Raw genomic sequence first — 57,671 nt, 5'->3', positions numbered from 1 at the left:
GGAAGCGGGCGGGGCGCCGCGATCTGTGGGCGGTGGCGGCCGCGGTCGTCCTGTTCGTCCTCGCGGTGGTCGTCGGGAACGTCGTCAACCGGACCGTCTACGGGACCGAGGGGATCCTGCGACTCGGCTGGCCGCCGCTGTACGCGTCGTGGCTGCCGCACGTGGGCCCCGGGACCCCGGCCGCGCTCGTGGTGGCCGCACTCGTGGTGATCCACGGCCCGCGGATCGCGCGGCGTCTGCGCTGGCGGGCGCTGGTGCCGGCCGTATGGGGCGCATCGATGGCCTGGACATGGTCGTTGGCGCTCGTGGACGGCTGGCAGCGGGGGATCGCCGGACGGCTCACCAGCAGCATGGAGTACCTGCGGTCGGTCGCCGACGTGCGTGAGGTGCCCGCCTTCCTGCGGGACTTCACCCAGCACATCCTGGCCGACTCGCCGCACAACTGGCCCGCGCACGTGGCCGGACACCCGCCCGGCGCGCTGCTGACGTTCGTCGGCCTGGACCGGATCGGGCTGGGCGGTGGTGCCTGGGCGGCCGCCTGGTGCATCACCATCGGGTCGTCCGGCGCGGTCGCGGTCATGGTGACGGTACGGGCGCTGTGCGGCGAGCGCCTGGCCCGGCTGGCAGCCCCGTTCCTGGCACTGGCCCCCGCGGCGGTGTGGATCGGCGTCAGCGCCGACGGCTACTTCGCCGGCGTGTCCGCCTGGGCCATCGCCCTGCTCGCACTGGCAGCCACCCGCACCACCCGGGCGCCCCGCCTGGCCGCCCTGGGAGCCGGGCTGCTGCTGGGGCTCACCTGGTACCTCTCCTACGGTCTGACCGTCCTGGCGGTGCTGGGTGTCGCCGTGCTGCTCCTGGCCCGCTCCGCCCGTCCGCTGCCGTACGTGCTGGCGGGAGCCGTGCCGTGGGTGGTGGGCTTCACCGCCCTGGGATTCTGGTGGCCCGAGGGATACGCCACGCTCGTCGAGCGGTACTACCAGGGCGCCGCGAAGGTGCGCCCGTACACCTACTTCGTCTGGGCCAACCTGGCTGCCCAGGTGGTGACGGTGGGTCTTGCGACGGTCGCGGGGCTGGGCCGTGCGGTCGGTCGGCTGTCCCCGGCCGTGCGGGGGATGCGGCGCGTGGCGCCGCGCGGGCGTGGCGCGCTGTCGGTACTGGTCGGAGCGGCGTTGTGCGTGATGCTCCTCGCCGACGTGTCCGGAATGAGCAAGGCGGAGACCGAACGCATCTGGCTGCCCTTCGCCCTCTGGCTGCTGCCTGCCTGCGCGCTGCTGCCGCGCCGCACGCACGGCTGGTGGCTGGCCGCGCAGGCCGTCCTCGCGCTGCTGGTCAACCACCTTCTGCTGACCGGCTGGTGACGTCCGCTCGCCGCCGCCCCGGCGTGGCCTACCGGCCGGCCGGTGCCGGGCCGCGGTCGGAGCCGGCGCCTCGACGGTGCCGCAGTGCGAGGAAGTGGCGGTCGTCGAGCGTCCAGTGGTCGCCGGTCCGCCAGCCGGTGACCGCCGCCTCACGGCGCAGCGCGGCGAGGCCGACACGGGCCCACGGGAACGGGCTGCCCAGGTGGCCGCGGCCGTCGTCGAACCGCACGTTCAGCCGCTCGTCGACGTCCTGCGGAGCCGCTTCCACCAGCAGGGTTCCGTCGGGCGCCACCAGAGAACCGATGCGCGCCAGCAGCGCCCGCGGATCGCCGCCGATGCCGATGTTGCCGTCCATGAGCAGGGCGGTGTTCCAGAGCCCTTCGCCCGGAAGCCGGTCGAAGACGGACCGGCACAGCGCGATGCCTCCGGTGTGCTCGGTCCGCGCGACGGCCGCATCGCTGATGTCGATGCCGAGCACGACGTGGCCGCGTGCCCGGAGGGCGCTGACCAACCGCCCCGGACCGCAGCCGATGTCCAGGACCGCCCCCTGGCAGCGCCGCAGGACGCTGAGGTCGGCGGGGTCCGGTGCAGCACACCAGCGGTCCACCTCGGACAGCAGGATCCCCCCGTCCGTACAGCGCATGTACAGGGGGCCGCGGCCCTTGGCGAGCGCACGGGCATAGGGGTCCTCGGGCCGGGCGCGGGGGCCCGCGCCGGGCTCAGGCGCCTGTTCGTCGGTGCTCATCGGACGGGGCGCCTCTCGGCGTGTGCGGTTCCGGTCCGGCAACCGTCCTGGCTCCGCGGTGGCGGCCGGCGCGTTCGGGGCGATTCATCTGCCGGCTCGGTCCCGGCGCGGGCGAGCCCGCCACATCGTGACCAGCAGGCATGCCGCGGAGGCCGCGAAGAATGCGACGGTGATCAGCAGCCAGCGACCCCAGAAGACGTCGGCAGGCAGGCCGGTGTAGGCGGTGAAGCCCGGGACCCGGCCCAGGACGAGCGGGTACCAGACCAGGAGCAGCAGAAGGGCCAGGAAGGCGGGTACCCGGATGTAGTTGACGCGGCCGGTCACCGGGCGGGAGCCGCCCGCGGTGTCCCGGCTCCGGGGCTTTTTGCCCCGGCGGTCACGGAACAGGCGTTGTGCCAGGCGGTCGGTGACGGTGTAGAGCGGGAGGAGGACCAGGTCGTGCAGGAGCGCGGCACCGACGAACCAGATGACGATGCCGAGCGTGTCCCCGCGCAGCAGTCGGAGCCCGGCGTAGCAGGCCAGCGCGAAGGAGCACAGGACGAGGACGAGGTGCGCGAGGGAGCCGCCGTAGTGCGCGCGGATGCCCTCTGCCGGACCTCTGGTCCGGCCCCTCATCGCGGCGCTCCGAAGGTGAGGCGGGTGACCCATTTGGTGTTGTGCACACCAGGGTTGGCGGGGACGATGATCCGCGCCGGATAGCCGTGGTCGACGGAGAGGTCCGCACCGTTGACCCGCAGCGCCAGCAGTGCCCTGGGGTCGCGGACCTGGTTGTCGCGCAGATGGGCGGAGTTGAAGGACCCGGAACGCTGGGCGGACTCGACGAAGACACCGGGTGGGCTCTCCCGCAGCCCGACCAGGGCCGCCAGGTCGTGCAGCCGCACGCCGCTCCAGATCTGGTCGTCGGTGGACCAGCCTTCCACGCAGGCGATCGGCAGGGCGGCCATGTGTTGCGGCAGGGCCAGTACCTGTTCCCGGGTGAAGCTCCGTTCCTGGCCGGGACCGCGTACGACGAGGCGCCAGTCAGGACCGATGTCGCGGGCGCGGATACCGACCGCCGCGGCGGTCTTGTTGATCTGGAAGCCGTTGGGCCCCGTGCCCGGTTCCCGCCCGTGCGGCGCCAGCAGCGCGGTCCTGCGGAGGGCCCCGCCGATGCTCTGACCCGCCGTCACGACGAGGAGCACCAGCGACCCCGCGCCCACCATGCCGAGCGCGCCGCGCCGGGACATCGTGGGCGGTGCGGGGTCGGGGGTCACCAGGCCGGTGTCGTCCGGCGGTTCGGGCCGGGTACGGGCGGCGGGGGTACGCAGCTCGGTGCGCCAGCGGCGGCTGCGCAACGCGGTTGCCATGGTGGGGATGCGGAAGACGACGTGTACGACGAAGGCGCCGATGAAGACCCAGGCACCGTAGAAGTGCAGGGGGTAGAAGGACCCGGGGAAGATGTAGTGCAACTGGATGTTGAGCACGCCCGTGACGAACTCGAACAGCACGCCGCCCACGAGCAGCAGCAGCGAGAGCCGTTCCAACGCGTGGCGCGGTGACCGCAGCGGTGGCCAGGCGAACAGCCTCGGGATGACCGACCAGAGCTTCGCCAGCAGCACGGGGATGAGCACCACGCCCAGGGTGACGTGGACTCCCTGGGTGAGGCGGTAGAGCCAGTAGGGCCGGGTCGGCCAGGGGAAGAGGTAGAAGCCCAGCCAGCCCTTCTCCGGTGTGTGGTCGTTGCCCGGTGCCAGGTTCGGGTTGTACGCGGCGTACGACAGCAGTCCGGTGACGAACAGCACCGTGATGCCGAGGAGCAGGACCAGTCCGAACACCGAGGTCAGCCACGGCCCCCGCAGCGGGCTGCGCCAGAAACCCGGACGGGCGGGGCCCGGTGGCGGAGAACTCCACCGTGCGGTCGGCCGACCGGGAGCGCCGGCGGGCCGCTGTGCGGGAGTCGCCTGCGCGGACTTCGGGGGACGGCCCGTGGGGCCGTCGGCGGGGCGCTTCGCCGCTCCGGCTCGTGGTGGCGGACCGCTCCCCTTCTGCCGGTCCGGATCGGGCCGGCCCTTCCCCGTCTGCCCGTCCCGCTCCGACGGGCTGCCGCCGGCGTTGCCGTCCGGCGTGTGGGGCTCGGGGCGGCGCGGCTCGTCGCCACGGTCACTACCCTCCACGTCCATCCCTTCCGGCGGCCAGCGCACCGTGACCGCCACGCACAACCACCGTATGCGGCATATCGGTCGCAACACGCCCAAGGTGATCATTTGTGAACCCTTTCGGCGTTGAGGTCGCGGGGTGGGGGCGGGGTGGGTGGCGCCGGGCCGGGCACAGGTGCCGCCGCATCGGGCAGATCCGGAGCGGCGTCGCTGGACAGTGGCCGACGAGCCCTGTGCGTTGCGTCCTTCGGGGGCACGGACTCCGGCCGCCGAGGTGCGTTACGTCCGCGCGGCCCTCGCCGACCTGGGCCACGGCAGCCGCGTCGCCCTCGACGGCCTCCTCGCCTGCCACCACGGCGACCACACCGCCGCCCTCGACCCCGCCCAGGTCCTCGTCGAGACCAAGGGTGCCGCCCCGCCCGCACCCACTTCACGACCGCAGCGGGCCCCGTACCGCTCTTCGAAAGGACCCCCGCCGCATGAACGCCCTGCGCGGCACCCGCTCCGCAGCCGCAGTCACCCTGCTCGGCACCCACTTCGGCGACTGCGAACTCGCCGTGAGCGGACACCGACCGCGACGGAGCGGGGCCGGGGTCGTATCCGCATCATCAACCGCATCATCGGCCGCGTGCTCTATTCGACTTTGCTCAATTTTATCCAGAATTGGGGCCGAATGGTGCCGAACGCTCTAGTGATTTGCATAGTGTCGGGCGCAGTTCGATGCGGGGATGATGTCGAAATCAGCCACCACGGCGGACAGTGATCGCTTCGCCAGAACAGTGGTGCCCTTCGAACACTGGTACTTGGGGTTCCCCGCCGGGCTGTCGCCGGTGCTCAACCTCGTCGTCGAGGGCACCGGCCGGATAGCGGCCGCGGAGCTCCGCCGGGCGGTCGCGGCGGCCGCGGAGTACTGCCCCGGCGCCCGGCTGGCCCGCCACGGCTCCCGCTGGTCGGACAGCGGCCAGCCGCCCCCGGTCCGGCTCGCGGCCGGCACGGTGCTGGACCGCAGCACCCTCAACGACGTCGCGGAACTGCGCCGCCCCCTGCCAGTGCGCGGCGCGTACTGCGAAGTCGTGCTGTTCGACGGGGAGTTCCCGGCCGTCGCCTTCCGGGCCTCGCACGCGGTGATGGACGCGCGCGGGCTGCGGATGTGGGCGCTCGACGTCTTCCGGGCGCTGCGCGGTGAACAGCCGGAGGGCGCGCTGTCGGTGACGACCGTGGCCGAGCTGGACGACCCGCTGATCGCCCAGGCGGACGCCGGCAGCCAGGAGTTCGTCCTCCCGTCCCTGCTGGGAGTGCCGGCGGACGCGCGGTTCGGCGGCTACCGCTGGTGGCGGCGCTCGGTCGACGGCACCTTCCCGGCGGTGGCCGCGCGGCTGGCCACCGAACTGGCCCGACTGACGGGGCAGTCGACCGCGCCGGTGAGCATCCCGGTGGACCTGCGGCCGTTCCACCCGGAGGTGCGGTCCACGTCCAACTTCGCGGTCACCGTCTCGCTCCAGGTCACCCCGGACGAGGGTTGGGAGGCCACCCAGCAGCAGCTGCTGACGGTGCTGTCCGAACGCCGGGGGACCGTGCGCGCGCCGGGGCCGGAAGTGCTGAAGGTTCCACTGGGTCTGCTGCGGATGATGGTGCGCGGGGTGGACCGCAAAGCGCGCCGGACGGACCGGTTCTCCTCCGTGGCCGGGGTGAACAGTCTCGGCCGGACGCCCCTCGACGCGTTCGCCACCGACGACTTCGAGCCGGGCGCGCTCTATCTGCTCTGCCCGCGCGAGCCGGCGAGCCCGCCGGGCCTGAACGTCGTGGAGTCCGAGGGCCGTACCGAGCTGACCCTGTCCTGGTGGCCGGGCAAGGAGACCGAGGCCCGGGCCGAGCGGCTGCTCGACACGCTCTGCGAGAGCCTGTCGCCCGCGGCCCACCGCGCGCAGGCGACGCTGTTGCCGCCGGTCCCGGCCGCCCGGGACGCGGGGCTGCCCACGGACCGGACGGTGGTCGAGCTGTTCCGGCACCAGGTGCGGTCCCGGCCCGACGCCGTGGCGATCAGCGGCCCCGAAGGCGAGATGAGCTACCGCGAACTCGACCGCCGGGCACGGGTGATCGCCGCCGAGCTGCGGGCCCGCGGCATCGGCCGGGACACGGTCGTCGGACTGTGCGCGGACCGCTCGGCGGCCGCGGTCACCGGCGCCTGGGGAGCACTGCTGGCCGGCGCGGCCTACCTCCCGATGGACACCAAGCACCCGGACGGGCGCCTGCGCGCCCTGCTCCAGGACGCGCGGGCACCGCTGTGCCTGACCCAACACCCGTACGACGAAAGGGACTTCCTGCCCCACGGCTGCGAACCGCTGGTGCTGGACGACCTGTCGTACGCGGCCGACCCCGCCGCGCCGCCGACGCCGCCCGCGCCGTCGGACCTGGCGTACGTGGTGTACACCTCCGGCTCGACCGGCCACCCCAAGGGCGTCGACATCGAGCACCGCAGCCTGAGCAACTACGCGGACTGGGCGGTGCGCGAACACGGCATCGGGCCGCACACCCGGCTCCCCCTGCTGTGTTCGCTCTCCTTCGACGTCGCGCAGATCTCCCTGGTCCTGCCGTTCCTGGTCGGCGGGACGCTGCTGCTCATGCGCGACGAGCTCGACCACCTGTCGCTGCAGGAGGTGATCGACGACGGCGCGACCGCCCTCGCGCTGACGCCCTCGCACCTCGACCTGATGACCCGGTTGGGGCTGAGCCCCGGCGCGGTCGGCACGCTGATGGTGATCGGCGAACAGTTCACCCGGACCCTCGCGCTCCGGGCCCGCGAGATGTTCGGCCCGGAATGCCGCATCATCAACCTCTACGGGCCGGCCGAGGCGACCATCGGGGTCAGCCACCACGTCTTCGACGCCGGGCGGGACACCGGCGCGAACGTGCCGATCGGGCTTCCGCAGGACGGGGTCTCGCTGTTCCTGCTCGATGCGGAGCGCCGTTTCGTCACCCCGGGCGAGACGGGCGAGCTCTACATCGGCGGTGTGCAACTCGCCCGCGGCTACCGCGGACGCCCGGACCTGACCCGACAGCGGTTCGTGCGCCTGGCCGACGGCACCCGTGCCTACCGCACCGGAGACCTGGCGCGCCGACTGCCGTCGGGCGAGGTGGAGTGCTGCGGGCGCGTCGACGACCAGGTCAAGGTGCGCGGACACCGCATCGAACCGTCGGAGATCGCCTTCACGCTGGAGACGCACCCGGCGGTCGCCGCCGCGGTCGTCGTCCCCCGCACCCCGCCAGGCCGGACGGACCGGGCGCTGTGCGGCTACGTCGTGCTGCGGCCCGACGTCCCCCTGGTCGAGATGGCGGAGCTGACGGACCACCTCCTCGAACATCTGCCGTCGTACATGGTGCCCGCCGCCATGCTGGCGGTCGAGGACATCCCGCGGACCGTGAACGGCAAGGTCGCGGCGTCGGCGCTGCCCGACCCGTTCGCCGACGCGGCGGCGCCCGGTGACACGACACCGTTGAGCGACCCCGAGGCGGCCGTCGCGAAGATCTGGGCGCGGGTGCTCGACACCGATGTGGACGGGTTGGGCCCGGCCAGCGACTTCCACCAGCTGGGCGGGGATTCGCTGGCGATGATCTCCATGGTCGCGGAGGTCGCCAGCGAGATCGTCGGGGCCGCGGGAGCCGAGGCGTTCACCCGCCGGGCGCCCGACTTCCTCGCGCAGCCGACCCTGGCCCGCGTGGCCGGGCTCGCCGAGACGGTCCGCACGGCCTGACCGGGCCCCGGCCCCTCCGCCCGCGACACCGGACGAACGCCACGGGCGCGGCGGCGGGTCCGGGGCGACGCATGTGCCGTCCTCCCGGGCCCGCCATCGCCCTTCCCCCCCCGGTAGCGCTCATGACCCACCGGCGAGGGACTCACTGCCAGTGAGGTCGTCCGCTCTGCATGGCGCAGAACAGCTGATCGCCGTGCGCGTCGCGCGTGGTCAGACCGAGATGGGCCTTCTTGCAGAACTGGCCGCGCTGATAGTGCCGCCCGGAGGGGGAGAGGATGACATCGGCGGTGTCCGAGGAGCCGGAAGTGCCGCCGGAGGACGATCCGCCCGAGGAAGCCGATCCCGAACGGGACGAGGAGCCGGAACCAGAATCCGTACCCGTCCGGGTCCTGGGATGCTCCGTCGGGGCCTCGGGTGTCGGCGACGCGGTCGTGGCGGACGGCGAGGGGGAGGCACTCGACGGGCTGGGGGACGGGGACGGTGAATGCGAGGCCGACGCCGAGACCGAAGCGGAGGGCGACGGGTTCCCCTTGTCCCCGTCGCCGGCGCTGGGCTGGCAGCCGGTGAGGGCGAGCAACGCCGCGGTCACCACTGCTGCGGCGGACAGGGAAGCACGGTGGCGGGCTCTGGCGCGTATCACAGAGGGCGCATCCTTATGAAACGTCATAGTCAGGACAATGAGCGCACACGCGGTACGCGCTGCAGACCTTATGTCTAAATCTCCCCTGTGGTCTGATATCTGGCTTGAATTAGACATTCCGGTCTTGTGTGAAGGGCCTGGCGCCGGGCCCTTCACTGTCCTCGACGGCACCCGTGTTGCGGTGTTCGGCGGCGAATGCGTTGCGGTGCGCCAACGCGCCTGCGCCCTATTAGCCATCCGTTAGTGGAACGCCATCGCGGTCGTCGAGGCTGAGTGCCGTCCGAGAGCGAGACGAGCAAAACCAGCAACGGGAGACCCGATGAACACCGCCACCCCCGCCAACCGCTTCCGCGGGCGCACCGGCCGCCGCATCGCCGCCACGATCGTCGCCGCCGCGGCGCTGGGCCTGGGGGTCACGGCCTGCGGGCAGGGCCCCGGGGCGCCGGGCGCCGCCGGCACCGCGGCCCCGACGCAGCCCGCCAGCGGCTCCTCCTCGGACAACTCCGGCGCGCAGGGCCACAACGGCGGCCGGTCCGCCGCGATCCCGTCCACCGGCCGCACCTCGGGGAGCGGCGCGCACGCCGGTACCGGCGGCGGCACCGGCAACCAGTCCGCCTCCGGCGGGGGCGGCGTCGCCCACGCGGGTAACCATCGCACCCTCGTCGGCACGCTGGGGTACCTCGCGCCCGGCAAGCTCACCGTCAAGCCCCAGGGCGGCGGCATGGAGCAGGCGTTCTTCGTCGCCAACGCCACGCGGATCCTCGGCGCGGCCGCGATCTGCTCCGTCGACGACGGCAGAGTGACCATCGGCACGGACGGCTACGGCACCTCGAAGTGCACCGTGGAGCAACTGGAGAAGGCGGCGAAGACCGACAGCGTGACCGTCCGCGTCACCATGGACCGCAAGTCCGGCGCCGCCGAGACGGTCGCGGAGAAGTACCACCCGTAAGCCACCGCACCCCACGCGCACGCCGCCGATCGCGCGGACTCGGCGGCGGACGCGACCGAGGTGCAGCCGAAGTGCAGCCGAAGCCACCGGGACTGCCGGAGAACGGTGGCCTGCCCCTCACCGGTCGATCGACCGGGAACCGTGCCCTCCCGGCGCAGGAATCGATGGCGGACGAACCACCGCTGTCACCGGGCGCCGGTACGGACCTGACCGGTCGGGCAGGTCCGTAGCCAGTACGAGCGGGCGGCGACGGCCAGGGTGACTCCATACCCGGCGAACGCGATCATCCCGATCCAACTGACCAGCAGTGCGGACTGCGAGGAGTGGAAGTCGCCCGGTCGGATCGCCAGCACGCCGGTCGAGACCAGGGCGCAGTAGCCGGTGCCCAGCACCCCGTACGGGGCGAGGGTGGCCGCGCCGATCAGGGCCGGGGCAAGCGGGAGCCAGCGCGGAACGCGCCGACCGTGCAGAAACAGCGTCCAGCGGGGGAAGACCTGGCCCCAGGGGCGGACCAGGCCCCAGAGCAGGAAGGTGCCGAGCGCGGCCAGCAGCACGGTGGCGTCCAGGCCCCAGGACTCCAGGGTGAGCCACATCTCCGAGGCACCGTTGCGCCGGGAGGTCGTGAGCACCTCCTCGATGCTCGTCCCGGCGAATGTTCCTCCGAACGCCCAGAACGACTTCATCGCGCAGTACGGCAGGAAGGCAACCGTGCCGGCACAGGCGGCGAGTTGGACCCGGGCGGGAGCACAGGACGGTGCCGGCGCACGGGCCCCGGTGGGCGGGCGGCGGCCGGAGCGGGCGGTGGCGCCGAGCAGGCACACACCGACGGCGGCCAGGGCATGGTTGGCGGCGGCCGCCCAACTGTCCACGCCCTGGCCGAACATCAGCGTGATCACGTCCATCAGCAGGCCGAAAGCGGCGATCCCGGAGAGCCCGCAGACCGTCCAGAGCAATGCCCGCACCCTCGTCCGCACGCCGTACCGCACCGCCCCCGCGGAGACCAGGGCCGCCAGTGCGCCCACCACCACGACGGCGTAGTCGAGGCCGGCAGGGGCGGGGGCGCCGACGCCATGAAACAGCGGTGTCCCGATCACCGCGCAGACGACCCCGAAGGCGGCGTACGCCGTCCCCCAGAACGCCGTCACCAACCCCACCCAGCGCGGCCGTCCATGCCGCCACGCGCGCCCGAGAGTCCTCGGTTGTTGCCTGTCTTCGCTCATGCCTCGAACGTCGCACCGACCGCGACAGCACGGCATCAACCACCCGAACGATCCGCCTCCGCCGCCCGGGGGAGGCGGCCTGAGCAGTGACCAGCGGCCCCGCGCCCGGGCGGGCGCGGGGCGTCGGTCAGCGGGTCCTCGGCCGGTCGAACCAGATGGTGGCGAAGGTCGGTGCCAGCCCGGCCCAGAACAGCACCTGGGGCAATGTCCGTGCGGTCCAGGGGACTTGGGAGATGATCAGGGCGCACAGCATCGCCCAGGCTGCCTGGCCCAGCACGATGCGGGACCACCGGTGGCGGCGGATCAGGGACTGGACGTTGAGCCGGACGCCGGCGCGCCGTCGCCGGTAGCGCAGCAGGGCGCCGACGAGCCAGATGACGGTCATCGGGACGAGGTACCACAGGCGCTGGCCGAGCGGCAGCGGCAGCTCCCGCTGCAGCTTGCCCTCGACGGCGAACAGGTCCAGCATCGCTCCGGCGAGGCCGACGCAGAGCAGGGCCAGCCACCGCACTCCGCGCAGCATGCGGTAGGTGGCCTGGTCGAGGCCGCGTTGCAGGTCGGTGGAGTCCGGTGCGGCGGTGAGCCCGGAGGCGTAGAGGTCGGCGGCCTCGGCGGCCTTGACACCCGGTGCCCGGGCGGCCTTCCGGGTCTGCCGGGCCAGGGCCTCGGCGTGGGTGGGGTCGATCCGGAGGAGGGCGCGGTCGAACCGGTCGACGGCCTCGGCGTCGAGCGCGAAGCTGGCGATCTGGATGGCGACTTCGTGGGCGTAGACCTCCTCGGGGCCCAGTTGCAGCGCCTTCGCGGCCAGGTTGGTCGCCTCGCACAGCACGGCGTCGAGTCCGTCGCGGGGGAGTTCCTTGAGGTTGTTGGCCTGGGCGTGGCGGATCAGCGACATGCGGCACACGGCGTCGGCGAGCATGGCGTAGCCGAACCAGTGGCCGGGGTCGGCGCGGACCGCCTCCCGCAGGACGGGCTCTGCCTCGCGCCATGACGAGCCGGCCCCGCGGGTCAGTGACTGGGCGCGCAGGATGAACGCCCCGTAGTCCGCGGGAGCCAGCTTGAGCGCCTGGCTCGCCGCGTCCCGGGCCAGTTCCGTCTGTCCGGTGTTGAGGTGGCAGTAGCCGATCTTTATCCAGGCGCTGAGGTCGTCGGGGACTTCGGCGAGGTGCCGTGCCAGCAGGTCCCGTGCCTGGTCGTGGCGTTCGAAGTCGATCAGGGCCTGGGCCCGTTCGACGGTCGGGTGCAGTGTGGTCACAGTTTGCGCTTCTTCTTCAGGTAGGCCACCAGGTCGTCGTACATGCCGCCGTCGTTCGCGTACATCGCCACGTTGCGGGCGGCCGCGAACCACGGCTCCGTCGAGGGCGCGACCTGCCCCGCCGCGGCCAGCAGGTCCGGCATCCCGATCATGCGGACGGTGCCGGTGCGGGCCGAGTCCAGCAGCGCGTGCTCGGCCGCGCCCTCGCAGACATGGGCCAGGTCGGCGCCGGAGAGGCCGTCGGTGGCCTTGACCAGCCTGCCGAGGTCGACGTTCTCGATGGGCCGCTCCCGCAGGTGGAAGCGGAGGATCGCCTCCCGGGCCGGCGCGTCCGGCGGCAGTACCAGCAGGGTCCGGTCCAGCCGACCGGGCCGGCGCAGGGCGACGTCCACGTCCCAGGGCACGTTGGTGGCGGCGAGCACGAACACGCCCTCGTTGGCGTCCGCCTCGACGCCGTCCAGCTCCGTGAGCAGCTGGTTGACGGTGTTGCGCATACCGGCGCTCTGGGTGCGGCTGCGCTTTCCGCCGAGCGCGTCCAACTCGTCCAGGAAGACCACGCACGGTGCCTGGCGGCGCGCGGTCTGGAAGAGCTCGTGCATATTGCGCTCGGAATTGCCGATCCACATGTCGAGCACGTCGGTGACCGACACGGACAGGAAACTCGCCCCGAGTTCACCGGCGACGGCCCGCGCGATGAAGGTCTTGCCGCAGCCGGGCGGCCCGTAGAGCAGGAGTCCGCCGCGCAGACTCTTGCCGTACAGGCGGCGCAGCTCCGGATTGCGCAGCGGCGCCAGGAAGGCTGCTTCGAGCCGCTCCTTGACCTGCTGCATGCCGCCCACATCGGCGAGCCGGACGGTGCCCGGCCGTTCCACGTCCCAGGCGGCGGCGTCCCCGGGGTCGCCACTGCCGTCGACGGCGAGCGGCGCCTCGACGAACCGTGGCGGGACGATGTCACCGACCTGGTCCTGAGCGGCCTTCCAGTCGAAGCCCGGGGCCGGGGCGGGGTCGGTGGCCGGCGATGTGGTGGTGGGAGGTTGGGCGGGTGGTGCGGCCTGCGGTGCCGCGGGTGGCACGGCCTCGCGGGGCGGGGACGTGGCAGCACCGGTCAGGGCCCGGAGCATCACCTCGCGTGCCTGGGAATCCTCAGGCGTCCGCTGCAGTGCCACGGCGGCTTCGCTGACCGCGGCGTCGTCGCACCCCGCGGTCAGCAACAGCTCGGCCAGGTGGAGCCGCAGCGGTACGTCATCGGGCGCCGCGGCAACGGCCGAACGCATGCTTTGTATGAGGGGGGACTCCGCTGACATGTCCCCCACTTTACGGAGCCGACGCGTGCGACAGCGACTCGCGTGTACCCCGGCTGAACTCCGAAGGCCCCACCCGGACCGCCGACCGCCTACGGCAGCCACAACTCGCCCCGCACCACCGGCATGTACGTAAGGTTCACGTTCCCCGCACGCTGACTGCGATCCGACGACTCAACTCGCCTGCTATGACGGGGCACTTCACCGCAGCAGAGAAAAGAAGCCGCCTGCCGAGGCCGGGGTCGTTGACACATGTGGCGGCGGGAAGCGGCATGCCCTGCCCGCGGCCCGCCCCGCCTGCGCGACCATCGATCCCGAACGTCCCGACCACCCCGACCGTCTCTACATCTCGACATCCCGATATCCGGACACCCCGACACCCCGGCATCCCGATCGCATCGCACTGCGCAAAGTGCATCAATTATCCCAATTCCCCCAATTTACCGAATTCAGTGAATTCGCCGACTTTCCCCACTCGCCGATCCGGCGGGCCAGCGGGTTCGGCCCGGCGCATCATGCGGTGCGGTCGAGGTGGTCGCACCGGCGGCCCAGCGCCGACAGCGGCGAAAGGGTCTGTCCGATGGGCCATGGTGTGACCGTCTGTGAGATGGTGCATGCCTGACTCACGAAGGCTGCCCAGGGGGCCGAAGGGGCCTGCGGCGGGTCGGGAGCCGTGATCGCTGCCACCCGGAAGGTCCCTGGGCGTGTAACCCTTGGTGGCATTGCCGTGTACTTGAAAGGTGTAATAAATGGCTAGGGCAACCGCACGTCACATCTTGGTCGCCAGTGAAGACGAGGCGTCGAAGCTGAAGGCGCAGATCGAGGCCGGTGCAGACTTCGCCGGGCTCGCTCAGCAGCACTCCACGTGCCCCTCCGGGCGTCAGGGTGGCGACCTCGGGTCGTTCGGGCCGGGACAGATGGTCAAGGAATTCGACACGGTCGTCTTCTCTGCTCCGGTCGGCACGATCCAGGGCCCGGTGAAGACCCAGTTCGGGTTCCACCTCCTTGAGGTCACCAGCCGCGAGGACTGACGCGAGCGATGTGCCGGGCTGCGTCGTGAGGCGCAGCCCGGTTCCGTCCGACGCCGGCGACCGGCCTCTGCCTGTCCGTGGTAGCGTCGCTCTCTTCTCCGGAGCTTCCGGACGGAGTCCCGTCAGGCATGTGATGACCGGCCCACGCCAGCCACTCCACGATGCACTCAACGCTTTGGACGCCGCCTTTGCGCCACGTGCCGGACTGCCGGTTCCCGTGGGCGGCTGCACTCACTGCTACAGCGCTGCGGATCTTGCAGCCCTGGCCGGCCCCGCGCACCAGATCGCGGATGATCTGATCCGCTGCGTCGCGCACGAGGCCCCCAGCCACTGGGACGATTTCCCCGGCCTGTACCGCAAGTTGACTCCCCCAACGATCCGTTTCCTCGTTGCCGGCAAGCTCAACCACGGCATGGTCGCCTCCTGGTTCATCGCCGCCGGGTGGCGCAACTGGACCGCGACGGAGTGCGCGGCGTTGGAGGACGTGTGGCATGCCTGGTGGCGGACTTTCCTGCACCGTCACCCCGGCACCGGAGACGTCACCCACGTATTGGAGACGCTCGGCACCATCACAGGCACCCTCGCGCCCTGGCTGACTACATGGGCCCAAACCCGCACCGGGGCAGCTGACCTGCACCTTCGCGACGCACTCGACCAGTGGCTCATCGAGGACGAACTCGCCGACCTCCACTTCGGCTTCTACAAGGAGGTGCACGCCACGCCGGAGCTGCTGCCTTGGCTGCTGTCCTTGGAGGACGGCCGCATCGATGCGGACCAACTCGTGGAAGTCGTGCGCCTCTCGTCCAGTCACTGAGGTGGTAGACCAGCTGCTGAGATTTCGACTTCGACCTGTTGGTGGGGCCTGAATCTCGACAGCGGTGAGGTTGACAGCGGTGAGATCCACAGCGATGAGGTCGACCGCCGTGGCGGAGGGCAGGGCGCGAGGGCGGTCGCTGCGGCGGATCGGGCGGCGCGGCCTCGTGTGGGACCGCGGGCGGCACGGTCAGCCGGTCAACCCGCGGGTGGTGAGGGGGAGTTTCCACGCGTTGCGGCGGTGTGCGGCGGTGAGGGCGTGGTGCAGGGGAGAAGGGGGGACGGTCAGCACCGTACAGCGGGCGCGTGCCACGCAGTACCGGGAGACGGAGGGCCGCACCGCGCGGCGCAGCCTGCCACGTGCTCCGGCGCCGATCACCAGGAGGTCGTCGTCTCGGTCCGCGGCCGTCAGCAGCACTGTGCCCGGCTTGCCGCGCCCAGTCATGGGCTGGAGCGGGACCCCGGGCCCCTCGCTGCCGAAGGCGGCGCCCAGCGCCTCCATGAGCTGCTCGTTCGCCATGCGATGCCACTTGGCGACCAGCGACGGAGGGTGGGAGCCGCCGCGGGTGGGGAGGTCGCCGCCGGGCGGCTCCCAGGCCAGTACGGCCCACAGTTCGGCGCCGCGCAGGCGGGCTTCGGCGGCGGCCCGGTGCAGAGCCGTCAGGCTCCCCAGCGAACCGCTCACGCCGGCCACGACGCGCGGGCCGAGGGGACCGGCCATGGGCCACGCTCCTTGTCTGTGCTGTCCTCGCGTGATCCGAGCCGTGCTTCTGCGTCGCGACTGCGTCCCGCGTGTCCGTGTCCCGTTCATCGAAGCGCCGCCGATGGAGCGGTCGGGTCTCGTTGGCGATTCCTTTACGCAGGTGCGGGAGACCCTGACGGCGCCATGACGCCGGCCGGGCCACCGGGCGGGGCGGTGGGGTGCCGTCCCGCCCGGTGGTTCAGCCCTGGTTGGCCTTGCCGCCGTGGTTGGCCTTCTTCTTGCGGCGGGCTTTCTTCTTGCGGGCGCGCTTGGACATGGGGGGTACGGGCCTTTCGGGTGGGAGGGAGGCTGCCTTGTGCTGCCTTGTGCTGCTTCGGTCGGTGGTGTGTGTCAGGCGTGTTGGCCGACGAGTTGGTCGGCGAGTTTGGTGAGGCGTTTGATGGTGCGGTCTTCGGTGGCGGCGGGGGCGGGATCGACGCGCTGGTCGCGGTCGTAGTAGGCGCCGTTGATGATGTCGATGGACGGGTCGCACAGTCGGGCCACGTGGGCCGCGCCTTGGGCGGCGGTGTCGCCCTGGATGTCGTAGAGGGGGAGCAGGTTCGTCTCGCAGATGCCTGGGTGGACGGAGACCGCGGTGACCCGGGGGTCGGCGGCGAAGATGGTGAGTGCCAGTTGTGACTGGGCGTAGGCGGCGAGTCGGGAGTAGCGGCGGGTGCGTTGGGGGTCGTTCCATTGGATGGAAGCGGTGCGGTGCAGCGAGGAGGAGACGTTGACGACGCGTCCGCCGGGTTCTGCGGTGAGGGCCGGTTCCAGGAGGTAGGTCAGCAGGTAGTGGGCGAGGAAGTTGACCTGGAGGGCGAGTTCGTTGCCGTCGGCGGTGAGGGTGTGGCGTTCGGGTGCGGCGGTGGCGGCGTTGTTGACCAGGACGTTCAGGCGGGGGTGTTCGGCGAGAACGCGACGTGCCATGGTCTCGACCTCCTCCAGGCGTGTGAAGTCCGCGGAGAAGGCGCACAGTTGGGAGGCATCGATGCCTGCGGTGGCGACGAGCCGGTCGGTGGCGGCCTGTGCTTCCTCGGCGGTGCGGCCGTGTACGAGGACGGTGGCGCCGCGTTCGGCGAGTTGGCGGGCGGTCTCGAAGCCGATGCCGGAGGTGGCGCCGGTCACCAGGACGGTACGGGAGGTGAGGTCGTAGACGGACATGATCCATTCACAGGGCGAGGGTTGAAAGGGGGAGGAGCGAGTGCGCCGTACTGGTTGCTCGGCTGAGCAGAGCTCAGCTGTGACGTGTGTACGGGCGCACAAAAACGGGGCGCCTGATCGGGTCAGGGCGCCCCGTCCGCATGCGGGAGAGGTCTCAGCGTGAGGCGGAGGTCTCCGTGCAGCGCGGCGCACGACTTGGGACCGCCTGATGAGGCGGACGGTCGAGAAGGAGCCAGGCGCTGTTCACAGCCCCATCAAATTCCGCCCCGCACCCGCCTTCAAGAGGGCTTCCCCATTTTTGACGCGCCCGTGACGGGCCGGGCTTCCCCGGAGACCGTCCTTACCCCGCCCATGTGCTCAGTTGACTGGCGTGCGCCGGTCGCGGATCGCGGCCGCCACCGTCATGGCGGTTCCGGCGAGAAGCGGCAGAAGCATCGCGACGAACGACCAGCCGGGCACCTCCGGATCGGGTGCGGAGCGCCACAGCACGCCGCAGCCGATCAGGAGCGAGACTCCCGCACAGGCATTGAGTACCAGCAACGCCCGGGCGGTGCCGATTGCCGAGGCGCGGGTGCGGGGCCGGTTGAGCGAGGACCTGACCAATCCGTTGCCGAACGGCACCGCTTCCTTCGGCATCTCGGCCTGCGGCGTCACCCTCAGGGTCAGCTCGGCGCAGGCGGTCAGCAGCACCGTCGCCCCGAGGTACACGAACACCAGCCCAAACACGCTGCCGATCGACCGCTGCGTCCAGGAGTCCACCCCCTCGATGCCGAGGTGCTGAGGTATTCGGTTCGGCAGATGCGGATAGCGGAGGATGCCCCAGAGGGTCATTGCGGCGAGCAACGCGGCATTGGGAAGCAGCCAGGGCCGGACGGGACGTGAGAAGACCATGGGACCGATTGTCCGATGCCGAGGAGTTCGTCGCAGGCGATATATACCGTGACGGCCACAACAATTCGGGCCCGGGGCCAGGGCCTGGAGCCAGGGGCATGGGGCCTGGGGGAGGCCATGAAGGGAACAGCCTTACTGCGTACAGGGTTTGCGTCTGGGGCCGGTGTGGGCAGGTGTTGCCCTGATTGTCCCTGGGCGAGGCGCGCGTCTGCGGCCGGTGCTCTGCGGCAAGTTCTCGGTGCCATCCCATCGATGGGAGACTGGTCAATGAATTTCACTCTTGGTCGAGGTGGAGCGCGCACGGCCGTGCTCGCGCTTCTGGCTGCGGCCGCACTCGTGGTCGGTACGACGGCGACCGCCCCTGCAGCGTCATTACCTGTGAAGCAAAAAGGGCCGACCTCGGTGGCCTATGTCGAGGTGAACAACAACAGCATGCTCAACGTCGGCAAGTACACGCTGGCCAAGGGCGGCGGCAACGTGTTCGACGTCGCGGTCATCTTCGCCGCCAACATCAACTACGACGCCGGCAAGCAGTCGGCCTACCTGTACTTCAACGAGAACGTCCAGCGTGTCCTCGACGACGCGGCGCATCAGATCCGACCGCTGCAGGCCAAGGGCATCAAGGTCATGCTGTCGGTGCTCGGCAACCACCAGGGTGCCGGGTTCGCCAACTTCCCTTCCAAGGGCGCTGCCTCGGCGTTCGCCAAGCAGCTGTCCGACGCCGTCAGCAAGTACGGCCTGGACGGCATCGACTTCGACGACGAGTACGCCGAGTACGGGAAGAACGGCACGGGGCAACCCAACGACAGCTCCTTCGTCCACCTGGTCTCCGCGTTGCGTGACAACATGCCCGACAAGCTCATCTCCCTGTACGACATCGGCCCGTCGGCGGAGAAGCTTTCCTACGGCGGCGTGGACGTGTCGTCGAAGTTCAACTACGCCTGGAACCCGTGGTACGGGCAGTGGCAGGTACCGAACATCTCGCTGCCCAAGTCGAGCCTGTCACCGGCAGCGGTGGAGATCGGAAACACGCCTCGGAGCACCGCAGCCGACTTCGCCAAGCAAACCGTGGCCGGTGGGTACGGTGTGTACCTGACCTACAACCTCGACGGTTCCGATCGGCACGACTACATCTCCGGTTTCACCAGGGAGCTGTACGGCAGCGACGCCGTCTACACCCCTTGACGACATCCACGCGCATCACCCCGCTACGCCGCAGGAGTCCGGCCAAGCGAGGGCTTCGGCCGCGGAGGCACACGAGCCGCCCGGCTTGCTGAGGGGATATGGGAAGCCCCCGACAGCTGCGCTATATACCCCTTCGCCATGAAGCCGAAACATCTTCCGATGTCCGCCGACGAGCGTTCCGAGCCCTGGTGTGGACCGGGCCGCGGGATGTGACGCGTCAACCACACCAGGTGGGAAACGGCAGCCCGAAGCGAGCCGACCCCTCAGAGGGAGATGAGGCAGCCGATGATGGGAGGGCAGTGCCCGTGGACGTGGATGTGGAGGTGATCCGCCTCGTTGCCCCCGATGTGGACGGGGTCCCCGTCACCGTCGCCCCCGAACCGGGGCTGTGCCTGGGCGGGTGCGATGAGCCCGAGGGAGAGGATTGCGCTTGCCGCCGCCATGGTCGTTATTCGACGAAAATGCGTCATTGCTTATTCCTCCTTAACAGGATTTAGCGGCACCTGCGGACAGGCACGCTAAGAAGCTACGCATTCACTCAAAGGTACCCGTTTGGCGGATTCTGTCATCGGATGGCTGGTCCATTCGCGTGAGTCGCATGCCCTCGGCAGTGCCCCCAATGGCGGTGTGACCTGGGGTTCCGCGGCCGGCCATGAGGGCCGAGCGCGGAAGCCCCGGACCGCTCGTGGCCGGCCGGCCGGGGTGCGGCGTCCGCGGGCGGCTCGGCCGGCGTCGTCGTGCCTCACCAGGTGACCGGGAACGTGGTCACCCCGTAGACAGTGGCCCTTTCGCGCAGCGGAATGTCGTCGGCGGGGCCGGCGAGGCGCAATCCCGGGAACCTGGCGGCCAGGGCGGGGAACGCGACTCGCAGCTCCACCCGGGCCAGTTGCTGGCCGAGGCACTGGTGGGGGCCGTGGCCGAAGCCGACATGGCCCACGGGGTTGCGGCGCGGATCCAGGGTGTTCGGGCGGTGAACCTCGCCGGGTCAAGGTTGGCCGCCGACGACGCCAGCACGACCGTGGATCCCGACTTCACCAGGTGGCCGTCGAGTTCCACGTCCTCAAGCGCCACCCGCACCAGGGTGGGCACGACGGTGAGATAGCGCATCAGCTCCTCGACAGCCGGTGCGACCAGGTCCGGATCCGTGCGCAGGGCCGCCCATTGGTCGGGGTGCTGCAGCAGCGCGAAGGTGCCCAGCGCGATCATGTTGGTCGTGGTGTCCAGACCCGCCGCGAGGAGCAGTACTCCGATACCGGTGAGTTCGTCGTCGGTGAGATCGTGGGCGGTGAGGTCGCTGAGCACGTCGACGGTCGGTCCGGCGCAGGTGCTGTACGTAGTCGGGGGCGTCGCCGGAAGGGAGCATCCGGTCGAAGACGGCGCAGTCGTACGCGGTGATGAACAACGCCTCGTCCGCGGCGGGCAGATCGGACACCTCGTCGACGGCAAGACCGTCCCCGCGCAGGGCCGCGGCCACGGTGAACCGCAGGTCGTCGTTGTCCTCGTTTACCAGTACGCGCACGTCGGAAGGGTAGCCGCTGCCCTCATCACAACCTCATGGTGCCTCCGCGATGCTCCAGCGACGTATCGGACGGTCGACGAGGGACGGAACGGACAAGCGCGGCGTTCTCCTTGGAGCAGCGGGAACTCGGACGGGTAGGAGGACCGGGCCGAGCCTGCGGACCGCCCCACGAGCGCCTCGCCCCCGCGGTCCGTCGGCCGCACCCCCGCGGGTCGCTGGTCTTCGACCCGGGCGGCCCGGGCGGTTCCGGCGTGGCCACACTGAAGTCGGACGGCGTGGCCTCGTTCGGCAAGGCGGCCAGGGCGCGCTTCGACATCGTCGGATTCGACCCGCGCGGCGTCGCCGGCAGTAAACCCGCTCTGGACTGCACCGCCCGGGACGACGCGGCGGACCACGCTGCCGCACCGGGGCAGTCCGGGCAGAGCGGCAGCGACGACGACGCGCCGCAACCGCTGTATCCCCGCACGGACGCAGAGCGCCGGGCCGCGCTCGCGGACGCCGACCGCACCGCGGCGCAGTGCCGGGCGCGCAGCGGCGCGATCCTGCCGCACATAGGCACCCTGGACGCGGCCCGCGACATGGACGTGCTGCGCGCCGCGCTCGGCGACGACCCGTACGGCCGTGGGCGACGGGAGTGACAGGTACCGTTCACGGCGAACGTAAGCTTCGGCCAAAGGGCGACAAGGAGAAGTCGGTGGGGCGGGACACAATGCTCGGCAGCCGCTACGAGCTGATCGAGCGGCTTGGCCGCGGCGGTATGGGCACGGTCCACCGCGCGATCGACCACCGGTTGCGACGCACGGTCGCCGTCAAGCTGATGTCCCCGGAACTGGCCCACCATCCCGAAGCGCGCGCCAGGTTCCAACGTGAGGCGCACGCCGTGGCGGCCCTGAACCATCCGGCCGTCGCCACCATCCACGATGTCGGCGTGGAACCGGACGAGGAAGGCCCGCGGCCGTTCCTGGTGATGGAGTACGTGGCGGGCAGCACGCTCGCCGAGTCGCTGCGCACCGCCCCGCTGCCGGTCGCCCAGGCGGTCACCGTGGCGTGCCAGGTGCTCGACGCCCTGGACCACAGCCACCAACACGGCATCGTGCACCGGGACATCAAACCGTCGAACATCATGCTCACCGGCCCCACGACGGTGAAGGTGCTGGATTTCGGCATCGCCAAGGCACTGGCCGAGGCCGCCACCCGTCTCACCGGCAGCGGGGTGGCCCCCGGCACTCCCGCCTACCTGTCGCCGGAGCAGATCAGCGGGGTGGAGATCGACCACCGGGCGGACCTCTACGCCATGGGGTGCCTGCTGTACGAACTGCTCACCGGGGCCCCGCCGTTCCAAGCGGATTCGCCGTTCGCCGTGATGCACCAGCACCTGTTCACCGAGCCGGTGCCCCTCACCCGGGTCCGCCCGCAGATACCTCCCGCGGTGGCGGCGGTGGTCGCGCGGGCACTGCGCAAGGACCCGGCGGAGCGCTTCGAGGACGCGGCGGTGATGCGTGCGGCGCTGACCGACGCGCTCGGCGCCGCATCGGCTCCGACGATGCAGGCGGACGCGCCGCTCCCGCCGGCTCCGGCTCCGGCGCCCGCTCGCGGCGCTGCCGTGCTGCGCCGGCTCCGCACGGCCCTCCGCCCTTCCATCGCGGGCGCGTTGGGACTGGTCGGAAGCCTGCTGTCGTTGCTGTGCGCCCATGGTGATCTCGTCGGTACCGACCACTTCGGCGATGTCGCCCTCGCGGCAGGGGTGTTGGGCCTGGTCGCACTGCCGTTGTCGCCCCGGCTGTCCAGCGTCGTGGCCTGGGGGCCGGTGGCGGAGAGCATCGCGGTCTACTCCGAACTGCGGCGCGCCGAAGTCGGTTGGGACCGCGCGTATGCGGGCATCGCGGTGCTGCTCGCGATCACCGCGGCCCTCTGCTTGGCCGGCGCGGCCCGTCAGCGGGACACCGGTCCCTACGCCGTGATCGGCTTCTGGTTCACCGCCACCGCGTCGATCTGGTACTTCCTCGACGACCTGCACAAGCTCTACGTCTTCTACCTCCTCCTGGCCGCGGTGACCCTTGCGGCAGCGGCCCAGGAGGCCGTCGGCCGGTACCGACGGCGCACGGCGAACCGCAGGCCGGCGAGCGAAGGCCGCCGCGCACGGGTCGGCGGGGCGCCGCCCGGCCCGATCCCCCGGCCGGCCGACCACGGTGATCGCCGACCGGCGGGGAGCACTCCCACGGACAGGCTGCCCTCCGCAGGGGCGCGTTAGGGACGTCGACCGTCAGTGGTACCGCCCGCCGGCCCCGCCTCGGCGCAGGACCCTCGGATCCTGCGCGTCCGCAGTGCGGGACGGCGGCGGGAACCGGCGTGCCCGTGCGGTCGTCTACAGTTCCGTGCAGTGTCTACAAGGCTGTAGTTGACTGGTGGAACGCGTGACGTGTCCGGTCGGCGGCACCGGTCTCGGCGTCCGGGCCGGGTGCCTGTCCTGTCCGGCACGGCCCAGGCGGCCGACGACCCGATGGAGGACCATGGGCCACAAGATCCTGGTCGTTGAGGACGATCACGCCCTGCGTGACGTGCTCCGCCGTGGCCTCGCCGACGAGGGCTTCGCGCCGGTGCTCGCCGCCGACGGGGCCACCGCCCTACGGCTGGTCGCCGACGACATCGGCGCGGTCGTCCTGGACGTCGGACTGCCCGACGCGGACGGCCGGGACGTGTGCCAGGCGATGCGCGCCAACGGGTTCATCGCCCCGATCCTCTTTCTGACCGCCCGCCACCACCTCACCGATCGGCTGTCCGGGTTCTCCGCCGGCGGCGACGACTACCTGCCCAAGCCGTTCCATCTCGCCGAACTCGTCGCCCGGTTGCGGGCCACACTCAAACGCGCCGCGCCGCCGGCCGTCGCCACGGTCGGTGACCTGGTTCTGGACGCGACCCGGCACACCGCCGGCGTCGGCGATGCCCATGTCGAGCTGTCCCCGACGGAATTCCGGCTGCTGGCCACCCTGGTGGCCGCGGGCGGCGCCATCGTGCGCCGCCGCGACCTGGTCAGGGCCGCCTGGCCGGACGGAGCCCAGGTCAGCGACAACACACTGGACCAGTACCTGAGCCGGCTGCGCCGCAAGCTGCGCGGGGCGGGCAGCAACCTGAGTCTGCGAACGGTCCGCGGCATCGGAAACCGGCTGTCGTGATCCGACCCCTGCGTCGCCCGGCTCCCCGTACGTTGCGCGGCCGGCTCTCGCTCGTCGCGCTGACCACCGCCGCGCTCCTGATGACCATGCTGACCGTGGTGTTCAACACGGTGATGGACCGGCACCTGCAGCACCAGGCGGACAGCGAGCTGGGCAGCCGCGCGGCCGCCGTCGCCACGACCGTCGACACCAGCGGCCCCGGGGCGCGGGTCGTGGAGACCGCCAACGACCGCCTCCTGGACGCCAATGTATGGATCTACACCGGGTCGCAGCTGCTGGAGAAACCGCCGACGGCCACCGCCGACGGCACGCTGACCCGGGCCGCCGGCCGGCTCGCCGCGCGAGGAGACGAGCGCTGCACGACGGTCGAGGCCGACAGCCCTCGCCACGTCCGCCTGTGCTCCCGTCCCGTGTCCGGCCATCACAGCGCCGCCACGGTCGTCACCGCCCTGGACCTCGCCCCGTACCGCAACTCGGCGGACACCCTGCTGCTGGGCTCCCTGGTCCTGGACGCGGTCATGCTCGTGTGCACCTATGCGCTGACCCGCCTGGCCGTCGGGCGGGCGCTGCGCCCCGTGCGCACCATGACCGACCAGGCCACCCAGTGGAGCGCCGTCGGCTCCGACGAACGCTTCGGCGCTGAGGGCCAGCCGGCCGAACTGGCCCGCCTGGGCGCCTCATTGGATGCGCTGCTGGACCGCATACGCGCCGTCCTGCGCCACGAGCAGCAGCTGACCGGCGAGCTGTCCCACGAACTGCGCACCCCACTCACCCGGATCATCGTCGAACTCGACTGGTGGCGGACCCGCCCGCGCTCCGCCGCCGAGACCCGCGCCACCCACGAGGTGATCGCCGAGGCCGCCCAGTCCATGCGCACCATCTGCGACACCCTGTTGAACGACGCCCGTGAAAGCGCGCAGAACGCCGCCACCGCCCCCGGCGCGACGGCCGTCGTCCCCGTCCTGCACCGGCTCGTCCACGACCTCGACGGACGGGATCGGGTGAAGGCCGTCATCGAGGTGTCGGATCCGGAGCTGACGGCGGGTCTGGCCCCCGCTCTCCTCGCACGCATCGTCAGCCCGCTGCTGGCCAACGCGGTCCGCTACGCCCGTTCGAGGGTGACGGTGTCCGTGCGGCAGTCGCCCGGCGGTGTGCGTATCGATGTCGCCGACGACGGTCCCGGCGTACCCCGGGCATTCGTCGACGACCTCTTCCAGCCCGGTCGCCGGGCCGATGACGACGACGGACACGACGGCGCGGGTCTCGGGCTGCCGCTCGCCCGCCGGTTGGCCCGCGCCGCCGGCGGTGAGGTGTCCCACGATCCCACCTACACCCGCGGGGCACGCTTCCTGGCCGACCTGCCCGCCGGGTGACCAGCGCCGGCTCAGCGGGTGTGGTCTGCCCGGATCAGCCCGCGTCCCGCGCGCTCTGCTGAGGTTGCGTCACATCCCTGCGGGTCACTGCCAGGTACCCGACCAGACCGAGGACGACGGCGAGGAACAGTGCGCTGGTGACGACAGCGCCCAGGCCCAGCCCGCCGTCGCCGGTCGGCTGGGAGAGGTAGTCGCCGAGGGACGCACCGAGCGGGCGGGTGAGGATGTAGGCGATCCAGAAGCTCCACACCGCGTCCAGCCCGAGGGCGAAGTGGGCAACGGTGACCGTGGCGATCGCCAGGCCGAACAGGACCGCGGAGAGCGGGTATCCGAGGGCCAGACGCTCGGAGACCAGGTCCCCGGCCGCCGTGCCCAGGGCGAAGGTGAACAGAACGGCGAGCCAGTAGAAGGACTCGCGGCCGGTGGTGTCGATGTGGTGGATGGACAGCGTCCGCTCACGCCGGAACCAGGCCACGAAGACGATCGCCAGGACGATTGCGAAGACGGCCGTGCTGGCCTCCAGAGGGACACCCACATTGTCCGTGAGGTTGTCGCTGATCAGCGTGCCGACGACGCTGATCAAGGCGACGGCCGGCCAGTAGATGCCCGCCCGGTACGAGCCGGTGCGGAACTGTATGACCAGGACGATGGCCAGCAACGCGCTCATCAGCGCCGACACACCGGTCAGGCCGAGACCGACCTTCGCGTTGAGCAGGTCGGCCGCGGTCTCCCCGACCGTCGTGCACAGCACCTTGATGATCCAGAAGTAGAGGGTGACTTCGGGCACCTTGTTCCAGCCCGGTCGGCGACCGGAGGGCGCGGCAGCGCTGCCGGCCACTGGAGGCGCAGGGGGCTGTGATGTCTCGGATGTCATGAGGCTCGACCGTGCCACCGAGCACCTGAACGCATCCTGACTGCCGTGCGGCGTGGGCCGCCCCGACCGCCCTCGCCCGAGCACCATGGATGCCATGACCACTCGCCTCCACCGCCTTCGCATACCGGCACTCGCCCCCGTCCCCTCCGCCGCCGTGGAAGAAGGCCCCCTTGCCCCATCCGTCCCCCTCCTGCTCACCCACTGATCGGGCGACGGCCTGGCTGCGCCGGCGGCTCGGGCGCGCCGTCGTGGTGTCCTACGCCGCCGCCCTCTTCCTGCCCGGCCCCGGACTGTGGCTGCGCCGGCACCACACCGTGCCGCTCGGCACCCCGTCCGGCCTCCCGGTGAGCACGGCCCCGCTGCTGCTGGCCCTGGTGCTCTTCTGCGCCGGTCTCCAGGTATCCGTCCGCGAACTGGGCCGCCTGGTACGCAGGCCGACCGCCCTGGTTGCCGGACTGGCCCTGCACCTGGTGATCCCGCTCCTGGTCATCCCCGCCGTCGCGTTCGCACTGAGCCAGTCTCCCGACACGGACGGCGGCAGCGGCCTGGTCACCGCGACGATCCTGATCGTGGCGATGCCCGTCGCCGCCGGAGCCACCGTCTGGACCGGCAAGAGCGACGGCGACCAGCCCACCATGGTCGGGCTCGTGCTGGCCTCCACGCTCCTGAGCCCACTCACCATTCCGCTGGTCATCGGTGCCCTCACGCCCCTCCTCAGCGACGACTACGCCAAGACGCTCGGTACGACCGCCGGCACCGCCCACGGCAGCTTCGCCCTCGTCGGCGTCGTCCTTCCCTGTGCGGCAGGCATCCTGTGCCGACTCGCGCTGCCGAGCACCTGGCACAGTCGCGCACTGGCCGGGATGGTGCCCGTGTCCCTGGTCGCCTCGCTCGTCCTGACGTACGTCAACGCCAGCGGTGCCCTGGGCTCCTTCCTCGCGTCCCCGCGCCCCCTGCTCTTCGGCGCGGCACTGCTCGTGGCGGCGCTCGTGTGTGTGCTCTCCTTCGCGCTCGGCCGAGCCGCCGCCCGTCTCCTGCGCCTGGACGCCCCGGCCGCCTCGTCGCTGACGCTCGCCTGCGGAATGAACAACAGCAGCGCAAGCGCCGTCCTGCTCACCACCACGTTGCCCGACAAGCCACACCTGCTCCTGCCCGTCCTCGCCTACGGACTCCTGCAGAAGACCGCAGCGAACCGGGTCGTCGCCACGGCCTCGCGTCCGTGAGCAGGCAGGACACCGCCGGCACGCACTGCCGCCACCGAACAGGGACCAACCCAGTCAATGATGTCTGACGGGGAACTAGTGTGATGCGCCAGAAATCTGGTGGGTTAGTTCTTCTCTGTTTTCTGGCTGCTGGTGCCAACCTTGGTGAGGTAGTCGGCGAGGGAGTTGAGGATCTCGTCGGCGGTCTTGGTCCAGGTGAAGGGTTTGGGGTCTTCGTTCCACTGCGCGACCCACGCCTTGATATCGCTCTCCAGGGCCTTGACGGAGGTGTGGACGCCGCGGCGGATGAGCTTGTCGGTCAGCAGGCCGAACCACCGCTCGACCTGGTTCATCCAGGAAGATCCGGTCGGGGTGAAGTGAACGTGGAATCGGGGGTGTTTGCTCAGCCAGGTCCTGATCTCGGCGGTGTTGTGGGTGGCGTAGTTGTCGCAGACGAGATGGACGTCGAGGCCGTCGGGCACGGCCTTGTCTATCGTGATCAGGAACTTCTTGAACTCGATGGCGCGGTGGCGGCGGTGGAGTTCGCCGATGACAGTACCGTCGGCGATGTTGAAGGCGGCGAACAGGCTGGTAATGCCGTGCCGGTAGTAGTCATGGGTGCGCCGCTCGGGCATGCCGGGCATCATCGGCAGCACTGGCTGCGAGCGGTCCAGCGCCTGTATCTGGGCCTTCTCGTCGACACACAGCACCACCGCCTTCTCGGGCGGATTGTGGTACAGGCCGACGACGTCGACGACCTTGGCGACGAACTGCGGGTCGGTGGAGAGCTTGAACGCGTCCTGGAGATGAGGCTTGAGGTCGAACCGCTTCCAGATTCGCCCGATGGTCGATTTGGACAAACCGGTGCGCTTAGCCATTGATGCGCGTGACCAGTGCGTGTCCTTGCCTGGCGTGGACTCCAAGGTGGCCACGATGACCTCCTCGACCTGGTCGAGGAGGACCGAGGGCGGCCGGCCCGAGCGGGGCTCGTCATGCAGACCGTCGAGGCGTTTCGCAATGAACCGTGCCCGCCAGCGGTCCACCGTCGACCTGTCGATGCCGAGGTCGGCCGCGGCCTGCTGGTTTGTCCCGCCCTCCGCGCAGCGCAGCACGATCTTGGCTCGCAACGCGAGGAACTGGGCGGTCTTGGCCCGGCGCGCCCACTGCATCAGCTGCCTGCGCTCCGCCTCGTCCAGGACCAGGTCGGCCTTCGGCCGGCCAATCCAGCCGGCGTCCTCAAGCCCATCCATCCGCTCTGCGGCGAAAGCCCGACGCCACTTGCCGACCGTCCTGGCCTGGACGCCAATGATCCGTGCGACACCTGCGTTTGACATGCCATCAGCACACGCCAGGATGATGCGGGCCTTCTCGGCCGAGCGACGGTCCGGCATTTCCGTCCGGCGCACCAACTCGGCGCGCTCGGCCTCGGACAGCGTGATCTCCACAGCAGAAGGACCCGGATGCGACATAGCAACAGGGTACTTACTAAGCCACTGAATTTCTGGCGCATCACACTAGGCAGCGTCCAGCCGCTGTGCCAGCCTGGCGAGTTCGCCGGGGCGCAGCGAGATCCCGAAGTGTTCTTCGAGCACCTCGCCCAGCTCGTGGGTTTCGAGCTTCCGCTCGGTCTGCTCCCCGTCCGGAGTGGTGATCGTCCATAGGGCGGCGTCCAGCCGGTGGTGGGCGGTGGCGGTGAACCGTTGGGCGAACGGGCGCTTGACGAAGGGGGAGCGGGGGTGGGTGGAGACGTAGTGGCTGCCGACCACGTAGTCGATGCTGTACTGCGGGGTGAGGGTGAAGGTGTGACGGTCCAGCCAGCCGTCCGTCTCGTGCTGGTACAGCCACCAGTCGTCACCGAAGGCGCCGGCGCGGCGCTCCAGCCGGAACCGCCAGCCCCCGAAGTCCACCTCGTTGTTGTCGGCGATCTCGATCGGCTCCAACGGGCCGCGCCCGAAGCCCACGTCGCACAGCCACCAACGGTCGTCGTCCGCCGGCCGCACGGCCAGGAGGGCGTGGGTGCCGGGCAGCACCTTGCTCGCGCCCAGTGTCACCCGTCCCATCAGCCCCTGGAAGGTGAAGCCCAGCCGCTCCAGTGCGGCGGCGAACAGCACCGCATGCTCGAAGCAGTAGCCGCCGCGCCTTGAATGAACCAGTTTGTCCTGTACGGACTTCAGGTCCAACGGTACGGGCGCGCCCAGCATGGTGGTGAAGTTCTCGAAGGGCACCGAGGTCACATGCGCCCGCTGGAGCGCACGCAACACCGCAAGGGTGGGGGTGCGCTCGCCCTGATGGCCGACGCGCTCCAGGTACGCCTCAAGATCCAGCTCCTCGCCGTGCCAACCGTGTCCGTCCTGCATGCCAGTCATGTCCCTCTAGCTTCCCGATAGCGTGATCTGTCGCCCTGTGACCGTAAACGGTGGGACTGTCCTGACGGCTGGGGCCAGGGGAGGGGCTCGTGCGGTCCTTTCGACCTAGGGCGCGTACCTCGGCTGCCACGCCCGACGCCTCAGGTGGTCAGAGCGGCGCTGGACAGCCAGCGGGACTCTTGCGAGGCGTGGTAGAAGGTTCGCTCGATCGTCCAGCCCAGGGCGCCGCGGGTGATTCCTGTGCTCTGGGCGATGTCGCCCACGTCCAGGATCCGGCCGTGCGCGCGCCCGGGGCGGGCCTGCGGTCGCAGGGGGGCGGTGAACCGGATTGTTGGTTAGGGTGGCAACTGGAGGCTGATCGTGCGGTGTTGGCCAGGGGGACTGCCGGGATGGCGAGTTCGGGACTGCGCGGGCTGGCGGATCCTGCGGTGTCGTACAGGCCGGGAGCGGGTGGCCGCGGGGCTGTGGACGCAGTCGGACCGGGCGCGGGGGCGGGCGTGTGACCGGCCGGTCGGCGCCCGCGGCGCTGCCTCCGTCGCTGCGCTCGTGGCTCGGGCTGATTGCGGCCCTCGCCGCGCTGGTGGTCGCCGTGCTCGGGGTCCTGTACGCCGGCGACGGCAAGCCCGGCAGGGTGGATGTGTGGATCCGGGCGGCGGTGGGCGGTGTGCGGCCGTCGTGGCGGTATGTCGCTCTGGCCATGGACTTCTTGGGGGAGCCCGCCGGGTCGGCGACGCTGGTCGCGGTCACCGTGACGGGCTGCCTGCTGCTTCGGCGTCCTCGCACAGCGGTGTTCGCGGTTGCCGGCGTCGGCATGGCGGTGGGGACGACGACGCTGCTCAAGCACCTGGTGGGGCGCACCATCCACGGTGACAATCTGTCCTACCCGAGCGGGCACACCGCCTTCTTCACCGCGCTCTCCCTCGTGGTGGCGCTGCTCGCGACCGGCCGGCTCGGCCTCGGCAGGGCTGCCGGCACCCTGCTCGTGCTCGCCGCGGCGCTGGTGGCCGGCGCCGCGATGGGCTGGGCGCAGGTCGTCCTGGGCGCGCACTATCCGACCGACGTCCTCGGCGGCTGGTGCACCGCGTTGGCGGTGACAGCGGCGACCGGGTGGCTGGTCGACCGGCTGGCCGATCGGATGGCCGACCGGTGGGTCGACCGGGCGGCCGATGCCGATCGGCAGGGGCGCCGCTGACACACGTCACATCACGTCATATCTCGGCTCGTCACGACAAGCGGCGGAAGACCGGCTTCACCGGCCGCCCGGCCAGCCAGGGGGTGGGATCGGCGGCGTCAAGTGCCTTGCGGTACACCGCACATGCCTGGGCCACCACCTCCACGGTGCGGTCGATGTCGGCGTCGCCGAGCGCGCTGCTCACCACGAACGACGGGGCCAGTACTCCGCCCGCGAGGAGACGGCGCAGGAACAGGGTGCGGTACTGCTGCGACGGCCGGCGGTTCTCGTCGAGGGTGGCGAAGACCAGGTTGCTGGCCCGGCCCCGGACGACGATGTGGTCGCCGACGCCCATGCTCGCCGCGGCGTCGCGGACCCCCGCGGCCAACCGCTCACCGAGGGCGTGCAGCCGCGCGGTGATCCCCTCCTTGGTGTACGTGGTCTGCACGGCCATCGCGGCGGCCAGCGAGTGCGTTTCCGCGCCGTGTGTGGTGGACAGCAGGAACACCCGGTCGCCGGAGTGACGGAGTCCGCCCTGCTCCATCAGGTCGCGGCGCCCGGCCAGCGCGGAGACGGCGAACCCGTTGCCCAGCGCCTTGCCGAACGTGGAGAGGTCGGGGACGACGCCGTACAGGCCCTGGGCGCCCGCCTCGGACCAGCGGAAGCCGGTGATCATCTCATCGAAGATCAGTACGCAGCCGTGCCGGTCGGCCAGTTCGCGCAGGCCGGCGAGGTACCCGGGAGTGGGGTCTGCACTGCTCTGGGGGCACCTCCCGGCCGAAGGCCGGGGGAGGAGTTGAGAGCTTGGGAACGGCTCGGTGTGGGTGGCGGGTTCGAGGATCAGGCAGGCGATCTCGCCCTGATGGCGGGTCAGCAACTCCTCCGTGGCGGCCAGGTCCCCGTAAGGGAAGGACACCGTGAGCTCGGTGGTCGCGGCCGGGATACCGGCCGACATCGGGGTGGTGCCGATGAACCAGTCGTCGACGGAGAAGAACGGGTGGTCGCCGCAGACGGCCACCCGCGGGCGCCCGGTGACGGCGCGGGCGAGGCGCACCGCGGCGGTGGTGGCGTCGGAGCCGTTCTTCGTGAACTTCACCATCTCGGCGGTGGGCACCGTGGCCAGGAAGCGTTCCGCGGCCTCGACCTCCAGGATGGACGGCCGGACGAAGTTGCTGCCGCGGTGGAGTTCCCGCCGCACCGCCTCGATCACGCGGGGGTGGGCGTGACCGAGACTGACCGACCGCAGGCCGGAGCCGTACTCGATGTAGCGGTTGCCGTCGATGTCCCACACGTGGGCACCGCGGCCGTGGCTGATGACCGGGGCGAGGTTCTCGGGGTACTGGTCGTCGCCCTTGGCGTAGGTGTGCGCGCCCCCGGGGATCAGGGCGTGCAGCCGCTCGTTCGCCTGTCGCGAGCGGGGCAGGCTGAGCTCTTCGGTTTCTGCTGTGTTCTCGGTGACCACGCCGACCTCAACTCTCCATGTTCTGAAGGGCCTTGGCGAGGCGCGGTGCCTCCAGGTCCCGCTGGGACATCGATGTGACCGGCAGCGGCCAGGGGATGGCGAGCTCCGGGTCGTCGAAGGCGATCGTCACGTCCTCGGCCGGATCGTGCGGGCGGTCGATCCGGTACGAGGTGTCGGCGGTCTCGGTCAGCGCCTGGAAGCCGTGCGCGCACCCCGCCGGGATGTACAGGGTCAGCTGCGTCTCGCCGGACAGCTCGAAGAAGGCCCGGTTGCGGTAGGTCGGCGAGTCCGTCCGCAGGTCCACGACGACGTCGAAGATCCTCCCGTACGAGCAGCGCACCAGCTTGGCCTCGCCGGCGCCGGAGCGCAGGTGCAGGCCGCGCAGCACGCCCCGGACCGAGCGGGACACGCTGTCCTGGACGAAGGAGTCCGGGTCGAGGCCCACCGAGCGGACCACGTCGGCGTCGAAGGTGCGGCAGAAGAAGCCGCGTTCATCGGCGTACGGCGTCGGTTCGAAGAGGTACGCGCCGGCTATCGCCGGGACTTCGGTCGCTTTCATTCCGGGCGCGTTCATGGAGCCTCCCGCAAGGCGTGGGCATGGGCGTGGGCGTGGTCGTTCGTCCGGAAAACGGCCCTGGTCAAGGCCGTGAACTGGTGGTCGAGTTGCCGCGCGGCGACCAGGTTCCGCTCGGCGAGGGTCCGTCGCAGCTCCGCCGATCGCTGCTCCAGCGCCCGGAACTGCTGGAGCAGCCGGTCGGCGTCGACCTCGCGAGCCGAGTGGCAGTACGCACCGAGCCCCATCCGATCCATGAGTGCGTCGCTCTTCGCCGCGTAGCTGAGTGCCAGCGTCGGCGTGCCGACCTTCAGCGCGCAGATCAGGTTGTGGTAACGGGTCGCCACCACGGCGTCGGCCGCCGCCGTCTCCTTCATCAGGTCGGCCAGCGAGCGCGCCTCGGTAGCGGTGACCAGCGGTGAGTCCACCGCGTCGAGGATGGCGGTGACCACCGGCGCGTCGCAGGCGTCGCCGGTGAGCAGCCGGACCGGCCGGCCGTCCTCGACCAGCGCGCGGACGAAGCGCGTTGTCCCGTCGAGGTAGCGCCGGTGGATCTCCTCGGCGCGGGCACGGTCGTCGTTGCCGCCGTGGAAGTCCATGACGCCGACGCAGATCGGGCCCGGTGTGTTCGAGGGCGCTTCCGCAAGCTCTCCGACAGGCTCCGAGCGGGGGATACCCCATTCCCGCGGTGTGGGCAGGGCGAACGCGAGGTCCGGGTAGACCTCGTCGCGCGTGGTGTCCACGCCCATCTCCCGTAGCGCGGCGCGGGATTGAGCGTCCCGGTACGACCGGTACGTGGCCAGCCGCGCCGACCAGCGCACCAGCGCCCGGGTCGCCCGGTCGCCGATCGGTGCGGCGCCGACGCCGACCAGCGCGACCCGGGTGCCGAACAGCCGGCCGGACGCGCAGAGCAGGAACAGCGCGTACGGGAAGCCCCACGGCCGCAGCGGCAGCGTCGCCTCCAGGATGCCCATGCCCGGCACGATCACCACGTCGTGCCGGCGCACCCAGGCGGCGGTGCGCACGACGTCGACGAGTTTGCCCAGGCCCTTGGCCGCGATCGCACCCACCCTGGACGCGGTCCGGTACTCCCCGCGGTACCAGTGCAGCCGCGTCGCGGGGATCCGGTACCGGGACGCGACGACCTCGGGTCCGCCGCACAGTGCGTCCACGACCGCCGTCGGGTGCGCGGCGCGGAGGTACCCCAGCACGGCCTCCAGGGATCCGTCGTTGCCGAGGTTGCCGGAGCCGAGCAGGCCGAACACCCCGACGCGCAGGGGAGTTTCGCCCGTGGATGTCATGCCTGCCGTCCCTCACGGCCGGCCACCACGTCGTCGACGCGGACGGTGAGCTCGGCCGCTGCGACCGGGGCGCGGTCCTCGACCCGCTCGCCGGCGCCCGGCCGGACCCGGCTGGTCATCCATGCGGCCAGGTGCCGGAAGCACGCGCGCCGGTCGGCCGCGGACAACGGCGCCCGCCGGATCGCCGAGACGAAGCCCTGGACGTACTCGGCGAGCAACCGGGGCGTCGGGTGCAGCGGGCCCGCCCGGCGCGGATCCAGGTTGACGCACCGGGAGCGCTTGGAGGGGTTCGCCCGCTCGGCGCGGGTGGGGTGGTCGCGGCGGAAGTACAGCAGTTCCGGCACCTGGTGGAAGGGTCCGTGCAGGACGATCTCGGCGACGAACGTGCGGTCCGCGTGGTGGTAGCTGTCGTGCGGTTTCACCCGGCGCAGCATGTCGGCACGCATCACGCCGTAGAAGTCGTCGCCACCGGGCTCGAAGAGGAAACTGCGGAAGCGCTCCGGCGCGCTCGGCGAGTCGGTGGCGAGCCCGTACTCGTACGGGACCTTCAGTTGGCCGTCGCCGTCGATGACCGCCTGGCCGGAGTGCGCGAGGACCACGTCCGGCCGCTCGTCCAGCGCCTCCACGCAGCGCCGCAGCAGGTCCCGGGCGTACAGGTCGTCGTGCGAGGCCCACTTGAAGAGCTCGCCGCGGCACTGGGTGAACACGTAGTTGTGGTTCGGTGCGGCGCCGACGTTCCGGGGCAGTCGGAGGTAGCGGATGCGCGCGTCCTGCGCGGCGTACTTGCAGCAGATGTCCTGGGTCCCGTCCGTCGAGGCGTTGTCGGTGATGACCAGCTCGAAGTCCTCGTAGGTCTGGCCGAGCAGGGCGTCGAGCGATTCGGCGAGGTACTCCTCGCCGTTGTACACGGGCAGGCCGATGCTCAACCGGGGATGGGCGGTCATGACGTCCTCACTTCGGGGATGGGGTTCCGGTGGTGCTCGCGCAGGGCGGACCGCAGCTGCAGCCACCACACGGCCGAGCCGCAGACGGTCGCGGCGGCGACGCCCCAGGCCGAGCCGACCGTGCCGGCCGCGGCCGCACCGCCGAGCCCGCCGATGACGTAGCAGGTGGAGGCGAACAACTGGCAGCGCAGGCTGCGCCGGGCCGCGGCGAGCGCGCGCAGCCCGGCCGCCGCGCCGGTGCCGAGGCCGGCGCCCGCGACGCCGAGCGTGGCCGGCACGATGAGCGCCGAGGCAGAGCTCCAGACGCCGCCGAGCACGAGCTCGCCGACCCGGTCCGGCACCAGCAGCAGCGCCGCGCCCCAGAGCAGTGCGGCGACGGCCTGCCCGCCGCCCAGCAGGAGGCAGAACGTGCCGAGGCGGTGCGGGGTCCGCCGCAGCACCCGTGCCGCCTCCGCGACGGTGACCAGCGAAAGACCCATCAGCACGGCCATGAACGGGCCGAGCAGGAGCTCGGCACCCCGGACCGCACCCACCGCGCCGACCCCGACGATCGCGCCGAGCCCGTACGCCCGGAGCTGGCTCGCGCCGCTCGTGCTGACGTTCTCCACCAGGTACCGGTAGCCGAGGTCCCGGTGCTCGCGCAGCCACTCGCGCGCTCCGGTCGACCGGGGCCGGATACCGGACTGGAGAGAGCCGTAGGCCGCGGCCACCGCGGCGGACGCGCCCCAGGCGAGCACGAAGGCGGCCACGCTGCCCACACGGGCCGCCAGCACCATGGCCGGGACGAGCGCGACGCCCCACACCAGGTCGTTGACGAACGCCTTCCGCCCGGTGCCGGCGGCGAAGAACGCGTACCGCCAGGCATCCTGCAACAGCAACCCCGGCAGCACGACACCGAGGCAGGCGAACGCGGAGCCCACGTCACCGCCGAGCACCAGGCCGACCGCCAGGCACGCCGCGCCGATGGCGGCACCGACGCCGAGCGCGGTGCCCGACGACCGGGCCACCGCCCCGCGCCAGGACGTGTCCGACACGCCGCTGAAGCGCACCACGAGCGGATCGGTGGCCAGCCCGCGGGAGACGCTGAGCACCACGCCGTAGGTCACCCAGGCCAGGCTGAACACGCCGAACGCGGTCAGCCCCAGCGAGCGGGCCACGTAGATCCCCACCACGAAGTTGGACAAGCTGGAGGCCGCCTGGTCTGCCAGTCCCCAGGACAGTCGGCCGACCATGGCCCGCTTGGCGGTCCGCCGGGCGTGTCCGGCCGGGGCCGCCGGTGTCGTCGTCTGCTCCCCTCCGGTGGTCATCGGCGTCATGCCTTGATCAGCCCGGCGGCGCCCAGGGCGCCGGCCGCGACGGCGACGGTGTCGAACGGCAGCCCGGACCGCTCGGCGACGTCCAGCAGACTGTGCTCGCCGTCGGAGAGGTTGAGCACCCAGAGCATGGCCAGCTGGGCCTGCTTGGTGTCGCTGCGCCCGCCGAGCGCGTCGTACAGCCCGCGGCGGCCCAACTGCGGTTCGCCGTAGGGGCTGAGGTTGAGATAGCGCCGGTTGCGGTCGAGCACCGCGAACGCCTCGCGGCAGACGGCGAGGGTGTCCGCCATCGCCTCCGGGGAGACGAAGTCCGGGTTGTCCGCCGAGGTGTGGTACTCGGGGTAGCCGGCGTACGGGGTCCGGCTGAGCGAGCCCACGCCGAGGTCGAACCCGGGTGAGCAGTACTGCCGCTCGTCGTAGCCGTACGGGGTGAACTCGGCGATGTGGTGCGGGCGTTCGGAGGCGGCCAGCACGTGCCGCAGCACCCGGTCGATCTCCGCGTCGCCGCGTCTGCTCTGCTTGTACGTGAGCTGGCCCCGGTCGCCGGTGCAGGCCAGTACCAGGCCGTGCTTGACCCCGTTGATCCGCTCCGCGTTGCGGGCCAGCCAGGTGATCGCGCCGATGGTGCCGGGCGCGTAGATGAACCGGTAGGTGTAGTACGGCGTTTCCTGGGCCAGCGCGCGGGCCAGGAACGTCGCCACCGCGATGCCGGCCAGGTTGTCGTTGGCCAGCGACGGATGGCAGGTGTGGCAGGAGACGATCACCTCGTCGGGGACCTGACCGGGGACCACGTGCTCGGCGTAGGTGAGGTGGCCGTCGGCGAGGGTGGAGTCGATGTGGACCTCGTAGTCGCCTTCCGGTAGTGCGTCGAGGGTCTCCTGGGCCAGGCAGAACCCCCATTCCGGCTTGTAGTAGCTGGTGCGGTACGGCACCCAGGTGGGGTGGTCCGGCAGGGTGTGCAGGTGTTCGCGCAGCTCGGCCAGCGGCATGGTCGCCGCCACCGGCACGCTGTAACCGAGCACGTGCAGGCTGGACTCGGCGAAGTCGACGACCCGCCTGCCCGTGGCGTCGGCGACGTACGCGTCCCGGATGTTCCACTCCTGCGGCACCGTCCAGTCGAGCACCTGGGTCCCGGTCGGCACCTCGTGCACCTGTAGCGGGAGGTACTCGCCGACGATGTCCAGGGTGGTGCGCACACCGTCGCCGGTGATGCTCCGGCACAGCGGGTACAGCCGCTTCACCAGTGCGTGCATCTCTTCGCCGACCGCGGTCATCGGCGCCGCCGCAGGGTGTCGTCGACGGCGCCGGCGTCGGACGCCGCGCGCAGCACGGCCAGGCGGGTGAAGCGCTGCTCGAAGTCCTCCCGGGTCAGGGCGAACTTCCGGTAGGCGTCGGCGAGTTCACGCGCGCCCCGCTCCACCGTCCACGCGCAGTCGAAGCCGGGGATCGCCGTACGGAACCGGGAGAAGTCCACCCGGTACGAGCGCGGATCGGCGCCGTTCTCCCCGGTGATCCTGACCTTCGCGCCGGCGACCGCCTCGGCGACCTGCTCGGCGATCTCGGCGACCGTGACGTTGTTGGTCTCGCTGCCGATGTTGAACGCCCGGTCGTGCACCGCTTCCCGCGGCGCGGTCAGTGCGGCCGCGAAGGCCCGTGCGATGTCGGCGGCGTGCACCAGCGGGCGCCAGGGGGTGCCGTCGGAGAGCACCAACACCTCGCCGGACAGCAGCGCGTGGCCCACCAGGTTGTTCAGCACGATGTCGGCGCGCAGCCGGGGGGAGTAGCCGAAGGCGGTGGCGTTGCGCATGTACACCGGGGTGAAGTCGCCGTCGGCCAGCGCGTGCAGGTCGTCCTCCACCCGCACCTTGGACTCCGCGTACGGTGTCACCGGGCGCAGCGGGGCGTCCTCGGCCACCAGGTCGTCACCGCCGGCGGCGCCGTAGACCGAGCAGGTCGACGCATACAGGAAGCGTCGTACTCCGGCGTCGCGGGCCAGTTGGGCGAGGTGTACGGACGCGCGGTGGTTGATGTCGTAGGTGAGCTCCGGCGCCAGCGATCCCAACGGGTCGTTGGACAGCGCGGCCAGGTGGATCACGGCGTCCACCCCGGCCACGTGTTCGGCCGTGACGTCGCGCAGGTCCACCTGATGCCCGGACGGGTCCGCAGGTGTCGGGCCGAGGACGCAGTCGGCGAACAGGCCGGCGTCGAGGCCGACGACCTCGTGTCCGGCGGCCGTGAGGACCGGGGCCATCACGGTGCCCAGATAGCCCTGGTGTCCGGTGAGCAGTACGCGCAAGGTTCAATCCCCCAGGTCGAGAGTGAGTTTGGTGACGGCGAACGCCTCGGCGTAGCGCGCGTGGCATTCGATTCCGCGGATCCGGGCGAGGCCGAGGAACGCCTCCCGGTCGTACCAGGGCCGGTGCCGCTGCGAGGGGTAGTGCTCCTGCAGCAGCCGTACCTTCCGTTCGGCGACCTCGGGTGACAGCGGCTGGTACGCCGCCGGGCGGCCGAGGTCGCCGTCCCACTTGACGATCTCGTAGCCGAACACGAGGTGGTCGCGGAACGCGGTGGGAATCAGCTGCGCCAGGCCGCGGTGGTCCTGGTGCGCGTCATCGGTGCGCGGGGCGAGGACGAGGTCCGGCTCGGTCGCCGCGCGCAGCTCCTCGACCGCGGCCTTGGCCTCGTCCCAGTGCACGGGCAGTCGTCCGTCCGGCAACTTGTGCACGGTCAGGTGCAGTTCGGCGCCCGGGCAGAAGGCCGCCAGCGCGGCCTGCTCCTCCTGCTCCCGCTCGCTGCCGCCGCCGGAGAGCACCAGCGCGTCGATGCGGAGACCCGGCCGCGCCAGGCACATCGTCAGCAGCGTGCCGCCGGCGCCGATGGCGATGTCGTCGCAGTGCGCGCCCACCGCGACGATCCGGTCCAGGCGCTCGGGCCCGAGCCGGATCATGCGCTCGCTCCGGCGCAGTCCCTGCTGCCGGTCGCGCCCGCCCCCGCGCCGTCCCGTTCCCACACGGCCCACGGGCGGTCGCCCCGGGCGTAGGCGGCGTCGAGCGCGGCCCGCTCCTTCACGGTGTCGGTGGGCTTCCAGAAGCCGCGGTGCTGGTGCGCCACCAACCTTCCGCGCTTGGCGAGTTGGGCGCATCCGTCAGCGACCAGGTCCCCGTTCTCCGGTATGTGGTCGAAGACCTCCTGGCGGAGCACGAAATAGCCGCCGTTCTCCCACAGCGGCAGTTCGCTGACCGCGGTGATGCCCCCCACCAGGCCGTCCTCGCCCAGGTCCACGCAGTGGAACGAGGACTGCGGCGGCACCACCATCATCGAAGCGCCGGCGTCGCGCCGGGCGAAGGAGTCGATCATCTCCGGCAGCGGGGCGTCGGTGAGCACGTCGGCGTAGTTGGCGAGGAACATCTCGTCGCCGTCCAGGTGGTGCCGCACCCGGCGCAGCCGCTCACCGATCGGCGACTCGACGCCGGTCTGCGCGAACGTGATGGTCCAGTCGGCGATGTCGGTGGACAGCAGCTCGGTCCGCCCGCCCCGGAGCACGAAGTCGTTGGACGTGGTCTCCTCGTAGTTGAGGAAGAAGTCCTTGATGTGGTGCGCCCCGTAGCCCAGGCACAGGATGAACTCCCGGTGCCCGAAGTGCGCGTAGTAGCGCATGACGTGCCAGATCAGCGGCCTGGGGCCGACCATCGCCATCGGCTTGGGCGCTTCATCGTCGACGCCGGCGCCGCTGCGCATCCGCATCCCGTAGCCGCCGCAGAACAGGACGACCTTCATGCTGCAACCTCTTTCACGACATGACCTCGACGATGCTCAGTTCCGGGATGGGGAAGACCAGCCGGCCGCCCCAGGCGTGCACGAAGGACAGCTGCTCGACCAGTTCGTCCCGCAGGTTCCACGGGAGGACCAGGACGTAGTCAGGCTTGTCGGCGGCGATCTGTTCGGGCGGCAGGATCGGTATGCGGGTGCCGGGGGTGAACCTGCCGTGCTTGTAGGGGTTGCGGTCGACCGTGTACGGGAGCAGGTCGGGACGGATGCCGCAGTGGTTGAGCAGGGTGTTGCCCTTGCCCGGGGCGCCGTAGCCGACGACCGTCTCGCCGTGCTCGGCCGCGGTGATGAGGAACTTCAGGAGGTCCCGGCGCACCTTGGCCACCCGGGCGGAGAACTCGGTGTACCCGGACAGCTCCTGCAGCCCGGCGGCCTTCTCCCGGGCCAGTACGTCGGCCACGTGCCGACTCGGCTCGCCGGCCACCTCGACCGGCCGGGCCCACAGCCGGATGGAGCCGCCGTGCGTGGGCAGCAACTCGACGTCCACGAGGGCGAGTCCGCCGCTGGCGAGGGCCCGGATCGCGGACGCGACCGTGTAGTACTGGAAGTGCTCGTGGTAGATCGTGTCGTACTGGTTCTCCTCGATCAGGGTGAGCAGGTGCTGCACCTCGATGGAGACCCAGCCGTCGTCGGCGACCAGGGCGCGCAGCCCCCGGGTGAACCCGACGACGTCGGGGATGTGCGCGTAGACGTTGTTGGCCACGACCAGGTCCGCCGGGCCGTGCTCGGCGCGGACGGCCGAGCCGGTGTCCGGGGACAGGAACTCCGTGAGCGTGGGCACGCCCTTCTCCCGCGCCGCGGCACCGACGTTCACCGACGGCTCGACGCCCAGGCAGCGGATCTCCCGGTCCACCAAGTGCTTCAGCAGGTAGCCGTCGTTGCTCGCGACCTCGACCACGAAGGCGTCGGGGCCGAGCGCGAGGCGCCGCACGGCGTCGGCGACGAACGTGCGCGCGTGTTCCACCCAGGAGGTCGAGTAGGAGGAGAAGTACGCGTACTCGCTGAACGTCTCCTCCGGCGTGATCAGCGGCGGGATCTGCGCCAGCCAGCAGTCGGTGCAGACCCGCAGGTGCAGCGGGTAGGCCGGCTCCGCCCTGTCCAGTTGGTCCGCGGCGAGAAAGCTCTCACATGGTGGCGTCGCCCCGAGGTCGACGACGCTCGCCATCGCTTCCGAGCCGCAGAGTCGGCATCGTGTCATCTACTTCCCCCCATTGATTCCGTCCCCCATTGATTCCGTCCGACCCGCGATCGCGGTGCGGTACGCGTCCACCAGGCGCTCAAGGCCGACGGCCGGGCTGAAACCCCGCTCGTAACGGCGCCGGGCCGCCCGGCCCATCTCCCGGTTGCGGGCCGGCTCGGCCGCGATCCGGCGTATGCAGGACGCGAGCGAGGCGGCCTCGCCCGGCCGGTGCAGCAGCCCGGTCACCCCGTCCTCGACGAGTTCGACGAAGGCACCGTGACCGGCGGCGACGGTCGGGACGCCGGCCGCCATCGCCTCGACGACCACCAGGCCGAACGCCTCCAGCCACGTCGAGGGCGCCAGCACGGCGACCGAGCGCGCGATGGCCTGCCGGCACTGAGCCGTGTCGTACAGGCCGACGTACCGCACGTCGTCCCGGCCCGCCGCCCAGGCGGTCACCTCTCGCTCCAGCGGCCCCGCGCCGGCGACCACGAGCGGCACGCCCAACCCGCCGCTCGCGGCGATCTCGTCCCACGCCGCCATGAGCAGCCGCACGCCCTTGGCCTCCGCGAGCCGACCGAGATAGAGCACCTGCTCGCCGGCGCCCGATCGGCGGGCGCCCGGGTCGGGCACGAAGTTGTGCTTCACCGCCAGCCGTTCGGCCGGCATGCCGGCCCGCACCAGGACGTCGCGCTGTGCCGCGGAGATGCAGAAGAACCGCTCCACGCCAGACCACCACCGTCGCCGGTTGACCGACAGACTGACCGCGAGCGGCACCGTCGCGAGGCGGGAGCCCCGGTAGCAGCCGTGCCGGACGGCGGGCAGCGGCGTCGACCCGACGCACTCGGTGCACGGCCGGCCGTCCCGCTGCAGCGTGCCGGGCGGGCAGACCTGGGTGTAGTTGTGCAGCGTGGCGACTGCGGGCACACCGGCATCGGCGCAGGCGGCCAGCACCGCGGGCGACAGGAGCGGGAAGACGTTGTGGACGTGCACCACGTCCGGCCGCTCGGCACGGAGCCGGGCGGCGAGTTCCGCGCGGACCGCCGGGTTCCACGGCACCAGCAGCGGCACCGCGACCTTGCCCAGCAGGGACCGGGCGGCGATGTCGTCGCTGCGCCGTTCGAACACCTCGACCCGGTGGCCGGCCGCGCGCAGCAGCGCCGCCTCCTGGTCGACGACCTTGTTCTCCCCGCTCGGCTGCGCCGAGGCGTAGCGGTTGTGCACCACGAGGACGTGCATGGTCAGGTCACCTCCGATCTCCGGGCCCAGCGCGGGACGTGTCGTCGAGGAACTTCGGGCGTCGGGACGGGCGCGACCGCGGCAGGTGCCGCCAGCAGCGAGGCGGCGACCGTCAGGTGCAGCAGATACGGCGAGGCGTCGCCCAGCCCGGCCTCGGTGTAGGACGCGATCGCGCAGTAGCCGATCAGGAAGATCGCGCAGGCCCTCGGCAGCGACGGTGGCCGCAGCAATGCGACGCCGCCCAGCACGAGGATGATCGCCGCCACGAGGGCGATGCCGACCAGCCCCTGCTCGTTGTAGACGGCCAGCCAGCTGTTGTCGATCGGCAGCCCGCCGAACGACTTGTCGCCCAGGCCCACGCCGAACAACTGCTCCGTGGTCGTCCGGGGCGCTGCCAGCAGGGCGTCCCAGACCTTGGCCCGACCGGTGAGGTTGGAGAAGTTCTCCTGGCTCTGCCCGCGCAGGAACCACGTCTGCAGCGCGGAGCTGAACGCCACCGCGGCCACCGTGGCGCACACCACCGCCCAGGTGAAGAATCGGCGGGCGGCGGCGCTGGTCAGGATGAGCGAGCCGATCGCCAACGCCAACCCGATGAACAGGCCGAGCGTGGCCGTCCGGGTATGGGTCAACGCCAGCAGGACGAGCGACGGCACGATGACGACCGCCGCGCCGGCCCGGTCGGTCCGGCGGCCCAGGAAGAGCAGCACCGTGAGCCCGACGATCACCGCGGCGTACTGCCCGATCTGCGGCGGGGTGAGCGGCCACAGCGCGCCGACGAGGCGCCCGCCGTAGAGGTCGGGCATGGCCGCGCCCGGTGAGACGACCAGGCCGGCGGCCACCGACCCGAGCACGGCGAAGTACATCCGGATGTGGTGCCGGACGAACGTCGGGCCGCCGTCCCACCAGCGGCTGAGCAGCCACAGCGTGCTGACGAAGAGAGCCAGCCGGGCGCAGCGGAACAGCGCGCCGAACCCGGACTCCAGGAGCGCACTGGAGAGCACGCTCGACACCAGCAGCAGGGTGAGCAGGAACAAGAAGGCGCTGAGGCGGATGCGCAGCCGGACATTGAGGGCGAGCGCCAGCGCGAACGCGGCGACCAGCGAGCCCATGGTGACCAACTGGATGAGCGAGCGGGGCAGCGGAACGATGGTCTTCGCCCCGGCGGAGCCGAGCGTGTTGAGGACCAGCAACCCCCAGACGATCCCGACGAGCTTCGGGGTGCCGGCAGGGCGCGGTGCTGTGCCGGGCTGCGTTCCCGCCGTGTGCAGTCCGCCCGGCAGCGCACCGCGCGTCAGGTCTCCGCCCATCTCAACCACCGGCCCGTGGGTCAAGGGTGCTGCCCGCGTCCTGCCGGTACGGCGTGCCCCGCCACTGCCCGGAGTCGAGCACCTGACTGGGATCGTGGGCGACGAATGTCCACGGTCCGAGGTAGACGTTGTCGTGCCAGCGGTTGTGCTGCTTGTCGGTGATCGCCTCGGCCACCCGGTCGCCCTTGTACGGCGACCAGTCCGGATAGGTGCCGTAGTTGGCGAGCACCGCCATGCGGTCGCACCTCGCCGTGCACTTGACGACGGACTTGTCCAGCACGAAGCGGTTGTCGTGGATGTCCACCCGCTGGGTCTTCCACCGGCAGTCGGCGTAGAGCGGTGGACTGGCGATCGCCGGCTCCGCGCAGCGGTGGGGGTCCCGCACCAGCAGGGTGCAGTCACCGGACGAGGTGTTGGCCGGGCTGTTGCAGAACCGGTCGGCGTTTTCCCACAGGGTGATCCCGGACCAGTTGTCCTCCAGCACGTTCCGGTAGATCTCGATCTCGTCGGTGCGGGCCCGGATCCGTGGTTCGCCACCTGACTCGGACAGATAGACGGTCGCGAACGGGAAGTTGTCGCCGCGGTCGGCCGCCTTGCGGCCCTCGACCCAGTTGTTCCGCCGGATCGTGTTGTTCCGGATGACCGCGTTGTAGCTGGTCTCGTAGATCAGGGCGGCGCCGTCGTTGGCTTCGAGCACGTTGTTCTCGATGCGGAAGTCGTTGTTGTTGGTGTCCGCCCACAGCCCTGTTCCGCGGTTGTCGTGCACCCAGTTGCCGCGTACGTCGGCGCCGTTGACGGCCCAGAACTTCACGCCTCCGGTGCAGCCGCAGCCCGGCCGCCGCCGTTCCCAGTCGCCGGTGTTGTTGCCCACGATCTCGTTGCCCTCGACCACCAGGTCGCTGACCCGGCCGCCGGTCGTGTACGCGTTCATTCCGTACTGTCCGTTGTCGCGCAGGCAGTTGGCGCGGACCCGCTGGTGGGCACCGGCCATCAGCCCGGCACCGGAGTTGTCCTGGATCGTCGCGTGCTCGATCACCCACCCGTCGGCCGAGTCGTGGTTGACCACGCCCTCGTTCTGCGGCGCGACGAAACCCTGCACGGTCAGATAGCGGATGGTGACGTCGCGGGCGGTACCGCCGAACGCGTACTGGTTCTTCTCCCGACCGTCGAGCACCGCGCCCGGCGCACCGAGGTAGCGGTCCCCCTCCTTGGGGACGACCTGGGCATAGCGATCCGGGTCGAGCCTGTGCTTGCCCGGTCGAAGCCAGAACGTGGTGTTCGGGGGGTTGCTCTTGGTCTTCGCTGCCAGGTCACCGACCTCCGCGGGGTCGACCGGCACCGCACCCGCCGGTGCCTGCGTCGGCCCGGCCGCGGGCCTGCCGCACACCCGGGCCAGGGACGTGGACAGCACCCCGGACGTGGTCGGCGCGGCGGTCGGCTCCGCCCGGGCGCCTGGTGTGCTCGCACAGCCGGTCGCCGCCAGCAGGGCCAGCGTCAGCGGTGCCGCCGCGGACGCCCAGTGCCGCCTCTTGATTCCCACGCGCCCCCCTAGCCGCGGAACCTGAGCACGGTGGTGAACTTCCCTGACGGCGCAGCGCCGTCGACGAAGCCGGTGCCGACCAGCGTGGTGGTGGGTTCCTTGCGCCCGAAGCCGGCGGAGTACCAGCCCAGCATGGGGTATCCCCTGCTCGAAGAGCTTGGGGAAGGGTCGCTCTCGCCGCGGTGCGCACGCCAGCTCAGCTGCCCGGGCAGGTCGAGCACCGCGGAGCGCCCCTCGCCGTCCCGGATCCAGGTGAGCACTGCCCGGTTCCCCACCAGGTCCGCGGCGATCGCCGGGCCGAGGTGGAACGCCAGGTGCACGGCCCGGCGCGGGCCGCGCACCTCGTCGACCACCGTCAACTCCTTCTTCTCGGCGGTCAGTTCCACCCGGCGGCGGTGCACGGACGGCTGGTAGCCGTCGTGCTCGGCACACCAGCGGACCACACCCTCATCGGATGTGTCCGCGGTCAGGACGCGGCTCCTGGCATGCCGGGTCCACAGGAACGGGCCGCCGGAGACGGACTGGTCACTGCCGTCCAGCCGCAGGGTGTTGTGGCCGAGGGTGGACCGGAAGTACTGCCGCCACTCGGGCTGCCCGTGGTAGCAGAACGTCCCCGGGTCGGCGAGCACGTCCACCCCGTCGTGCCGGACCTCCACGGACAGCGCGTCCGCATGGGCATGCGCGGCGATGGACAGGAAGCCGTGCGGACCGCCGTCGCAGCGGCACCAGATCTCCCCCGGACCGCGCAGGATGGTCATCCCCGCGTCGGCGAAATGGGCCGGTCGGCTCGCCGGGCGGGTCACGGCCGGCGCCGTTCCGACTTTCGCGTACGGCCGGATGAGCGCGGCCAGCAGCGGGGTGCGCACATCGGTGCCGGTCACCGTCGGCCACCAGGCGAGCCGACCGAACACGGCGTCGCCGGTGGCCAACAGCGAGGCCCAGCGGTCGGTGCCCGCGCCGTCCACGACCAGACCGTGCCCGTCGTCCGCGTCGCCCTGGCGCGGCGGCCGCAACCGGCTGTCCACGACGGCCGCGAGCGCGTCGGTCATCCGCAGCAGGACCAGTCGGACGGTCGCGGGGACCGGCACGGCGGCGGCATCCGCCTCGGCCACCGCGGCCAGGCCGAGCTCCAGCACGAGTCCGTGGTACTCGGTCGCCAACTCGCGGTTGAGGCCGGAGTGGAAGGTGTTGCCGCGCAGATGCCGCTCCAGCGACCGCAGCGCGCCGGCCCGCCAACGCGCCGAGGCGGGGAACCATCCGAACGCGCAGGCCGCGGCGAACTGCCCGGCGGCCTCGGCGATGACGTGGTTGTTCGCCGAGGACCCCCGGCTGGGGAAGGCTGCCAGCCAGCGCTGGTGGTGCCAGATCTGGTTCAGCGCCACCGGGTTGCCCTCGAACAGAGCGGCCGCGCCCGGCCAGCCGTCGAGCAGCCGCCGGATCCACACCCAGGACAGCAGCCGGATGCCCAGCTCGATGCCGCTGACCCAATGCACGCCGTGCAGCGGTGGGTTGGCCGCCCACCACGACCGCAGGTGCTCGGCCACGCGCTCGGCGTACCGCTGGTCGCCGGTGATCGCGTAGGCGGCGGCCAGCACGGTGAGGTACTGATGCCGGGACGGTTCCCAGATCTGCTTGATGTCGCCGACCGCGTCCTCGTTCCGGTACGGCACGTCGAAGGCGTAGCCCCCCGGGGCCCGGCGCCCGGTCTTCGGGTCGTACCACCAGTCCGGGGCGGCCAGGTCCTCGCGGACCACCCCGAAGTACTCGGCGTGCCCGTCCATCAGCCGGTCCGCCGTTGCGAGGAGGCGTTTCGCGGCGTCCGGAGGTATGCCGGCGATCGTCCCGGCGGGCAGTACCGCGGCGAACCGGGCGCCGGACACGCTCGGGCAGTGCGGCCGCGCCGACCGCCACCGCCGCCTGCGCACCGCGTCGCCCACCCGGCCGGCGACCTCCCGCGGTCCCATCCGGGACAGCCGGCGCAGGTACCAGCCCGGACTCCCCGAGCTCACCGTCATCGCGTCCTCGCCAACGTCACCGGTGCGCCGCCGGCCAGGCTGGCCCGCACGGCGAGGGTGGCCGCCGTGGTGGCGACCAGCGACTCCAGCGGCACCGGCATCGGCCCGCCGGTCCGCACGGCCCTGACGAACGCGGCCAGTTCGGCGGACTGGCCCTTGTCCCGGGCCTTGGGCAGCCGTGCACTGACCCACTTCTTGCGGCCGGCTGTGCTGGCGAAATACACCGAGGCGCGGACGAAGTCGTCGAGCCGCAGCACCTTGCCGTCCGCGACGAGGTCCAGGGTCTCCTTGGGGAACCCGGGCGCACCGCTGGTGACGTAGCTGATGGTGGCGGTGGACCCGTCCGGGTAGCGCAGCACAGCCTGGATGTCACCGCCGCCCTCGTTGCCGGACGAGGCGACCGCGTACACCGAGACCGGGTCGGCGCCGAGCAGCCAGCTCGCCGTGTCGACGAAGTGTCCGCCCTCGCCCTCGAACCGCGAGCCCTCGGTGCCCTGTTGGAGGTACCAGCTGCCGTGCTGCAGCCGGTCCGCGTTGACCAGGTAGCGCAGGTGCGCCGGGCCGGTCCGGGCGCCGAACCGCTTCCCGGCCTCGGTCAGCAGCGGCGCGAACCGGCGGTTGAAGCCCACCTGCAGCCGGTCGTTGCCGGACTCCTCCACCGCCGCGAGCACGCCGGTCAGCTCGTCCTCGGTGAGCGCCAGGGGCTTCTCCACGAACACCGCCTTGCCGGCAAGGAGTGCCTTGCGCGTCAGTTCGGCGTGCGAGCTGTGGCGGGTGACCACGAACACCGCGTCGATGGCCTTGTCGCCGAGCACGGCGTCCAGGTCGGTGGTCGCCTGGGCGAAGCCGAACTTCCGCTGCGCGTTGGCCGCGGACAGCGCCGTCGTGGTGACGACGGCCGACAGCTCGACGCCGTCGCGCTGTGCCAGGTGCGGCAGCAGCATCGACGTCGCGTAGTTCCCCGCGCCGACGAACGCGAGGCGGACCGGTGTCCTGGTGGCCCGGGCCGGCCTTGGCCGCACGTTGACCGCGGGCACGGCAACCTCCGGGGCCGGGGCCTCCGGCGCGTGTGGGGGGTAGCGGAACAGCACGGCCACGGCCTTCAAGTCGCCGTCCTTCAGGCGCTGGTACGTCTCGACGGCGTCGTCGAAGTCGGCCACGTGGGAGACCAAGGGCTCCACGTCGACGCGGCCGCGGGCGACGAGGTCGAGGAAGCACGCCAGGTTGCGGCGCTCGGTCCAGCGCACATAGCCGATCGGGTAGTCGCGCCCTTCGAGCTCGTACTCCGGGTCGTAGCGTCCGGGGCCGTAGGAGCGGGAGAACCGGACGTCGAGCTCCTTCTCGTAGTACGCGTTCCACGGCAGGTCCAGGCGGCACTTGCCGATGTCGACGACCCGGCCGCGGTCCCGGCACAGCCGGGCGGCCAGTTCGACGGGCTGGTTGCTGCCGCCGCCGGCGGCCAGGTACACCTGGTCCACGCCGTGGCCGTCGGTGAGTTCGGCGACGGCGGCCTCCACGGCCGCGGACGCGGGATCGCCGCAGGACGCGGCGCCCAGGCGCTCCGCCAGCTCGCAGCGCACCGGGTCGGGGTCGACCCCGACGACGCGGACTCCGGAGGCGACGAGGAGCTGCACCACCAACTGCCCGATCAGGCCGAGGCCGATGACCAGCGCCACGTCGCCGAGCTGCGGCTCGCCGCGGCGGACGCCCTGCAACGCGATCGACCCGACGGTGCCGAAGGCCGCGTGCCGCGGCGCGAGACGGTCTGGCACCCGGGCGTAGAGGTTCTTCGGCACCCAGTTCAGCTCGGCGTGCAGCGCGTGCTCGTTGCCGGCGCAGGCCACCAGGTCGCCGACCTTCACCTCGTCGATCCCGGTGCCGACCTGCTCGACCACCCCGCACAGCGAGTAGCCCAGCGGCGTGTAGGAGTCCAGCTTGCCCATCACCTTGCGGTAGGTGGCGGGCAGCCCGTTGGTGGCCACGCTCTGCATGACCTTGGCCACCTGGTCCGGCCGGGAGCGGGCCTTGCCCAACATCGACATACCGGCCTCGGAGACCTTCATGAGCTCGGTCCCGGTGGATATCAGCGAGTAGGCGCTGCGGACCAGCACACCGCCCGGCTTGCACCCCGGCACCGGCACGTCGAGCACCGCCAGCTCACCGCTCTTGTAGTTCTGCACAACCTGTTTCACCCAAGTCCCCTTGCTTCTAAGCCGTCTTCGCCGTCTTCTACGCCGACGAGCGAGCGCTCGGGCCGGACCCGGAGGTCGCGCCGCGATACCAGTACTCGAGGGTCAGCACATGCCACAGATGCTTGGAGAAGTCCCGCTGCCCGGCGGCGTCCTCGGCGACCATGCGCGACAGCGCGTCGCGGCGCAGGAAACCGGAATTGACGAGCACGCCGTCGTGCACCACCTCGCGCACCAGCGGTGCCAGATCCCGGCTCATCCAGGCGCGCAGCGGGGCGCTGAACAGGCCCTTGGGCCGGTAGACGATCTCCCGGGGCAGGATCGAGGTGGCCGCCTCCTTGAGGACGGCCTTGCCCTGCCGCCCGACGATCTTGCGATCGCCCGGCACCGCGAACGCCGCCCTGACCACCTCGACGTCCACGTACGGCACCCGCACCTCGGTCGACGCGGCCATGCTGGAGCGGTCGGTGTACGTGAGGTTCAGGCCCGGCAGGAACATCCGGGCGTCGCCCAGGCACATGCGGTTGACGAAGTCGTCGAGGTCGTTGTCCTGGTAGATGTCCGCGTGCTCGGTCAGCACGTCCGCGACCGTCCCGGCCAGGTCCGGATCGAGCAGGGCGAGCAACTCGTCCTGGTCGTACATGGTGTAGCTGCGCCGGAACGCGGTCTCCTCGGGCAGGTCGGCGAAGGAGAGGAACCGCTTCGCGAAGCGCACCGACCGGTACCCGCGGCGGGCCGTGGCGACCGGCAGCCGGTCCACGACCCGGGACAGGCCGCGCCGCAGCGGTCGCGGGACGCGCTGGTAGCGCAGCGCGATCAGGTTGGCCAGGTGCTTGCGGTACCCGGCGAACAGCTCGTCGGCACCCATCCCCGACAGCATCACCTTGACCCCGGCGTCCCGGGCGGCCGAGCAGATCAGGAACGTGTTGATCGCGGCGGGGTCGCCGATCGGCTCGTCCAGGTGGTACGTCATCTGCGGCAGCAGGTCGAGCACGTTCGGAGCGATCTCGATCTCGTGCAGGTCTACGCCGAACCGCCCGGCCACCTGCCGGGCATAGCGCAGGTCGTCCGGCATCGCCTCGAACCTGGCGTCCTCGGCGCGGAACCCGATCGTGTAGGCGGAGATCCCGGGCCGGTCGCGGGCCGCCAGCGCGGTCAGGTAGCTGGAGTCCAGACCGCCGGAGAGGAAGGTCGCCACGGGCACGTCGGAGAGCAGGTGACGGCGTGTCGACTCCTCGACGACGGCGGCCAGGTCCGGCCGTTCGCCGCTCCGGGCCCGCTCCCGCCCCTCGGCGGCCACGTGCTTCAGGTTCCAGAACCGGCCGCGCTCCACCCGGCCGTCGGGCCGGCACCTCAGCCAGCTGCCCGGCGGCAGCTTCTCCGCCTCGCGGAACGCGCACCGCGTGTCCGGCACCCAGTAGTACAGCAGCGAGGCCACCAGCGCCGCATGGTCCACCTGCAGCGACCCGCCGGTCGCGGCGGCGAGCGCCTTCAGCTCGGAGGCGAACGCCAGACCCTCGCCGCGCCGGAGCAGGAACAGCGGCTTGATCCCCAACTGGTCGCGGACCAGCACCAGTTCACCGCTGCGCTCGTCGAAGATCCCGAACGCGAACATGCCGCGCAGCCGGGGCAGGCAGTCCGTGCCCCAGTGCCGCCACGCCTCCAGCACCACCTCGGTGTCGGAGGTACCGCGGAAGCGCACCCCGGCGGCCGCCAGCTCGGCACGCAGCTCGGGCGCGTTGTACAGCTCGCCGTTGTACGTCAGGACCAGGCCGCCCGAGACCATCGGCTGGGCGCCGGTGTCGGACAGGTCGATGATGGCCAGCCGGCGGTGCCCGAGGTGCACTTCGCCGTCACCGGCGGGGTGGCTGTACCGGCCCGCCCCGTCCGGACCGCGGTGGGCGAGGGTGTCGGTGAGCCGGTCGGTCACGACCTTCCCGTCCGGCCATCGGTAAGTCCCTGCGATGCCACACATGTCCTACCGCGCCTCCTGGTCGTCGTCCGGGACCCGTCCCCGAGCTCGCAACTCCACCCCCACGCTCGGCTTCGCTCGCGCGGGGGGACCCCCATGAGCAGGGGAGGCCCCACTGGCCCACATCGGCTGCCGCTCCGCGCGCCGCCGGCCCTCCCCCACTGCCTGGACGGCGTGGGAGGTACCCCCACCGTTCTGCCGGGCCGGCCGCTCGTGCTGGCCGCGCAGCGCGGTCTCCAGCCCGTCCCACAGCGTGCCGTCGGTCCGATCCCGCGGATCGGGATCGATCAGCACCACACCGATCACCGCAATGCGCTGGTCCGCGAGCTGGCGCGCCACGGTGTGCAGCCAGGCGGCGCTGCCGTGCCCGGCACGCACGACGAGCACGGTCCGGGTACCGAGGTACTGGAGGTCGGTCCACGCCGTACCGGGCGCGACCGAGCCGACGCCGAGCCGGCGTTCCTCGTGCGACACGGCCGCGGCACGCTCGCCGCTGACCACGCTCGGGCCTCCCGGCTTCGGCCGGCGGCCGGCGAGCTGCGAGCCGGGCAGACCATCGATGATCACCACTGGCCCGTCCGATCCCAGGGCCCCGGCGAGGTCCAGGGCGATCTCGCTCGTGCTGCGTGCACAGCCCAGTTCCAGCAGCGACATCGGTTCCTCGGCGCCGCGCGCGGTGCGGGCCAGGGACACGACGAGCCGTTCGCGTGCCGCCCGGCTCCGTCGGCGCTGCCACAGCCTGCCCGGCCGGCGGGGCAGCTCCGCGACGACCGAGGCGCCCAGGTTCGCCGCGATGTCCCGGCGCAACACGGGGCGGTCCGCCACCACCACGCCGACCGCGGCCACCGCGAGCCCCAGGACCAGTCCGAGGACGAGCCCGATCGCGGCGTCGGTGACGGCGGCCTTGAGCAGGGACTGCCGCACCGCGCGCGGGGCGTCCACGATCTGCGTGCCGGAGACCACCCGGGGCGTGCCGGTGCGCGCCTCCTCGGCCCGCTGGTCGAAGTCGGCGATCCGCGAGTTGAGCTCGGCCCGGCGGGCGAAGCGCGACTCGATGCTCGCGGACTCCTTCGGATCGCTGTTCGGCACTCGGTCCCCGATCGCCTTGTTGACCTGGGCGAGCTCCTCCCGCATGCGGTCACGCTGGTCGTCCAGGGCCTTGGCCTCGGCCTTCGCGGCTTCCCACATCCGCCGTACATGGTCCGCGACGAACGCGTCGGCCAGCGCCTTGGCGCGGGCCACCGCTGCCGCGTCGCTGTCACCCGTCACATCGATCTGCAGCAGGTTGTTGGTCAGGCCGGTCCCGTGGTAGTCCCGCATGAAGTCCTCGGGTTTTTCCCGGGACTTGAGGGTCTGCAGGGCCTGGTCGGCGATCCGCGTGGTCCCCAGCAGCGCGACGTCGGTGCGGATCAGCGTGCCGGGGTCGTTCGGCTGGTCCTCCTGATGCGCGACCAGCACCTTGGCCACCGCGGCCGGCGGCGACGGCAGCAGGACCGCCACCGCCGCGCCGACGAGCAGCCCCAGCAGCGCCATCGAGCACCAGAGGCGGCGCCGCCTGCGCACCGCCACCACCAGCGCCTGCAGGTCCAGCAGCGGAGCGGCGGCCGACGACTCCGACGTCGTACTCGTCGTCACGCGGAACCTCCCGCCGCGTGGCCGCGGACCGCGAGCACCAAAGTGGCGTCATCCGGTGGGCGGCCGGGAGACTGCGCCGGACGGGCCCGGACCGTGCCGGCGACGACGATGCCGACGACCTCGTGCCCGGCGTCCGCACACGCCTCGGCGATGCCGGCGAGCTCCCCCGCCGTCCAGCTGCCCGCGCTGAGCACGACCAGGGCACCGGACTCGTTGCCCCGGTCCGGCACCATCGGCCGGTCCACCGAGACCCCCACCACCCGCAGCAGGGGGTATCCCCTGCTCGAAGAGGATGAGGAAGGATCGCTCTCGGCCTCGTCGACGAGCCGTCCGGCGGCCCGGCGGGCGATCTCGTCGCCGTCCGGGACGACGGCCAACAGCCGCCGGGGAGGCGGAAGTTGCTCCTGTAGTCGGGCGCACACCCGCCGGTAGCGGATCTGCCTGTCGGCCTCGTCGCCGGACGTCTGCGGGGCGGGTGTGTCCCACCGGGTGTCGACGCCCAGCAGCCGGCGGATCCGGGCCCGCGGGCCATGGCCTTCCGACCGGTGCGCGGGCCGTTCATCAGGTACGTCGACGGTACCCAGCAGCACCGAGCCCAGCGCCGCGGCGATCTCCGGTTCGGCGCGCAGTCGGCGAGTCATCCGTGCGGCGGCGAGATGGCCGATGACCGCGAGCAGGAAGAACACCAGCGCCCCGGCGAGGGTGAGCTGCACTCTCGTCGGCGGTGCCTCGCCGGTCGGCCGGGTCGCCGGACCCATGACGACCATGTTGGCCTTGTTGGCAGTCGGGGCGGCCTGGTCCAGTTTGTTGACGGCCTCCTGCAGCGCGGTGCGCAGCTTCGCGAGCTCGGTGCGGGTCTGCACGCTCTCCACGGTCCGCCCCGGATCGGCCGCATCGGCCAGCTCGGTGATGCGGCGGCTGGTCTGCACCACCATCTGCCGCAGCGCCTCGGGCCGCGCCGCCGCTTCGGGGTCGCCGTTGTCGCCCACGATCCGTGCGGCGAAGGTGACGAACTGCCGGACCACCTGGTCGGAGAGTTGCTGCGCACGCTCCGGGGTGTCGGCCGTGCCCGAGATCGTGATGATGTTCCCGTCGGCGGCCTTGGCGCTCACCCGATCCCGCAGCTCACTGCCGCCGACCCCGGTCCAACCGAGCGTGGCAGCCGCGCGGTCGAGCACCGTCGAACTGGTCGAGATGTCCACCTGGGTCAACAGCTCGCGCTCCTCCCACTGGCCCGGCAGCAGTACCGACGCCGACGCCGTGTAACTCGGCGGAATCAGCGCAGAGGTGCCGTAGCCGAAGAGCGCACCCACCACGGCGAGGACGGCGAGAAGCCGCCATCGCCGACGGATGATCCGCCCGATCGTGGCCAGGCGTATCGTGTCATCGCTCAACGGCGGGGCCTCCGCCCTGCCCGGTCCGGGTCGCCCGCCGACACCGGAGCGCGGTCACGGCAGGCGGCGGCGTACGCGGCGAGCAGCGACGCCTGCGAGTTCCGCCAGGAGAGCGGTCCGCCGATCCGCTCCTGGCCGATCTTGCCCATCCGGGCCCGCTTCTCCGGATCGTCCAGCAGCAGCGCGATGAGCTCGGCGAATGCGGCCTCGTCGTTGGCGGGCGCGTAGACGGCGGCGCCACCGGCGGAGACCCGCGCCTCCCGGAGGTCGAACGAGACGATGGGCCGGCCCATCGCCATGTACTCCAGGACCTTGTTCATGGTCGACACGTCGTTGAGCGGATTGCGGGGGTCGGGGGAGAGGCACACGTCCGCGGTGGACAGATAGCGCACCAGGTCGGCGTCCGGAATGCGCCCGGTGAACTGCACCTGCTCCGAGAGCCCGAGCCGCCAGGACAGTTCCACCATCGCGTCGAAGGCGTCGCCGGCGCCGACGAACACCGCGTGCCAGTCGGTCCGCCCGAGCTCGTCGCGCAGCTTCGCCAGGGCCCGCAAGGCGTAGTCGACGCCGTCCTGCGGGCCCATGACGCCGAGGTAGCACAACAGATGAGACTTGCCGCGCTTCAACTCCGGCTCGGCAGGCACCGGTTGGAACCGCTCGACGGCAGGCGCGCTGCGCACCACGAAGACGTCCGCCGGCCGCTTGCCGCCACGGCGCACCGCGACGTCCCGGTAGCTCTCGTTCGTGGCGAGCACGATGTCCGCGGCCCGGTAGGTCCGCCGTTCCAGTGCGCACACGGCGCGGTAGAGCAGATCTTCGCCACGGTCGAACCGGGAGAGGTACAGCTCGGGCACCAGGTCGTGCTGGTCGAAGACGAACCGTGCGCCGCGCCGCTTCAGCCACAGGGCCGGCAGGAACAGCAGGTCGGGCGGGTTGCAGGCGTGGACCACGTCGACCGGGCCGACCCTGCGGGCCAGCCGGGCCGTGTGCCACAACGCCGATCCGTACTCCCGCAGATAGCCGGCCGGCCCTCCGGTGGCCGCGCGCAACGGGTAGCGGTGGATCCGCACCCCGTCGATCTCCGCCTCCGGCTCGGTGTCCCGCTTCTCCCCCCGGGGACAGATGACGTGCACCACCCAGCCCGCGTCGCGCAGCGTCGTGCACTCCTGCCACACCCGCCGGTCGAACGGCACCGACAGGTTCTCCACCAGGATCAGGGCGCGCCGGGCCGCCCCGTCGCCGCCGGCTATGTCACCAAACGAAGCGTCACCAAGCAAGGCCCATGTACCCCGGTTCGGCCCGGCGCGCCTCGGCGTCGGGAAGGCGGATGAGGTCGACGATCACCGGGCCGCCATGGGGCAGCGCCGACAGCACGGCCGGATCCCTGGTCCCGACCAGGCACACCTCGGCGTGCTCCAGCACCTGTTCCACGGAGTCCGCGAGCAGCTGCGCGAGATGCGGCAGCCGGGTCTCGATGTACTCGCGGTTCGCGCCGAGCAGCCGGGAGAGGCTCACGTTGGCGTCGTGGATCCGCAGGTCGTACCCCTTGCCGAAGAGCATCTCCGCCAGCTCGACGAGCGGGCTCTCGCGCAGGTCGTCGGTGCCGGGTTTGAAGGACAGCCCGAACAGGCCCACCCGGCGCTTGCCGGTGCGCTCGACCAGGTCCACCGCGCGCTGCAGATGGTCGGCGTTGGAGGGCAGCACATGGGCGAGGATGGGCACCGAGACATCGGCCCGCTGTGCGGCGTGGACCAGGCTGCGCAGGTCCTTCGGCAGGCAGGAGCCACCGAAGGCGAAGCCGGGCCGCAGGTAGGCGGGGCTGATGTTCAGCTTGCGGTCGGCCAGGAACACGTCCATCACCTGGTGCGAGTCCACGCCGAGCGCCTGGCATACCGCGCCGAGCTCGTTCGCGAAGCCGATCTTGAGGCCGTGGAACGCGTTGTCCGCATACTTGATCGCCTCGGCCGTCGGGATCGGCACCCGGAACACCTCGCCGGGCAGGCCGTCGTACAGCGCCCTCACCGTGTCGCCGCTGGCCGGGTCGAGCTCGCCGATGACGGTCTTGGGCGGGTCGAAGAAGTCCCGCACGCTCGTGCCCTCGCGCAGGAACTCCGGGTTGACCGCGACCCCGATGTCCACCCCGGCCGTGCCGCCGACGGACTTCTCCAGGATCGGCACCAGCAGGTTCAGGCAGGTGCCCGGGAGCATGGTGCTGCGGAACACCACGGTGTGCCGCCCGCTGCGCCCACTGCGATCCGCCAGCGCGGCGCCGATCTGCTCGGTGACCCGCTCCAAGTACGTGGTGCACAGGCTACCGTTGGGCTCCGACGGCGTGCCCACGCAGACCAGCGACACCTCGCTGCCCGTGATCGCCTCGCGGACGTCGCGGGTGGCGCGCAGTGCTCCGGTCCGCACGACCTCGGCGATGAGCTCGCCGATCCGCTCCTCGACCACCGGGGCCTTGCCGTCGTTGACCAGGTCCACCTTCACCTGGTTGACGTCCACCCCGATGACCTCGTGACCCATGCTGGCCAGGCACGCGGCCGACACGCAGCCCACGTAGCCGAGCCCCAAGACGCTGACTCTCATGACGCGTTCCTCCCCCCAGGCAGGCCCCTTCGGCCTGCGGTTCGTGCGCCGGCCGTACGACGTCGCCGTCCCCCGCGCATCAATAGGCCCCCTGCCCTTGGAGCACCGCACGCAGCGTCTTCCACAAGATCACTGTGTCGAGGGCGAGCGACCAGTCCTCCACGTACCGCAGGTCCAGTCGGACGGCCTCCTCCCACGGCAGGTCACTGCGTCCGCTGATCTGCCACAGGCCGGTGAGCCCGGGCTTGACCAGCAGCCGCCGCCGGATGTCCGGGCCGTACGCGGCGGACTCCTCCGGCAGCGGTGGCCGCGGACCGACGAGCGACATCGATCCGGTCAACACATTGAAGAGTT

The 57,671-nt window shown here is 71.5% G+C and carries 48 protein-coding genes and 1 pseudogene (2 of these 49 running past the window's edge); 13 read left to right on the top strand and 36 right to left on the bottom strand.

Going from position 1 to position 57,671, the window contains the following annotated elements; genetic code table 11:
- A protein-coding gene (locus JNO44_RS05720) for a hypothetical protein (RefSeq protein ID WP_420882618.1) crosses the window boundary here: on the top strand, positions 1-1,358 show its 3' portion. 100 nt of this gene lie to the left of the window's left edge; only the last 1,358 of its 1,458 coding nucleotides appear in the window; its start codon lies off the left edge, out of view; it ends in the stop codon at positions 1,356-1,358.
- 28 nt (positions 1,359-1,386) lie between these two features.
- Here the strand turns inward: JNO44_RS05720 and JNO44_RS05715 are convergent, their stop codons facing one another.
- The 3 genes from JNO44_RS05715 to JNO44_RS05705 form a co-directional block, all read right to left on the bottom strand.
- Entirely contained in the window at positions 1,387-2,103 is a 717-nt protein-coding gene (locus tag JNO44_RS05715; protein WP_205361958.1) for a class I SAM-dependent methyltransferase, read from the bottom strand.
- Between the two features lie 84 nt (positions 2,104-2,187).
- Positions 2,188-2,718: a hypothetical protein gene (locus JNO44_RS05710; protein WP_205361956.1), complete on the bottom strand. Its 531-nt coding sequence runs from the start codon at positions 2,716-2,718 to the stop codon at positions 2,188-2,190.
- On the bottom strand, positions 2,715-3,941 hold the full coding sequence (locus JNO44_RS05705; protein WP_235095914.1) for a molybdopterin-dependent oxidoreductase: 1,227 nt from the start codon (positions 3,939-3,941) through the stop codon (positions 2,715-2,717). The genes JNO44_RS05710 and JNO44_RS05705 overlap by 4 nt, the downstream gene beginning before the upstream one ends.
- Before the next feature lie 1,025 nt (positions 3,942-4,966).
- On the opposite strand from JNO44_RS05705, the gene JNO44_RS05700 reads away from it, so the two are divergent.
- The 3 genes from JNO44_RS05700 (at position 4,967) to JNO44_RS05690 (ending at position 9,579) form a co-directional block, all read left to right on the top strand.
- Positions 4,967-7,990 (top strand): amino acid adenylation domain-containing protein, encoded by a 3,024-nt coding sequence (locus tag JNO44_RS05700; protein ID WP_240167441.1) that lies wholly within the window; start codon positions 4,967-4,969, stop codon positions 7,988-7,990.
- 275 nt (positions 7,991-8,265) lie between these two features.
- Positions 8,266-8,649: a hypothetical protein gene (locus JNO44_RS05695; protein ID WP_205361954.1), complete on the top strand. Its 384-nt coding sequence runs from the start codon at positions 8,266-8,268 to the stop codon at positions 8,647-8,649.
- 300 nt (positions 8,650-8,949) lie between these two features.
- Entirely contained in the window at positions 8,950-9,579 is a 630-nt protein-coding gene (locus JNO44_RS05690; protein WP_205361952.1) for a hypothetical protein, read from the top strand.
- Between the two features lie 185 nt (positions 9,580-9,764).
- Here JNO44_RS05690 and JNO44_RS43145 read toward each other — a convergent pair whose 3' ends face one another.
- The 3 genes from JNO44_RS43145 to JNO44_RS05675 all read right to left on the bottom strand — a co-directional run bounded on the left by JNO44_RS43145 (position 9,765) and on the right by JNO44_RS05675 (position 13,358).
- Complete coding sequence (locus tag JNO44_RS43145; protein ID WP_240167440.1) at positions 9,765-10,733, bottom strand: hypothetical protein; 969 nt, start codon at positions 10,731-10,733, stop codon at positions 9,765-9,767.
- Positions 10,734-10,926: 193 nt separating this feature from the next.
- Complete coding sequence (locus JNO44_RS05680) at positions 10,927-12,054, bottom strand: tetratricopeptide repeat protein (protein WP_205361950.1); 1,128 nt, start codon at positions 12,052-12,054, stop codon at positions 10,927-10,929.
- Entirely contained in the window at positions 12,051-13,358 is a 1,308-nt protein-coding gene (locus JNO44_RS05675) for an ATP-binding protein (RefSeq protein ID WP_205361948.1), read from the bottom strand. The genes JNO44_RS05680 and JNO44_RS05675 overlap by 4 nt, the downstream gene beginning before the upstream one ends.
- A 746-nt stretch (positions 13,359-14,104) precedes the next feature.
- On the opposite strand from JNO44_RS05675, the gene JNO44_RS05670 reads away from it, so the two are divergent.
- Positions 14,105-14,386 (top strand): peptidylprolyl isomerase, encoded by a 282-nt coding sequence (locus JNO44_RS05670; RefSeq protein WP_039638778.1) that lies wholly within the window; start codon positions 14,105-14,107, stop codon positions 14,384-14,386.
- A gap of 217 nt (positions 14,387-14,603) precedes the next feature.
- Positions 14,604-15,200: a hypothetical protein gene (locus tag JNO44_RS05665; protein ID WP_205361946.1), complete on the top strand. Its 597-nt coding sequence runs from the start codon at positions 14,604-14,606 to the stop codon at positions 15,198-15,200.
- 189 nt (positions 15,201-15,389) lie between these two features.
- Here JNO44_RS05665 and JNO44_RS05660 read toward each other — a convergent pair whose 3' ends face one another.
- The 3 genes from JNO44_RS05660 to JNO44_RS05650 all read right to left on the bottom strand — a co-directional run bounded on the left by JNO44_RS05660 (position 15,390) and on the right by JNO44_RS05650 (position 17,993).
- Positions 15,390-15,920 carry a universal stress protein gene (locus JNO44_RS05660; RefSeq protein WP_205361944.1) on the bottom strand — a complete coding sequence of 177 codons (531 nt, stop codon included), beginning with the start codon at positions 15,918-15,920 and terminating at the stop codon, positions 15,390-15,392.
- 372 nt (positions 15,921-16,292) lie between these two features.
- Positions 16,293-17,102 carry an SDR family NAD(P)-dependent oxidoreductase gene (locus JNO44_RS05655; protein ID WP_205361942.1) on the bottom strand — a complete coding sequence of 270 codons (810 nt, stop codon included), beginning with the start codon at positions 17,100-17,102 and terminating at the stop codon, positions 16,293-16,295.
- Positions 17,103-17,459: 357 nt separating this feature from the next.
- Positions 17,460-17,993, bottom strand: a complete 534-nt coding sequence (locus tag JNO44_RS05650; protein ID WP_205361940.1) for a DUF1648 domain-containing protein — start codon at positions 17,991-17,993, stop codon at positions 17,460-17,462.
- Between the two features lie 267 nt (positions 17,994-18,260).
- Here JNO44_RS05650 and JNO44_RS05645 point away from each other — a divergent pair, with 267 nt between their 5' ends.
- Positions 18,261-19,178 carry an endo-beta-N-acetylglucosaminidase H gene (locus tag JNO44_RS05645; protein ID WP_205361939.1) on the top strand — a complete coding sequence of 306 codons (918 nt, stop codon included), beginning with the start codon at positions 18,261-18,263 and terminating at the stop codon, positions 19,176-19,178.
- A 263-nt stretch (positions 19,179-19,441) separates the two neighbouring features.
- Here the strand turns inward: JNO44_RS05645 and JNO44_RS05640 are convergent, their stop codons facing one another.
- A complete protein-coding gene (locus tag JNO44_RS05640) occupies positions 19,442-19,648 on the bottom strand; it encodes a hypothetical protein (RefSeq protein WP_205361937.1) in 207 nt (68 codons plus the stop codon).
- A 272-nt stretch (positions 19,649-19,920) separates the two neighbouring features.
- A pseudogene (locus tag JNO44_RS05635) lies at positions 19,921-20,498 on the bottom strand (cytochrome P450); the annotation flags it as partial.
- A 450-nt stretch (positions 20,499-20,948) separates the two neighbouring features.
- Between JNO44_RS05635 and JNO44_RS44750 the strand changes: the two are divergent.
- The 4 genes from JNO44_RS44750 to JNO44_RS05615 all read left to right on the top strand — a co-directional run bounded on the left by JNO44_RS44750 (position 20,949) and on the right by JNO44_RS05615 (position 25,243).
- The gene (locus tag JNO44_RS44750; protein WP_205361935.1) at positions 20,949-21,335 is read left to right on the top strand and encodes an alpha/beta fold hydrolase; all 387 of its coding nucleotides are present in this window, start codon (positions 20,949-20,951) and stop codon (positions 21,333-21,335) included.
- Positions 21,336-21,391: 56 nt separating this feature from the next.
- Entirely contained in the window at positions 21,392-22,948 is a 1,557-nt protein-coding gene (locus tag JNO44_RS05625; protein WP_205361933.1) for a protein kinase domain-containing protein, read from the top strand.
- A 259-nt stretch (positions 22,949-23,207) separates the two neighbouring features.
- Entirely contained in the window at positions 23,208-23,870 is a 663-nt protein-coding gene (locus JNO44_RS05620; RefSeq protein ID WP_205361931.1) for a response regulator transcription factor, read from the top strand.
- Positions 23,867-25,243, top strand: a complete 1,377-nt coding sequence (locus JNO44_RS05615; RefSeq protein ID WP_240167439.1) for a sensor histidine kinase — start codon at positions 23,867-23,869, stop codon at positions 25,241-25,243. The genes JNO44_RS05620 and JNO44_RS05615 overlap by 4 nt, the downstream gene beginning before the upstream one ends.
- A gap of 34 nt (positions 25,244-25,277) precedes the next feature.
- Here the strand turns inward: JNO44_RS05615 and JNO44_RS05610 are convergent, their stop codons facing one another.
- Entirely contained in the window at positions 25,278-26,117 is an 840-nt protein-coding gene (locus JNO44_RS05610; RefSeq protein ID WP_205361929.1) for a COG4705 family protein, read from the bottom strand.
- Positions 26,118-26,287: 170 nt separating this feature from the next.
- On the opposite strand from JNO44_RS05610, the gene JNO44_RS05605 reads away from it, so the two are divergent.
- Positions 26,288-27,340 (top strand): bile acid:sodium symporter family protein, encoded by a 1,053-nt coding sequence (locus JNO44_RS05605; protein WP_205361927.1) that lies wholly within the window; start codon positions 26,288-26,290, stop codon positions 27,338-27,340.
- Positions 27,341-27,444: 104 nt separating this feature from the next.
- Here JNO44_RS05605 and JNO44_RS05600 read toward each other — a convergent pair whose 3' ends face one another.
- From JNO44_RS05600 to JNO44_RS44355, 3 genes are all read right to left on the bottom strand, one after another.
- Positions 27,445-28,788, bottom strand: a complete 1,344-nt coding sequence (locus tag JNO44_RS05600) for an IS630 family transposase (protein WP_240167428.1) — start codon at positions 28,786-28,788, stop codon at positions 27,445-27,447.
- Positions 28,789-28,833: 45 nt separating this feature from the next.
- The gene (locus JNO44_RS05595; protein ID WP_240167438.1) at positions 28,834-29,685 is read right to left on the bottom strand and encodes an arylamine N-acetyltransferase family protein; all 852 of its coding nucleotides are present in this window, start codon (positions 29,683-29,685) and stop codon (positions 28,834-28,836) included.
- 140 nt (positions 29,686-29,825) lie between these two features.
- Positions 29,826-29,948 carry a hypothetical protein gene (locus tag JNO44_RS44355; RefSeq protein ID WP_275695738.1) on the bottom strand — a complete coding sequence of 41 codons (123 nt, stop codon included), beginning with the start codon at positions 29,946-29,948 and terminating at the stop codon, positions 29,826-29,828.
- Between the two features lie 236 nt (positions 29,949-30,184).
- Between JNO44_RS44355 and JNO44_RS05590 the strand changes: the two genes are divergently transcribed.
- A complete protein-coding gene (locus tag JNO44_RS05590) occupies positions 30,185-30,877 on the top strand; it encodes a phosphatase PAP2 family protein (RefSeq protein WP_205361925.1) in 693 nt (230 codons plus the stop codon).
- A gap of 31 nt (positions 30,878-30,908) precedes the next feature.
- On the opposite strand, the gene JNO44_RS05585 is transcribed toward JNO44_RS05590, so the two are convergent.
- From JNO44_RS05585 to JNO44_RS05485, 21 genes are all read right to left on the bottom strand, one after another.
- A complete protein-coding gene (locus JNO44_RS05585) occupies positions 30,909-32,318 on the bottom strand; it encodes a glutamate-1-semialdehyde 2,1-aminomutase (protein ID WP_205361923.1) in 1,410 nt (469 codons plus the stop codon).
- 7 nt (positions 32,319-32,325) lie between these two features.
- Positions 32,326-32,877, bottom strand: coding sequence for a dTDP-4-dehydrorhamnose 3,5-epimerase family protein (locus tag JNO44_RS05580; RefSeq protein WP_205369406.1), 552 nt, complete (start codon positions 32,875-32,877; stop codon positions 32,326-32,328).
- Positions 32,878-32,888: 11 nt separating this feature from the next.
- A complete protein-coding gene (locus JNO44_RS05575; protein WP_205361922.1) occupies positions 32,889-34,172 on the bottom strand; it encodes a polysaccharide pyruvyl transferase family protein in 1,284 nt (427 codons plus the stop codon).
- Positions 34,169-35,116, bottom strand: coding sequence for a glycosyltransferase family 2 protein (locus JNO44_RS05570; RefSeq protein ID WP_205361920.1), 948 nt, complete (start codon positions 35,114-35,116; stop codon positions 34,169-34,171). The genes JNO44_RS05575 and JNO44_RS05570 overlap by 4 nt, the downstream gene beginning before the upstream one ends.
- Positions 35,113-36,423: an MATE family efflux transporter gene (locus JNO44_RS05565; protein ID WP_205369405.1), complete on the bottom strand. Its 1,311-nt coding sequence runs from the start codon at positions 36,421-36,423 to the stop codon at positions 35,113-35,115. Before JNO44_RS05565 ends, JNO44_RS05570 begins: the two co-directional genes overlap by 4 nt.
- Positions 36,424-36,428: 5 nt before the next feature.
- Entirely contained in the window at positions 36,429-37,703 is a 1,275-nt protein-coding gene (locus JNO44_RS05560; RefSeq protein ID WP_205361918.1) for a DUF4910 domain-containing protein, read from the bottom strand.
- On the bottom strand, positions 37,700-38,725 hold the full coding sequence (locus JNO44_RS05555; RefSeq protein WP_205361916.1) for an NAD-dependent epimerase/dehydratase family protein: 1,026 nt from the start codon (positions 38,723-38,725) through the stop codon (positions 37,700-37,702). Before JNO44_RS05555 ends, JNO44_RS05560 begins: the two co-directional genes overlap by 4 nt.
- A 3-nt stretch (positions 38,726-38,728) precedes the next feature.
- The gene (locus JNO44_RS05550; RefSeq protein WP_205361915.1) at positions 38,729-39,376 is read right to left on the bottom strand and encodes a PIG-L deacetylase family protein; all 648 of its coding nucleotides are present in this window, start codon (positions 39,374-39,376) and stop codon (positions 38,729-38,731) included.
- A complete protein-coding gene (locus JNO44_RS05545; RefSeq protein WP_205361912.1) occupies positions 39,373-40,206 on the bottom strand; it encodes a glycosyltransferase family protein in 834 nt (277 codons plus the stop codon). Before JNO44_RS05545 ends, JNO44_RS05550 begins: the two co-directional genes overlap by 4 nt.
- 13 nt (positions 40,207-40,219) lie before the next feature.
- The gene (locus tag JNO44_RS05540) at positions 40,220-41,455 is read right to left on the bottom strand and encodes a class I SAM-dependent methyltransferase (RefSeq protein ID WP_205361910.1); all 1,236 of its coding nucleotides are present in this window, start codon (positions 41,453-41,455) and stop codon (positions 40,220-40,222) included.
- Positions 41,456-42,676: a glycosyltransferase gene (locus JNO44_RS05535; RefSeq protein WP_205361908.1), complete on the bottom strand. Its 1,221-nt coding sequence runs from the start codon at positions 42,674-42,676 to the stop codon at positions 41,456-41,458.
- Between the two features lie 2 nt (positions 42,677-42,678).
- Positions 42,679-43,983: an O-antigen ligase domain-containing protein gene (locus JNO44_RS05530; protein WP_205361906.1), complete on the bottom strand. Its 1,305-nt coding sequence runs from the start codon at positions 43,981-43,983 to the stop codon at positions 42,679-42,681.
- Between the two features lies 1 nt (position 43,984).
- Positions 43,985-45,523: a right-handed parallel beta-helix repeat-containing protein gene (locus JNO44_RS05525; protein ID WP_205361904.1), complete on the bottom strand. Its 1,539-nt coding sequence runs from the start codon at positions 45,521-45,523 to the stop codon at positions 43,985-43,987.
- 8 nt (positions 45,524-45,531) lie between these two features.
- Positions 45,532-47,538: an alginate lyase family protein gene (locus JNO44_RS05520; RefSeq protein ID WP_205361902.1), complete on the bottom strand. Its 2,007-nt coding sequence runs from the start codon at positions 47,536-47,538 to the stop codon at positions 45,532-45,534.
- Positions 47,535-49,730: a bi-domain-containing oxidoreductase gene (locus JNO44_RS05515; protein WP_205361900.1), complete on the bottom strand. Its 2,196-nt coding sequence runs from the start codon at positions 49,728-49,730 to the stop codon at positions 47,535-47,537. Before JNO44_RS05515 ends, JNO44_RS05520 begins: the two co-directional genes overlap by 4 nt.
- 37 nt (positions 49,731-49,767) lie before the next feature.
- The gene (asnB, locus tag JNO44_RS05510) at positions 49,768-51,702 is read right to left on the bottom strand and encodes an asparagine synthase (glutamine-hydrolyzing) (RefSeq protein WP_205361898.1); all 1,935 of its coding nucleotides are present in this window, start codon (positions 51,700-51,702) and stop codon (positions 49,768-49,770) included.
- 3 nt (positions 51,703-51,705) lie between these two features.
- Positions 51,706-53,334 carry a Wzz/FepE/Etk N-terminal domain-containing protein gene (locus JNO44_RS05505; protein ID WP_205361896.1) on the bottom strand — a complete coding sequence of 543 codons (1,629 nt, stop codon included), beginning with the start codon at positions 53,332-53,334 and terminating at the stop codon, positions 51,706-51,708.
- Positions 53,331-54,728: a Wzz/FepE/Etk N-terminal domain-containing protein gene (locus tag JNO44_RS05500; protein WP_205361892.1), complete on the bottom strand. Its 1,398-nt coding sequence runs from the start codon at positions 54,726-54,728 to the stop codon at positions 53,331-53,333. The genes JNO44_RS05505 and JNO44_RS05500 overlap by 4 nt, the downstream gene beginning before the upstream one ends.
- Positions 54,725-56,005, bottom strand: a complete 1,281-nt coding sequence (locus JNO44_RS05495; RefSeq protein WP_205361891.1) for a glycosyltransferase family 4 protein — start codon at positions 56,003-56,005, stop codon at positions 54,725-54,727. The genes JNO44_RS05500 and JNO44_RS05495 overlap by 4 nt, the downstream gene beginning before the upstream one ends.
- A complete protein-coding gene (locus JNO44_RS05490; RefSeq protein ID WP_205361890.1) occupies positions 55,995-57,317 on the bottom strand; it encodes a nucleotide sugar dehydrogenase in 1,323 nt (440 codons plus the stop codon). The genes JNO44_RS05495 and JNO44_RS05490 overlap by 11 nt, the downstream gene beginning before the upstream one ends.
- Before the next feature lie 79 nt (positions 57,318-57,396).
- Positions 57,397-57,671, bottom strand: partial view of a sugar transferase gene (locus JNO44_RS05485; protein ID WP_205361884.1) — the end only. The gene runs 1,204 nt beyond the window's last position; 275 of the gene's 1,479 nt are visible here — the last part of the coding sequence; the start codon falls outside the window, past its right edge — the gene reads right to left on this strand; its stop codon occupies positions 57,397-57,399.

The sequence above is a fragment of the Streptomyces noursei genome (genome assembly GCF_016917755.1).
Lineage (GTDB): Bacteria > Actinomycetota > Actinomycetes > Streptomycetales > Streptomycetaceae > Streptomyces > Streptomyces yunnanensis.
The sequence above is the reverse complement of the archived record's forward strand: the minus strand, read 5'-3'. Positions and strand labels throughout refer to the sequence as shown.

What these genes read in the sequence shown, in the direction of transcription:
- JNO44_RS05640 (WP_205361937.1), bottom strand. Translation starts at nt 19,648, where the DNA reads ATGACGCATTTTCGTCGAATAACGACCATGGCGGCGGCAAGCGCAATC.
- JNO44_RS05655 (WP_205361942.1), bottom strand. Translation starts at nt 17,102, where the DNA reads ATGTCCGTCTACGACCTCACCTCCCGTACCGTCCTGGTGACCGGCGCC.
- JNO44_RS05565 (WP_205369405.1), bottom strand. Translation starts at nt 36,423, where the DNA reads ATGACCACCGGAGGGGAGCAGACGACGACACCGGCGGCCCCGGCCGGA.
- JNO44_RS05610 (WP_205361929.1), bottom strand. Translation starts at nt 26,117, where the DNA reads ATGACATCCGAGACATCACAGCCCCCTGCGCCTCCAGTGGCCGGCAGC.
- JNO44_RS05695 (WP_205361954.1), top strand. Translation starts at nt 8,266, where the DNA reads ATGACATCGGCGGTGTCCGAGGAGCCGGAAGTGCCGCCGGAGGACGAT.
- JNO44_RS05675 (WP_205361948.1), bottom strand. Translation starts at nt 13,358, where the DNA reads ATGTCAGCGGAGTCCCCCCTCATACAAAGCATGCGTTCGGCCGTTGCC.
- JNO44_RS05600 (WP_240167428.1), bottom strand. Translation starts at nt 28,788, where the DNA reads ATGTCGCATCCGGGTCCTTCTGCTGTGGAGATCACGCTGTCCGAGGCC.
- JNO44_RS05690 (WP_205361952.1), top strand. Translation starts at nt 8,950, where the DNA reads ATGAACACCGCCACCCCCGCCAACCGCTTCCGCGGGCGCACCGGCCGC.
- JNO44_RS05620 (WP_205361931.1), top strand. Translation starts at nt 23,208, where the DNA reads ATGGGCCACAAGATCCTGGTCGTTGAGGACGATCACGCCCTGCGTGAC.
- JNO44_RS05670 (WP_039638778.1), top strand. Translation starts at nt 14,105, where the DNA reads ATGGCTAGGGCAACCGCACGTCACATCTTGGTCGCCAGTGAAGACGAG.
- JNO44_RS05520 (WP_205361902.1), bottom strand. Translation starts at nt 47,538, where the DNA reads ATGACGGTGAGCTCGGGGAGTCCGGGCTGGTACCTGCGCCGGCTGTCC.
- JNO44_RS05545 (WP_205361912.1), bottom strand. Translation starts at nt 40,206, where the DNA reads ATGAAGGTCGTCCTGTTCTGCGGCGGCTACGGGATGCGGATGCGCAGC.
- JNO44_RS05700 (WP_240167441.1), top strand. Translation starts at nt 4,967, where the DNA reads ATGATGTCGAAATCAGCCACCACGGCGGACAGTGATCGCTTCGCCAGA.
- JNO44_RS05560 (WP_205361918.1), bottom strand. Translation starts at nt 37,703, where the DNA reads ATGACCGCGGTCGGCGAAGAGATGCACGCACTGGTGAAGCGGCTGTAC.
- JNO44_RS05650 (WP_205361940.1), bottom strand. Translation starts at nt 17,993, where the DNA reads ATGGTCTTCTCACGTCCCGTCCGGCCCTGGCTGCTTCCCAATGCCGCG.
- JNO44_RS05535 (WP_205361908.1), bottom strand. Translation starts at nt 42,676, where the DNA reads ATGCACGTCCTCGTGGTGCACAACCGCTACGCCTCGGCGCAGCCGAGC.
- JNO44_RS05490 (WP_205361890.1), bottom strand. Translation starts at nt 57,317, where the DNA reads ATGAGAGTCAGCGTCTTGGGGCTCGGCTACGTGGGCTGCGTGTCGGCC.
- JNO44_RS05580 (WP_205369406.1), bottom strand. Translation starts at nt 32,877, where the DNA reads ATGAAAGCGACCGAAGTCCCGGCGATAGCCGGCGCGTACCTCTTCGAA.
- JNO44_RS05575 (WP_205361922.1), bottom strand. Translation starts at nt 34,172, where the DNA reads ATGACATCCACGGGCGAAACTCCCCTGCGCGTCGGGGTGTTCGGCCTG.
- JNO44_RS05570 (WP_205361920.1), bottom strand. Translation starts at nt 35,116, where the DNA reads ATGACCGCCCATCCCCGGTTGAGCATCGGCCTGCCCGTGTACAACGGC.
- JNO44_RS05530 (WP_205361906.1), bottom strand. Translation starts at nt 43,983, where the DNA reads ATGGGCGGAGACCTGACGCGCGGTGCGCTGCCGGGCGGACTGCACACG.
- JNO44_RS05550 (WP_205361915.1), bottom strand. Translation starts at nt 39,376, where the DNA reads ATGATCCGGCTCGGGCCCGAGCGCCTGGACCGGATCGTCGCGGTGGGC.
- JNO44_RS05540 (WP_205361910.1), bottom strand. Translation starts at nt 41,455, where the DNA reads ATGACACGATGCCGACTCTGCGGCTCGGAAGCGATGGCGAGCGTCGTC.
- asnB (WP_205361898.1), bottom strand. Translation starts at nt 51,702, where the DNA reads ATGTGTGGCATCGCAGGGACTTACCGATGGCCGGACGGGAAGGTCGTG.
- JNO44_RS05645 (WP_205361939.1), top strand. Translation starts at nt 18,261, where the DNA reads ATGAATTTCACTCTTGGTCGAGGTGGAGCGCGCACGGCCGTGCTCGCG.
- JNO44_RS05715 (WP_205361958.1), bottom strand. Translation starts at nt 2,103, where the DNA reads ATGAGCACCGACGAACAGGCGCCTGAGCCCGGCGCGGGCCCCCGCGCC.
- JNO44_RS05710 (WP_205361956.1), bottom strand. Translation starts at nt 2,718, where the DNA reads ATGAGGGGCCGGACCAGAGGTCCGGCAGAGGGCATCCGCGCGCACTAC.
- JNO44_RS05595 (WP_240167438.1), bottom strand. Translation starts at nt 29,685, where the DNA reads ATGACTGGCATGCAGGACGGACACGGTTGGCACGGCGAGGAGCTGGAT.
- JNO44_RS05660 (WP_205361944.1), bottom strand. Translation starts at nt 15,920, where the DNA reads ATGGCCGGTCCCCTCGGCCCGCGCGTCGTGGCCGGCGTGAGCGGTTCG.